The sequence below is a fragment of the Dyella subtropica genome, from assembly GCF_026283965.1.
GTDB lineage: Bacteria > Pseudomonadota > Gammaproteobacteria > Xanthomonadales > Rhodanobacteraceae > Dyella_D > Dyella_D subtropica.
The window spans coordinates 57,672-107,730 of record NZ_JAPDPD010000019.1 but is presented as its reverse complement, the minus strand read 5'-3'; the positions used below and the strand labels follow the sequence as shown (position 1 = coordinate 107,730).

The 50,059-nt window shown below is 61.8% G+C and carries 44 protein-coding genes and 1 riboswitch; of the genes, 30 read left to right on the top strand and 14 right to left on the bottom strand.

Features of this window, described 5'->3' with window-relative positions:
- Nucleotides 1–221: 221 nt before the first annotated feature.
- The 3 genes from OUZ45_RS16425 (at nt 222) to OUZ45_RS16415 (ending at nt 2,716) form a co-directional block, all read left to right on the top strand.
- On the top strand, nt 222–791 hold the full coding sequence (locus OUZ45_RS16425) for a 1,2-dihydroxy-3-keto-5-methylthiopentene dioxygenase (protein WP_266171231.1): 570 nt from the start codon (nt 222–224) through the stop codon (nt 789–791).
- 148 nt (nt 792–939) lie between these two features.
- A complete protein-coding gene (gene mtnC, locus OUZ45_RS16420) occupies nt 940–1,626 on the top strand; it encodes an acireductone synthase (RefSeq protein ID WP_266171229.1) in 687 nt (228 codons plus the stop codon).
- Nucleotides 1,627–1,651: 25 nt separating this feature from the next.
- Nucleotides 1,652–2,716, top strand: a complete 1,065-nt coding sequence (locus OUZ45_RS16415) for a C13 family peptidase (protein WP_266171228.1) — start codon at nt 1,652–1,654, stop codon at nt 2,714–2,716.
- Nucleotides 2,717–2,843: 127 nt separating this feature from the next.
- On the opposite strand, the gene OUZ45_RS16410 is transcribed toward OUZ45_RS16415, so the two are convergent.
- Nucleotides 2,844–3,488, bottom strand: a complete 645-nt coding sequence (locus OUZ45_RS16410) for a cysteine hydrolase family protein (RefSeq protein WP_266171227.1) — start codon at nt 3,486–3,488, stop codon at nt 2,844–2,846.
- Between the two features lie 111 nt (nt 3,489–3,599).
- On the opposite strand from OUZ45_RS16410, the gene OUZ45_RS16405 reads away from it, so the two are divergent.
- Entirely contained in the window at nt 3,600–4,565 is a 966-nt protein-coding gene (locus OUZ45_RS16405) for a GlxA family transcriptional regulator (RefSeq protein WP_266171226.1), read from the top strand.
- On the opposite strand, the gene OUZ45_RS16400 is transcribed toward OUZ45_RS16405, so the two are convergent.
- From OUZ45_RS16400 to OUZ45_RS16385, 4 genes are all read right to left on the bottom strand, one after another.
- Nucleotides 4,540–5,397, bottom strand: coding sequence for an HD-GYP domain-containing protein (locus OUZ45_RS16400; protein ID WP_266171225.1), 858 nt, complete (start codon nt 5,395–5,397; stop codon nt 4,540–4,542). The two genes, OUZ45_RS16405 and OUZ45_RS16400, sit on opposite strands and share 26 nt — an antisense overlap.
- 113 nt (nt 5,398–5,510) lie before the next feature.
- Nucleotides 5,511–6,770, bottom strand: coding sequence for a flavodoxin-dependent (E)-4-hydroxy-3-methylbut-2-enyl-diphosphate synthase (ispG, locus tag OUZ45_RS16395; RefSeq protein ID WP_266171224.1), 1,260 nt, complete (start codon nt 6,768–6,770; stop codon nt 5,511–5,513).
- Between the two features lie 467 nt (nt 6,771–7,237).
- Entirely contained in the window at nt 7,238–9,637 is a 2,400-nt protein-coding gene (locus OUZ45_RS16390; protein WP_266171223.1) for a heavy metal translocating P-type ATPase, read from the bottom strand.
- A 41-nt stretch (nt 9,638–9,678) separates the two neighbouring features.
- Entirely contained in the window at nt 9,679–10,104 is a 426-nt protein-coding gene (locus OUZ45_RS16385) for a MerR family DNA-binding protein (protein ID WP_266171222.1), read from the bottom strand.
- Between the two features lie 479 nt (nt 10,105–10,583).
- Between OUZ45_RS16385 and OUZ45_RS16380 the strand changes: the two genes are divergently transcribed.
- From OUZ45_RS16380 to OUZ45_RS16340, 9 genes are all read left to right on the top strand, one after another.
- Nucleotides 10,584–11,417, top strand: a complete 834-nt coding sequence (locus tag OUZ45_RS16380) for a WYL domain-containing protein (protein WP_266171221.1) — start codon at nt 10,584–10,586, stop codon at nt 11,415–11,417.
- Entirely contained in the window at nt 11,399–12,892 is a 1,494-nt protein-coding gene (locus OUZ45_RS16375; protein ID WP_266171220.1) for a Wadjet anti-phage system protein JetA family protein, read from the top strand. Before OUZ45_RS16380 ends, OUZ45_RS16375 begins: the two co-directional genes overlap by 19 nt.
- The gene (locus OUZ45_RS16370) at nt 12,889–13,548 is read left to right on the top strand and encodes a DUF4194 domain-containing protein (RefSeq protein WP_266171219.1); all 660 of its coding nucleotides are present in this window, start codon (nt 12,889–12,891) and stop codon (nt 13,546–13,548) included. The genes OUZ45_RS16375 and OUZ45_RS16370 overlap by 4 nt, the downstream gene beginning before the upstream one ends.
- Nucleotides 13,545–16,988, top strand: a complete 3,444-nt coding sequence (locus OUZ45_RS16365) for an SbcC/MukB-like Walker B domain-containing protein (RefSeq protein ID WP_266171218.1) — start codon at nt 13,545–13,547, stop codon at nt 16,986–16,988. Before OUZ45_RS16370 ends, OUZ45_RS16365 begins: the two co-directional genes overlap by 4 nt.
- On the top strand, nt 16,985–18,172 hold the full coding sequence (locus OUZ45_RS16360; RefSeq protein ID WP_266171217.1) for a Wadjet anti-phage system protein JetD domain-containing protein: 1,188 nt from the start codon (nt 16,985–16,987) through the stop codon (nt 18,170–18,172). The genes OUZ45_RS16365 and OUZ45_RS16360 overlap by 4 nt, the downstream gene beginning before the upstream one ends.
- A gap of 195 nt (nt 18,173–18,367) precedes the next feature.
- Nucleotides 18,368–19,441 (top strand): GPW/gp25 family protein, encoded by a 1,074-nt coding sequence (locus OUZ45_RS16355; RefSeq protein WP_266171216.1) that lies wholly within the window; start codon nt 18,368–18,370, stop codon nt 19,439–19,441.
- Between the two features lie 547 nt (nt 19,442–19,988).
- The gene (locus OUZ45_RS16350) at nt 19,989–20,615 is read left to right on the top strand and encodes a dihydrofolate reductase family protein (protein ID WP_266171215.1); all 627 of its coding nucleotides are present in this window, start codon (nt 19,989–19,991) and stop codon (nt 20,613–20,615) included.
- A gap of 272 nt (nt 20,616–20,887) precedes the next feature.
- Nucleotides 20,888–20,963, top strand: a riboswitch (S-adenosyl-L-homocysteine riboswitch).
- 14 nt (nt 20,964–20,977) lie between these two features.
- Nucleotides 20,978–21,850: an ATP-grasp domain-containing protein gene (locus OUZ45_RS16345; RefSeq protein WP_266171214.1), complete on the top strand. Its 873-nt coding sequence runs from the start codon at nt 20,978–20,980 to the stop codon at nt 21,848–21,850.
- 572 nt (nt 21,851–22,422) lie between these two features.
- Entirely contained in the window at nt 22,423–24,108 is a 1,686-nt protein-coding gene (locus OUZ45_RS16340; RefSeq protein WP_266171213.1) for a hypothetical protein, read from the top strand.
- Nucleotides 24,109–24,201: 93 nt separating this feature from the next.
- Here the strand turns inward: OUZ45_RS16340 and OUZ45_RS16335 are convergent, their stop codons facing one another.
- The 3 genes from OUZ45_RS16335 to OUZ45_RS16325 form a co-directional block, all read right to left on the bottom strand.
- The gene (locus OUZ45_RS16335) at nt 24,202–24,669 is read right to left on the bottom strand and encodes a nucleoside deaminase (protein WP_266171212.1); all 468 of its coding nucleotides are present in this window, start codon (nt 24,667–24,669) and stop codon (nt 24,202–24,204) included.
- 101 nt (nt 24,670–24,770) lie between these two features.
- Complete coding sequence (cynS, locus tag OUZ45_RS16330; RefSeq protein WP_266171210.1) at nt 24,771–25,241, bottom strand: cyanase; 471 nt, start codon at nt 25,239–25,241, stop codon at nt 24,771–24,773.
- Between the two features lie 30 nt (nt 25,242–25,271).
- Nucleotides 25,272–25,931, bottom strand: coding sequence for a carbonic anhydrase (locus tag OUZ45_RS16325; RefSeq protein ID WP_266171209.1), 660 nt, complete (start codon nt 25,929–25,931; stop codon nt 25,272–25,274).
- 117 nt (nt 25,932–26,048) lie between these two features.
- On the opposite strand from OUZ45_RS16325, the gene cynR reads away from it, so the two are divergent.
- Nucleotides 26,049–26,945 carry a transcriptional regulator CynR gene (gene cynR / locus OUZ45_RS16320; protein WP_266171208.1) on the top strand — a complete coding sequence of 299 codons (897 nt, stop codon included), beginning with the start codon at nt 26,049–26,051 and terminating at the stop codon, nt 26,943–26,945.
- Nucleotides 26,946–27,134: 189 nt separating this feature from the next.
- Nucleotides 27,135–28,151: a VOC family protein gene (locus OUZ45_RS16315; protein ID WP_266171207.1), complete on the top strand. Its 1,017-nt coding sequence runs from the start codon at nt 27,135–27,137 to the stop codon at nt 28,149–28,151.
- Nucleotides 28,152–28,163: 12 nt separating this feature from the next.
- On the opposite strand, the gene OUZ45_RS16310 is transcribed toward OUZ45_RS16315, so the two are convergent.
- Genes OUZ45_RS16310 through OUZ45_RS16300 form a run of 3 tightly spaced genes read right to left on the bottom strand, consistent with a single transcriptional unit; the run spans nt 28,164 to nt 30,251 of the window.
- Nucleotides 28,164–28,994: a helix-turn-helix domain-containing protein gene (locus tag OUZ45_RS16310; RefSeq protein WP_266171205.1), complete on the bottom strand. Its 831-nt coding sequence runs from the start codon at nt 28,992–28,994 to the stop codon at nt 28,164–28,166.
- Nucleotides 28,995–29,007: 13 nt separating this feature from the next.
- On the bottom strand, nt 29,008–29,133 hold the full coding sequence (locus tag OUZ45_RS16305) for a hypothetical protein (RefSeq protein WP_266171203.1): 126 nt from the start codon (nt 29,131–29,133) through the stop codon (nt 29,008–29,010).
- Between the two features lie 38 nt (nt 29,134–29,171).
- The gene (locus tag OUZ45_RS16300; protein ID WP_266171202.1) at nt 29,172–30,251 is read right to left on the bottom strand and encodes a LacI family DNA-binding transcriptional regulator; all 1,080 of its coding nucleotides are present in this window, start codon (nt 30,249–30,251) and stop codon (nt 29,172–29,174) included.
- Nucleotides 30,252–30,606: 355 nt separating this feature from the next.
- Between OUZ45_RS16300 and OUZ45_RS16295 the strand changes: the two genes are divergently transcribed.
- The 8 genes from OUZ45_RS16295 (at nt 30,607) to OUZ45_RS16260 (ending at nt 39,119) form a co-directional block, all read left to right on the top strand.
- The gene (locus OUZ45_RS16295) at nt 30,607–31,845 is read left to right on the top strand and encodes a Gfo/Idh/MocA family protein (RefSeq protein ID WP_266171201.1); all 1,239 of its coding nucleotides are present in this window, start codon (nt 30,607–30,609) and stop codon (nt 31,843–31,845) included.
- The gene (locus OUZ45_RS16290) at nt 31,842–33,071 is read left to right on the top strand and encodes a nucleoside permease (protein ID WP_266171237.1); all 1,230 of its coding nucleotides are present in this window, start codon (nt 31,842–31,844) and stop codon (nt 33,069–33,071) included. Before OUZ45_RS16295 ends, OUZ45_RS16290 begins: the two co-directional genes overlap by 4 nt.
- Nucleotides 33,072–33,162: 91 nt before the next feature.
- A complete protein-coding gene (locus tag OUZ45_RS16285) occupies nt 33,163–33,984 on the top strand; it encodes a sugar phosphate isomerase/epimerase family protein (protein ID WP_266171200.1) in 822 nt (273 codons plus the stop codon).
- 46 nt (nt 33,985–34,030) lie between these two features.
- Nucleotides 34,031–35,722: a GMC oxidoreductase gene (locus OUZ45_RS16280; protein ID WP_266171199.1), complete on the top strand. Its 1,692-nt coding sequence runs from the start codon at nt 34,031–34,033 to the stop codon at nt 35,720–35,722.
- Between the two features lie 10 nt (nt 35,723–35,732).
- On the top strand, nt 35,733–36,329 hold the full coding sequence (locus OUZ45_RS16275; protein WP_266171198.1) for a gluconate 2-dehydrogenase subunit 3 family protein: 597 nt from the start codon (nt 35,733–35,735) through the stop codon (nt 36,327–36,329).
- 20 nt (nt 36,330–36,349) lie between these two features.
- A complete protein-coding gene (locus OUZ45_RS16270; RefSeq protein ID WP_266171197.1) occupies nt 36,350–37,405 on the top strand; it encodes a sugar phosphate isomerase/epimerase family protein in 1,056 nt (351 codons plus the stop codon).
- A 2-nt stretch (nt 37,406–37,407) separates the two neighbouring features.
- Nucleotides 37,408–38,310, top strand: a complete 903-nt coding sequence (locus OUZ45_RS16265; RefSeq protein WP_266171196.1) for a hydroxypyruvate isomerase family protein — start codon at nt 37,408–37,410, stop codon at nt 38,308–38,310.
- A 20-nt stretch (nt 38,311–38,330) separates the two neighbouring features.
- Entirely contained in the window at nt 38,331–39,119 is a 789-nt protein-coding gene (locus OUZ45_RS16260) for a 3-keto-disaccharide hydrolase (RefSeq protein WP_266171195.1), read from the top strand.
- 603 nt (nt 39,120–39,722) lie between these two features.
- Here OUZ45_RS16260 and OUZ45_RS16255 read toward each other — a convergent pair.
- Nucleotides 39,723–40,196, bottom strand: coding sequence for an Lrp/AsnC family transcriptional regulator (locus OUZ45_RS16255; RefSeq protein WP_266171194.1), 474 nt, complete (start codon nt 40,194–40,196; stop codon nt 39,723–39,725).
- A gap of 171 nt (nt 40,197–40,367) precedes the next feature.
- Between OUZ45_RS16255 and ald the strand changes: the two genes are divergently transcribed.
- From ald to OUZ45_RS16225, 6 genes are all read left to right on the top strand, one after another.
- Nucleotides 40,368–41,486, top strand: coding sequence for an alanine dehydrogenase (gene ald / locus OUZ45_RS16250; RefSeq protein WP_266171193.1), 1,119 nt, complete (start codon nt 40,368–40,370; stop codon nt 41,484–41,486).
- Nucleotides 41,487–41,898: 412 nt separating this feature from the next.
- On the top strand, nt 41,899–43,302 hold the full coding sequence (locus OUZ45_RS16245) for a GGDEF domain-containing protein (protein ID WP_266171192.1): 1,404 nt from the start codon (nt 41,899–41,901) through the stop codon (nt 43,300–43,302).
- 251 nt (nt 43,303–43,553) lie between these two features.
- A complete protein-coding gene (locus tag OUZ45_RS16240; RefSeq protein ID WP_266171191.1) occupies nt 43,554–44,069 on the top strand; it encodes a MarR family winged helix-turn-helix transcriptional regulator in 516 nt (171 codons plus the stop codon).
- A 77-nt stretch (nt 44,070–44,146) separates the two neighbouring features.
- A complete protein-coding gene (locus tag OUZ45_RS16235) occupies nt 44,147–45,337 on the top strand; it encodes a WD40/YVTN/BNR-like repeat-containing protein (protein WP_266171190.1) in 1,191 nt (396 codons plus the stop codon).
- A gap of 271 nt (nt 45,338–45,608) precedes the next feature.
- Nucleotides 45,609–46,625, top strand: coding sequence for a S41 family peptidase (locus tag OUZ45_RS16230; RefSeq protein ID WP_266171189.1), 1,017 nt, complete (start codon nt 45,609–45,611; stop codon nt 46,623–46,625).
- Between the two features lie 91 nt (nt 46,626–46,716).
- Nucleotides 46,717–47,571, top strand: coding sequence for a pirin family protein (locus OUZ45_RS16225; protein WP_266171188.1), 855 nt, complete (start codon nt 46,717–46,719; stop codon nt 47,569–47,571).
- A gap of 141 nt (nt 47,572–47,712) precedes the next feature.
- On the opposite strand, the gene OUZ45_RS16220 is transcribed toward OUZ45_RS16225, so the two are convergent.
- A complete protein-coding gene (locus tag OUZ45_RS16220) occupies nt 47,713–48,096 on the bottom strand; it encodes a glyoxalase superfamily protein (RefSeq protein ID WP_266171187.1) in 384 nt (127 codons plus the stop codon).
- A 320-nt stretch (nt 48,097–48,416) separates the two neighbouring features.
- Between OUZ45_RS16220 and OUZ45_RS16215 the strand changes: the two genes are divergently transcribed.
- Nucleotides 48,417–49,223 (top strand): MBL fold metallo-hydrolase, encoded by an 807-nt coding sequence (locus OUZ45_RS16215; RefSeq protein WP_266171186.1) that lies wholly within the window; start codon nt 48,417–48,419, stop codon nt 49,221–49,223.
- 211 nt (nt 49,224–49,434) lie between these two features.
- Here OUZ45_RS16215 and OUZ45_RS16210 read toward each other — a convergent pair whose 3' ends face one another.
- Nucleotides 49,435–49,893, bottom strand: a complete 459-nt coding sequence (locus tag OUZ45_RS16210) for a fasciclin domain-containing protein (RefSeq protein ID WP_266171185.1) — start codon at nt 49,891–49,893, stop codon at nt 49,435–49,437.
- Nucleotides 49,894–50,059 lie beyond the last annotated feature (166 nt).

Here is a 50,059-nt window from a genome sequence, read left to right as displayed (position 1 = left end):
CGCCAGCCGGTAGCGCGTGGCGCCGATCAGGGTGGCCCCCTGTTCAAGCCGCGCGCTACCGGCTGGCGGCCGCTGCGAGGCAACCCGAAGGGCTGGGTCTGTTTGCCCACGGATCTGCGTCATCGTTCGGTCGTGTATCGACATACACTCCCTCTCTCTTCCTTGCCCCGTGAGCAAACAGCTCCCAGCGCGGCCTACTTCATATAGGAGAACACGCCCCGATGAGCCGCCTACGCATTTTCGATGACCAGCAGCCGCAAACCCCGCTCTCCACGCATACCGAGCACGCCGCGATCACGCGCGAGCTGAACAAGGTTGGCGTGCGCTTCGAGCAGTGGGCCGCCAACCAGCCCATCGCACCTGGCGCCAGCCAGGACGAAGTGATCGCCGCCTACCGCAGCGACATCGATCGCCTGATGGCCGAAGAGGGCTACCAGGCCGTCGACGTCATCAGCCTCAAGCCCGACCACCCGGAACGCGCGGTGCTGCGCCAGAAGTTCCTCAGCGAGCACACGCACAGCGAGGATGAAGTGCGCTTCTTCGTCGCCGGCGCCGGCCAGTTCACCCTGCACATCGATGGCAAGGTCTACGATGTGCTGTGCGAACAGGGCGACCTGATCGGTGTGCCGGACGGCACCCGCCACTGGTTCGATATGAGCGAGGCACCCTATTTCGTGGCCATCCGCTTGTTCACCAATAAGGACGGCTGGGTCGCCAACTTCACCGGCGAGGACATCGCCCAGCGCTTCCCGCGAATGACGCCCCACACTTCGGTTACCGCCGGCGCCTGACTAGGCAGCCGCCAGCCCAGGCCAAGCCAGGCCGCGATGTGAACCGGTCCGGGAAAAACGCCCATACGCCCCCTGCGCGGGCGGAAGTCTGGTAGGCGACCGCCTGCGCCACAGGTAAGCTTGGTGCCCCCGCATCACGGCCACCCGCATGACTGTCATCCGCGCCATCGTCACTGATATCGAGGGCACCACCAGCTCGATCAGCTTCGTCAAGGACGTGCTGTTTCCCTACGCACGCAAGCGCCTGCCGGCCTACGTGGAAACCCATGTCGACCGCCCCGAGGTGCAGCATTGGCTGCATGATGCGGCCAAGGAAGCCGGTCTGATCGAGGCCAGCCGCCAGGAAATCATCGAACTACTGCTGCGCTGGATCGACGAGGACCGCAAGTCCACCGCGTTGAAGGCCCTGCAGGGCATGATCTGGAAGGACGGCTACGAAGCCGGCGACTACCGCGCCCACGTCTACCCGGAAGTGGCCGCGCGTCTGCACGCCTGGCGCGGCGACGGCTTGCATCTTTACGTCTATTCCTCCGGCTCGGTGGCAGCGCAGAAGCTGTTCTTCCAATACAGCGAGGCGGGCGACCTGACGCCGATGTTCGCCGGTTATTTCGACACCGAAACCGGCCCAAAGCGCGAGCGCGCTTCCTACGAAAAGATCGCCGAAGCCGTCGGCGAACTGCCGCAGCACCTGCTGTTCCTGTCCGATATTGTCGAGGAACTCGACGCGGCGAAGGCTGCCGGCTACCAGACCGCCTGGCTGGTACGCCCCCCGCTGACCTTACCGGCCGAACCGCGTCACCCGGCCTACCCTGATTTCGACGCCATCACACCCTGACCACCGCCAAAGCGCGAGCCCTCCCATGCGTATCGCCTTTACCGCTCTGCTCGCCTTCGCTGCCGGCGTGCTGCTGATGCTTGTGCTCTCGCATCGCGCCGCCATGCCTCAACAAGCATCCGATGCCCACCCGACGATGGATGTTGCGACAGCACAGACCGGCCCCGCGTCGCCAAGCAGCAGCACCCCGCCTGCCCATGCCAACGTCAGTGACAAACTCGACGACGGAGCGCTCGACCGCTGGCCGGCCCAAGGCCCCACACCCGAACAGGTGATCTACGCACAGCCCCGCCTGCTGCACGACACCGTGGCGAAGCTCAGCCCTCGCGTGCCAGGCAAGCCCAATCTTTACCTCGTCTCCTTTGCCGGCGACGGCGGCGAGGACGTCTTCCGCAACGAAGCGGAATACGCGGCCCAACTGTTCGCCGGCCGCTTTGGCGGCACCGTCCACCCGCTCGTGCTCGCCAACAACCCCGACACGCTCGAACAGCACCCGCTGGCGACCTGGAGCAATCTCGAAAGCAGCCTGGATGCACTGTCCACCGTCATGAAGCCGGACGAAGACATCCTGATGCTCTACCTCACCACCCACGGCGATCCCGACCACAACCTCCTGGTCGACCTGGACCCGCTACCACTGGATCAGATCGGCGCACCCGACCTGGCCGACATCCTCAATAAGCATCCTTTCAAGTGGAAGGTGGTCGTCGTCAACGCCTGCTACTCGGGCGGTTTCGTGCCCAACCTGCACGGCCCCGGCACCCTGGTGCTGACCGCCGCTCGCACCGACCGCAGCTCCTTCGGCTGCGGTAGCGATTCGGACATCACTTACTTCGGTCGCGCCTGGCTAGTGGATGCGCTCAACCGCACGCCCGACTTCATCGAAGCGTTCAAGCAGGCCACCGGCGAGATCGGCCAGTGGGAGCAAAAGGACAAACTCACGCCGTCCGAGCCGCAGATCGATGTCGGCAGCGGCATCGCCGATCAGCTCGCGCTATGGCGCAAAAGCGTCGCGCCGGGCCCGTCTGTGGCCTTCCGTCCGCCACATCCGGTTGCACCTCAGAAGACCTCGCCTGCCGATCCGCGCTGAGCGATCGACCCACCACGCAAACCACACCAACACCGGTAGGAGCGCACCCTGTGCGCGACAAACCGGCAGGACTGCCGGTTTGCACGACGTTAGCCGCCCACAGGGTGGGGCCCTACAACACCGCCCCTTACGCGGCCTTCGCCGAACGCAATGCCTGAGCGCGACGATAAGAGCTGAGAATGTTCTCGCGCACCGGCATCTCACCGCTGACGATGCAGTGCAGCCACTCGTTGGTGCTCAGCACCGCAGCGAAGCGTGACTGCTCCACCACCGCATAAACACGATGGATCTCCTCGGCCGTGGCATAACCGGCATGGTTCGCATACGACACCGAGCCCGAGGCATCATGCAGAAACTCTGCATGCATGCCGCGATCGAAGGCGTGCTTGATCGTGGTGTCGTTGCAGTTGTGGGTCATGTACCCGACTACCGTGAGCGTGTCGATGCCGTGTTCGTCCAGCCAGTCGGCCAGCTTCGTTTCGGCGAACGCACTCGGCAACGGCTTGCGGAAAAACGCATCGTGATGGCGGCGCGCCACGTCCTCGTGCACTAGCCAGCCATCGCTGCCTTCGGCAAAGGCCTGGCCATCCGCTGGCGAGTTCTGCTGGATCACGATCACCGGAATGCCGGCTGCTGTCGCGGCGTCCATGGCCTTGCCGATGTTGGTGAGGCTCTCCGACACCGGCGGATATTCGATCTGCAGGTTGCCGGTGAAGTACTCGTTCTGCACGTCGATCACGATCAGGGCGCGGCGCGGGGTCTTGGCGGTCATGGCACAACTCCAGGTGAGTGAGAAGGTGTGTGTATGCTGCGCCGTCCGGCACTTGCGCGAGAGTGGCCCGAAGGACAACCATCGATGGTATCGGGTCAACGAAGGTATGCCATGCGCAAGATCAGAGTGGTCGTCGTTGCGTTCGAGGGCATCCTCCCTTTCCACCTTTCGGTGCCATGCGCGGTGTTTCAGGCACCCACGCGCGACATGGAGTCGCCTTTCCGCTTGCGCGTCTGCTCGGCCGAAGGCCCGCGCTTGAACGGCGCCTACGGCTTCGCCATTGAAACGGAGTACACGCTCGACGAATTGCGTCAGGCCGACGTCATCATCGTGCCGACCTGGCGCGATGCGCAGGAAGCACCACCGCAGGCGTTGCTGGATGCTTTGCAGCGGGCCGCTCGCCGTGGCAAGCGCGTCGTGGGTTTGTGCATGGGTGCGTTCGTGCTGGCCTACGCCGGCCTGCTCGATGGCCGACGCGCCACCACGCACTGGTATGCCACCGAAGAACTGGCAGCGCTGTTCCCTTCCGTGACGGTCGACCCCGATGTGCTCTATGTCGACGAGGGGCCGGTGATCACGTCCGCGGGCTCAGCTGCCGGCATCGATTGCTGCTTGCACCTGGTACGCCAACTACTCGGCGCCGAGCAGGCCAACCACATCGCGCGACGCCTGGTGGTATCGCCATTTCGGCGCGGCGGGCAAGCGCAGTTCATCGAACAACCGATGCCCACGTTGGCGGGCGACAAGCGGATGGCACGTCTGCTGGAGGACATCCAGCGCAAGCTGCACCTGCCGCATAGTCTCGATGATATTGCCGAACGCGCGGCCATGAGCCGGCGCAGCTTCACTCGGCATTTTCGCCAGCTCACCGGCAGCAGTTTCGGCGACTGGTTGCTGGCTCAGCGGCTGAGTGCAGCACAGCGATTGCTGGAAACCACCAGCTTGCCGCTGGAGCGCATCGCCAACGCGATCGGCCTGGGCTCGCCGGTCACGCTGCGCCAGCATTTCCAGCGCGCGTTCCGCACGTCGCCCGCGCACTATCGGCGCACGTTCAATGCAGCGCGTGCTGAGGATTGATGGCATCGGAGCCTGACAACAGATCCAGGCGATCCATCCCCACCCGCTTGATCTCGTCGTAGTGCGCCAGGAACAACTGGACCGTGTGCGGATCGAGCTGGCTACCGGCCGCTTTGCGCAAATAATCCAGCACTTCATGCTCCGGCCAGGCGGGCTTGTACACGCGCGGAAAGCTCAGCGCATCCCAAACATCCACTACGCTGAACACGCGCGCCGCCAAGGGAATCGACTCGCCGCTCAACCCCTGTGGATAGCCCGTGCCATCCCAACGCTCGTGGTGACTGTAAGGAATGTCGACCACCGGGCGCAGGAAATCCACCCGTTGCAACAAGTCATGACCCATCTGCGGATGCGTGCGCATCAGCGCCATTTCGTCGGCATCCAGCGGGCCGGGCTTGATCAGGATGGCGTCCGGCAAGGCCAACTTACCGATGTCATGCAGCAGTGCGCCGAACTTGGCGCGGTGCAGCGCTTCGTCATCCATCCCCGCATACCGGGCCAACGCCACGGTCATGCGCATCACGCGCTCGGAATGGTCCCGGGTTTCCTTGTGGCGGATATCCATCGCCGACACCAGCACGCGCAACGACTGCTCATTGCCTTCACTCAGCGTGCGATTGAGCTGGTCCAGACGACGCAGGTCGCGATCGATCATCACGTACAGCAGGCCGCCGGTGATGAGCACGAACAGCGTGCCTTTCACACTCTGTAAGAAACTCAGGGTGTCGGCATCCCGCACAACGGTATGCAACGCGCGATTGGACAGCCAGATCCACACGCTGGCCACGATCACATAGGTCAGCACTGTGCGTACTTGCGGCTTCAGTTTCATCCCTTCCCCTTGACATCCGCACGGGCATCATTCCCTGCGTATGTGACCCGGGGAGCTTACCTCCAACCGAGGGCAGCGGGTGTGTTCTGGAGCCTGTTCACTATCTCCGGCGATCAACCGCCGCGAGCGTGGTAACGCGTCGCTACGTAGTTGTCGAGAATGCCCACGAATTCGCTGGCGATGTTGTCGCCACGCAGCGTCATCGCCTTTTCGCCGTCGATGAACACCGGTGCCGACGGCGCTTCGCCATTGCCCGGCAGCGAAATGCCGATGTTGGCGTGCTTGGATTCGCCCGGCCCATTCACCACACACCCCATCACGGCCAGGGTGAGGTTCTCCACGCCGTCATATTTGATGCGCCACTCCGGCATCTTCTCGCGCACATGCGCCTGCACGGTCTTGGCCAGCTCCTGGAAGAACTCGCTGGTGGTGCGGCCGCACCCCGGGCAGGCCGTAACCAGCGGCGTGAACGCACGCAGGCCCATGGTCTGCAGCAGCTCCTGTGCCACCACCACCTCACCCGTGCGCGAAGCGCCCGGCTCCGGCGTCAGCGAAATACGGATGGTGTCGCCAATGCCTTCCTGCAGCAGCACCGCCAGCGCAGCACTCGAAGCGGTGATGCCCTTAGAGCCCATGCCGGCCTCGGTCAGGCCCAGGTGCAGCGCATAGTCGCAACGTGCGGCGATGTCGCGGTACACCGCGATCAACTCCTGCACACCGGAAACCTTGCACGAAAGAATGATGCGATCGCGCGGCAGACCGATCTCCTCGGCGCGACGGGCGGAGTCCAGCGCCGAACGGATCAACGCCTCGCGCGCCACATGTGCCGCATCCCATGGCTCGGCACGGGTGTGATTCTCGTCCATCAGCATGGCGACCATGCTCTGATCCAGCGAGCCCCAGTTGGCGCCGATGCGCACGGGCTTGCCGTACTGGATCGCCTTCTCAATGATCGCCGCGAACTGGCTGTCCTTCTTCTTGCCGAAGCCGACATTGCCAGGATTGATGCGGTACTTCGCCAACGCCTCGGCGCAGGCCGGCTCGCCTTCCAGCAGCTGATGGCCGTTGTAGTGGAAGTCGCCGATGATCGGCACCTCCACGCCCATCATCTCCAGCCGCTCGCGAATACGCGGCACCGCCGCCGCGGCGGCCGGTGTGTTCACCGTGATACGTACCAACTCGGAACCGGCACGCGCCAGCTCGGCGATCTGCTTGGCCGTGCTGACCGGGTCCTCGGTGTCGGTATTGGTCATCGACTGCACCACGATCGGCGCACCGCTCCCCACGATCACCTTGCCGATCGGCACACCGACGCTGGGGCGGCGCTTACCGGGCTCGGCGGCCCGCGGGGAAGAAGAAGACTTGTCGCTCATGAAGAAACCAACCGGACGCAGGGCCGCGACACTTGCGCGGCAACTTCATAAGGATACTTCAAGCCCTATAACGCTTCATGACGCTTTTGTGCCCCTGGCCACACGGCATCTCACACCGGGCTGATCTTCGAGGCGGCATAACCGTGCGCCTGTGCGCCCCCTGAGATGGAAGGTTTACGCAGGCGCCGCCCCCTCTCTCCCAAAAGGCCCTGATTAGCGGTAAATCTCAGCTACGCGAGCTTTGGGCTCCCTCCCCTGCTTGCAGGGGAGGGCTGGGGAGGGGTGAGTACTTGAGAAAGCGTTTCGGGAGAGGTTTCCGAAAGTGTCCCCCCCCCTCCCGGCCTCCCCCTGTCCTACGGGACTAGCTTTGCGTCGCAAGCAAGGAAGGGAGAGAGGGAGCCAAGAGCTCGCGCCAGCTGAGATTCGACGCCAATCAGATCCCAGAGGGAGAGGAGTTAGCACCGACCTCACAGCAGCGCGCGATTGAGCCTCAACGCATTGGTGACCACCGACACCGACGACAAACTCATCGCCAACGCCGCCACCATCGGCGACAACGTGAAGCCCAACAGCGGATACAGCAAACCCGCCGCAAGCGGCACGCCCAGCGCGTTATAGATAAAAGCGAAGAACAGGTTCTGGCGGATATTCCTCACCGTCGCCTGCGACAACGCACGGGCACGCAGGATCGCCGTCAGCTCGCCCTTCACCAGCGTCACCTGCGCACTCTCCATGGCCACATCGGTACCGCCGCCCATGGCGATGCCGACATCCGCAGCCACCAAGGCCGGTGCATCGTTGATGCCATCGCCCGCCATGGCCACTCGGCGCCCTTCCGCACGCAATGCGTTGACGACCGCCGCCTTATCCGCCGGCGAGACATCGGCATGCACAGCGTCGATCCCCAGTTCCTTCGCCACGGCGTTGGCGGTGACCGCGTTGTCGCCGGTAAGCATCACGATGCGCAAACCCGCTTCGTGCAGGTCGGCGATGGCCTTGGGCGTGCTCGGCTTGATGCGATCGGCCACGGCCAACAGACCGGCAAGCGCGCCGTCGACGGCCAGGAACACCACCGTAGCGCCGTCGCGACGTAAAGCGTCGGCACGCAGACGCGCATCCTCACTCAAAGCGATATCCAGCGCCTCGAACAGGCGCACATTGCCCAGCGCAACATCACGGCCGCCAACGCGCCCCTGCACACCGCCGCCCGTGAGCGTGCGGAAATCCGTCACCGCAGGCACGTTCACTGCCCTGGCCTCAGCTCCCGCCAGAATGGCGCGCGCCAGCGGATGCTCGCTCGGGCGCTCCAGCGCGGCGGCCAGAGCCAGCAGTTGATCCCACGACAAGGCACCGACGCTGACGACATCCCTGAGCGCGGGCTTGCCTTCCGTCAGCGTGCCGGTCTTGTCCACCACCAGCGTGTCGACCTCGCGCAGCGCCTCGATCGCACTCGCATCCTTGAACAACACGCCGTGCTGCGCACCGCGGCCACTGGCGACCATGATGGAAATCGGCGTCGCCAAACCGAGCGCACAAGGACAGGCGATGATCAGCACCGAGACCAGCGCGATCAAGGCATGCGTCAAACGCGGATCCGGTCCAAGCACCGCCCAGCCGGCGAACGCCAGCACCGCCATGGCGACCACAGCCGGTACGAACCACGCGGCGACGCGGTCGGCCACGCGCTGCAGCGGTGCCTTGCTGCGCTGCGCCTGCGCCACCAACGCGACGATCTGCGACAACACGGTTTCGGCGCCGACTTTCTCCGCACGCATGGTCAGCGCGCCATCCTGATTCACCGTGCCGCCGGTCACGCCCTCGCCTTTCGCTTTCGCCACCGGCAGCGGCTCGCCGGTGAGCATCGACTCGTCGACATGGCTATGGCCTTCCAGCACCACGCCATCCACCGGCACTCTCTCGCCGGGACGCACACGCAGCACATCACCCGCATGCACATCATCCAGCGACACGTCCTGCTCGCTGCCATCGGCAGCCAAGCGGCGAGCGGCTTTCGGCGCGAGACCCAGCAAAGCCTTGAGCGCCGCACCGGTGCGCCGACGTGCGCGCAATTCGAGGAAGTCGCCCAGCGTCACCAAGGTGACGATCACCGCTGCGGATTCGAAATACACACCGACGTGCCCGTGTCTATCCCTGAAGCCCTCCGGAAATACACCCGGCAGGAAGAACGCCACCATGCTGTATAGCCACGCCACGCCGGTACCCAGCGCAATCAGGGTGTACATGTTCGGCGACCACGGCTTGAGCGAACGCCAGCCGCGCGCGAAGAACGGCGCGCCGCCCCATAGCACGACCACACTGGCCAACACCGTCTCGACCCAGGCCGCCACGCGATCCCATGGCCCAGGCAGATGCCAGCCGAACAGATGCGGCCCCATCGCCAACAGAAACACCGGCAGCGTCAACGCCACCAGCATCCAAAAACGCTGCGACATACCGCGAAGTTCGCCGCCATCGTCCTCTTCCGCACTCGGCATCATCGGCTCCAGCGCCATACCACACTTGGGGCAATCGCCAGGGCCGACTTGCTGTACTTCCGGATGCATCGGACAGGTGTAAATCGCACCAGGCGCGACCGGCGCGGGCAGTGGTTTGTCCTGCAAGTACCGCAGCGGCTCAGCGACGAACTTCGCACAGCAGCGCTCGGCGCAGAAGTAATAAGTGTGCCCCTCGTGCTCTGCACGATGCTTGGCGTTGTGCGGATCCACCGTCATCCCGCAAACCGGGTCCTTGACGGCGTGAGCAATGTGCTGATGATGACCGCTGTGATGATGGTCATGATGGTGGGCATGCGACTCCGCATGAGCCGCCTTGCCAGCACAACAGTTGGCCGGCATCTCGGTCTTCATGGGTTCAACGTGCGAGGCGCAGCAAGCTCCCTTCTCCCCGCTCATGACTGAGCATCCTCATCCACCAGCGCCCGCAAAATCGGACACTGCTCCGGCGAGCCATGCCCAGGGCAAGCCTCCACCAGTTGCTCCAACCCGTTACGCACGCGGGTCAACTCGGCGATGCGCTCGTCAATGGCCGCGAGCCGCTCCTGCGCACGCTTCTTCACCGCCTTCACGCCGCGATGCCGATCCGCCGACAACGCCAGCAGATCGCGAATCTCCTCCAGCGTAAAACCCAGATCCTTGGCGCGCCGGATAAAGCGCAACTGGCGCACCGCGCCTTCGTCGTAACTGCGATAGCCCGACGCACGACGCAGAGGCTCCGGAAGCAGCCCTTCGCGCTCGTAGTAGCGGATAGTGTCAATGGCCACACCGACGCGCTTGGCGACGGCACCGATAGTCAGAGAGGTGATATGAGTGTTCATGGGCCAAGTCTAGACCTTTGATCTAGGTCTAGAGTCAAGCCCCGAAGCGGCACAGCCCGACACGTGTCGAGAGCCTTTAACCCTGTCACTGCAGCCTCTTACCTTGGCACCGGCCTATAGCGATGACACTGGTTGGCATTCAGGCTGCTCAACGACCCGGGGAAGCCATGTCATGGCTCCCCATAGCAGGATACCGGGCAAGGATGGCCCTTTTAGTTGACAAAACACAGCCTGCCCTCCAAGACCAGTCAGGATGGCGGGGCGCCGGACTGTCGCGTTAGCCTCGCAGCTCTGTCTTCAGTGGCAGAGAGAAGCACCTATTGCGTCTCCGCCAGTATTTGGCTGGGCATCACCAGCGGTCCGCAATCGCCTTGACGATGCGCACAGCGGAGACCTTAGGGCTGTCCAACAACATATGTATTTACATACCATATGTTTACACATACCATCAGAACATCCCTCACGAGTCGATGTCTTCAATGTCAACTGAAGGCCGCCAGGAAAGAGATGCCAAAGTAGGCCGAATCCTGCTTTGGGAGGGACGGGTCAGCCGCAGCCGGCTTATTGCCGAGTACGGCCTCAGCCCCATCCGAGCCAGCGAGTGGCTGCGAGACTTCCGAGAATCCTTTCCTGACTGGGTCGCTTGGAATAACAAACTCAAGGCGAACTTGGCCACATCTAAGGCCTATTCGGATGCCGAGCGCGCTGCGAAGGCGTCGCAGCCCACCATTATCAGTGCCATGTTGGTCCCGTATGCGCTGAATGCGCCCGGCAGACCGCTTTCCATCTCTTGGGACTTCGCGCGCACCTCGCCGCGCACCTTCTCCCGATTGAACTTGGCGATCGTCGATCGCCTGCGCGTAAAATTCCTCTACTGCTCCATGAGCAACCCGGAGCTGCACGAACGGACCATTGAGCCACACAGCCTCCTGAGGGCTGGTCGGCGATGGCATGTCCGCGGCTACTGCCTGCAGCGGAAGTCCTTCCGGGACTTCGTGCTGGGACGCATGAGCAAGGTTGAGCTCTTGTCGGAACCCAGTGAGGTGGATATCACGGCTGACGAAGCCTGGTCCACGGTGCTTCAAGTCAGACTCATCGCTCATCCTGCACTCAGCGCGGCCCAGCAGCTGGTCGTTAGAACCGAGTACTTCAACGGTGCCTCCGCGCGCATCGAAAGCTGCAGGGCCGCCCTCCTGAACTACATGGTGCAGGAGCTCATGGCGGCCACGGACGTGGATCGACAGGTACCCCCCGACTATCAGCTGGCGGTTGAGAACACCAAGGAGTGTCGGCCATGGCTGTTTATGACCTAACCGATCAAATTCTTCAGGAGAAGGTAGCCGAACGCTATCCGCCCCTCTTCAAGCGCCTGCCCGACCGATTGTTCGCGCCGCTGGCTTCAGCCAATCGCTTCCAATATTGGTCACTGCTGTGCGTGCTGCACGCCAAACGCTTTGGGCCAGAAGCTCCGCTGCCACCCAGCACCGGCTTCCTGATGCGAGAGATCACGGCAGACATTGCCGAGGAACTCCAATACCAAGATTGGGCCCCGGATGGCGACGACGTGACGCCAGCCACGCCACTGGCGATCAGGGCCATCATGATCTTCAACCGTTTGCGCGAAGCGGGATGGATTCGTGTAGACCGGGTGGGCGTGCGCGAGATGGTGACGATGGCACCAGCCGTCGCTCACTTCATGAGTCGCTTGGTCGAGTTTGCTCACACAGGCCCGGAATTTGTCTCCGGGAAGATCCGTAGCATCGAGGCCAACTTGAAGCTGCTTCTCGACGAATCCACGGATGGAGCATCGCTGCAAGAGGCTGCCAGACAGTCTCGCGCCCTTCTCGAGCACGTCCGCATCGCCGGCACCAATGTACGCGACTTGATGCTGGAGATCGGTCGCGTCGACGCCACCGGCGAGTTCGTGCGCCGCTTCTTCGACGATTACGTCGAGCGTATGTTTATCGGCGACTACAAGGAGCTGCGCACGCGCGAACATCCCTTGGCGCGGCGTCAAGAGATCTTGCGCTTGGTGGCGCATATCCAGCAGACGCCGGACCTACGCGCACGACTGATCCAGTGGTATCTCGAGAAGCAGGCAGGCCGCGACCCCACTCGCGCCGAAGCCCTGTTCGAGCGCGATATCCAGAAAGTGGAGGATCTCCGCCGCATCGATGAATACCTGGACCGGCTCGACGACGAAATCCGGCGTGCCAACAAGCTAGCGCTGGCCTATTTGGATTACCGGCTGCGGGCCATCCGGCCCCTCGATGAGCTGATCAGTCAGACCATCGACGCCGTCATCAAGCACGGCAGCAAGGCAACCGCGCTGGCACCGTTTGCGCCCGGTGAATGTATCGCCGGCGAACGTCTGGCTTCACCCCGAGTCGAGACCAAGCGTCGACCGCCCAGTGGCCTGCGCAAGCAAGTCATGTCCCCGGAGCAAGAGGCGCGTGCTCGCCTGGCCTTGATGGCTCGTGATCGGCGCACCATGTCGCTCCCCAAGCTCGCGGCCTTCGTTCGTCAGCAACTCGGCGAGGCCGATGCGGTGCCCAGCGTCACCCTTCAGGTGGACAGCATCGAATCGGTCCGCGCACTGCAGGTTCTGTGCACCATTGCCGCCGCAAACGCGACGCCCAGCAGGCTGCTTCGCGCCCACGCGCGCGCCATGAGCAGCGGATTCACGACGATCCGCATGGAAGACGAAGAGGATCAAAGCCAGGGCATCTCTCACCTGCCCTTCGTGATCGCAAGAACCACCAAGCCGGCCAAGGGAGGAAACCAATGAGTTTCTGGGCAAATGCGGTTGAGGGCACCAAGAACGTGGTCACGGAAGATGACTTCGAGGCGGCGGCGAGTCGGTTGATCACCGAACAGGTGCTTTATGCCGCTGATCGTGGAAGCAAAGTGGCCTATGGGCTGGTTCGCGACTTCGAGCGTGATTTCAAACGCGCCCTGGATCCCTTGAGCTACGTTGTACGGGTCAACAGCCAGTTGCGCTATGCCTGTGCCATCCCCAAACACGCCAAGAGCTCGCCGGCTACGGTGGAGCAGACACTGCTCGCACTGGTGCTACGCAAAATCTTCGATGAGGAGACGCGTTCGGGGCACCACGACGAGAACGGCGAGGTGGCCTGCGACTTGGTCACGCTGGAGATCAAGTACAAGCAAACAACGGGTGGTCGCGAGTTGGCCTCTGGCGGCAAGCTCATCTCGCTGATGCAGTGGATGCGACGTTGGGGCATCGCCCGGGTGTCGGAGGAAGATGGGGATCAGTTTGGACACGAAGCGGACCAGCCCTACGCCGTCATCATCCGACCTGGCATCTCCGAAGTCCTGGGAGAAGCCGCGCTAGCACGCATCGCCCTGTTCACCAGCCCAGATGCTGAGATCGATAGCGCGGACCACACGATCGCCACCACGGAAGAAGGCACTGCGACATGAAAAAGCTGATCCGGATCCGCGTGGTCCAGTTCTTCCTATACGAGATGCGCGACGTCGATGTCGGCATGACCTGCGGCATCTTTGGCGCCAACGGCAGCGGAAAATCCTCGCTCTTGGACGCCGTGCAGATTGTCATGCTGGGTGCCAACGAGAGTCGTGGCAGCACCGGCGTCGCTTTTAATGCTCAGGCCGATGAGTCCAATCACAACAGCCGAAACATCCGCAGCTACTGCTTAGGACAATACGGCGACTCGCCGGATGCGTGCGTGCGCAACAGCGCTAACACCTATATCACTTTAGTCTGGCAGGACACGGAGACCCAAGAGATCGTATCTACGGGCGTGTGTATCTACGCGAGCGCCGACCGTGAGAAGCCGGATGTGCAGGGTCGCTATATCCTTCCGGCAGAGATCGCGTTCTACGATCACCTCGAGCTCGTCGACGGGGAGTATCAACCTCGGCCCTGGGCGAGCTTCAGGCAGATGCTGTCCCAGCGCGCTCCAGGGGAGGAAGTACTCTTCCACGATTCGGAGCGATTCCTGAAGGCGATGCTATTTCGGTTGAGAGGTGCACGTGGCGCGCCACGCCTGGATGCCTATCGCCAAGCGTTCCGCTTCGGACTGCGCATGAAGTTTGAAAAGAGCGTCGACGACATCGTCCGTCAGCAGGTGCTGGAAGTCCGTCCGACCAACATCAAACGCTTCAAGGAGGTACTGCACACCTTCCAAGAGATGGCAGCCTTGGTGCGCAGCGTGCAGGCCAAGCTCGACGAGGCCGAGGTAATTGAGGCGGACTTCGCTGATGCGCACCGGCGCAACAGCCACTCGGTGTCGCTTTTCGCCTTAGCTCAGGCAGCGGAGCTGGAAGTCGCCAACCAGGAGGTGACCGCCGCCGAAGAAGCTGAAGGCCGCGCACAGGCGGCCCTGGCCGCCGCCAACACACAACGCGACGATGTGAATCGTCAGGTTGAAGCCGCTGAGCGGCAGGCTCGCGAGAGCACCGCTAACCGGGACATGCACGCATCCCATGCGGATGCCGCACTGCTGCGCGAGAGCTTCGACGGCGTGCAGAGGCGTCTCACCGAACAAAGGACAGGACTGCATCGCAGCATCAAGGCTATCGGCAAAGCCATCGATGTACAGATCCCGGGCAAGCTCGTTGCCGACAGCGTCAAGGTCACTGCGAAGGCCTACAGCGACATACACACCCTACTAGAGGGTGACCAGATCGGTCGTCGAGACGCCGTGGAGTCGACCATCCGCCAGGCATTGCGCGCGGCCAAGGTACTGAGCGACGAGGTGTTCGAGGAGATGCGGTCTGTCGGACGTGCACAGACATCAGCCGAAGCCGAGCTCGCCGGCGTGCAGGAGAACCTGGAGCGCGTCGCCAAGGGCAAGCCTCCTCTAGAAGGGCCGGCGGCAGCGCTCAAACGCGCACTAGCCAACGCCGGTGTGGAGGCTATTCCGGTGTGCGACTTGGTACGCGTCGATGCCTTGGACTGGCAACCCGCCATCGAAGCTTATCTGGGCACGTCGAACATGCAGGCCTTGCTGGTGGAGGAGGCGGATGAGCGCAAGGCATTCCGGGTGTCGCGCCAGGCCGGCGTCTATGAGGCGAAGATCGTGATGCCCAGCAAGTTCTCCAACCGTCCCAGTCCCAAGCGCGGCACCGTGGCGGAACTCATCAGTGGCAACAGCACAGCCGCGGTCAACTACCTACGATCTAAATTCGGCGATACCCAACAAGCAGAGACCGAGGATGAGTGCTTCGCTCACCGATTCGCAATGACCAAGGACGGCATGTTGCTGGCTGACGGTGAGATGGTGCGCAAGAAGCCGACGAATCCCGCCCTCTTCAAGATCGGCCCCACCTCGACAGCGACGCGCAGCTCGATCACCGAAGAAGCCCGCCATCTTCAAGAACGGATTGACGAACTCAAGGATCGGTACGCGAAGCTCAAAGTTCTCTTGAATAACCTCGGCCCGTTCGTGGGCGGCGAACAGGACAAGGTTCGCGACATCCTCGAGATCGTCGATCGCGTGACCAAGGAAACCCGCGACGAGGTGGACTTGACGCGGCGACTGCAAGCGCTGGACACCGAGGAGTACCGCCTGCTGGTCCAGACCGTCCAGGAGGCAGAGGCCACCGTGGCCGAGGCGCGAAAACAGCTCCTGATTGCCGCCCGGGCGGTCGGCGCAGCTGAGACGGCCCATCTGCAGAAAAGCGAAGATACCCAGAAGAAGCGGGACCAAGCCGTTACGCAGAAAGCGGTGGCTGAGGCAGCGCGTGCAAAGGAGGGCTATGACGCTGACTACGCGTCGAGCCAATGGGAGAGGCTCTTGGCGCGTCAGGGCTTGTCGTTTCGCGAGATCGTCACCGACTGTGCTCGCCGAAGCAACGGTGCGAAGGAGGATTCCCGCCAGAAGGCGTCTAACGCCATGCAGAAACTGTCAGCGTTCCTCGTCAGGCACAACGAGGTCATGCCGGCCGGTACTCAAGACGACTGGCGTAGCGCTCGCGGCTGGCTGGAGACGCGCGTTGTCATCCTGACGGAGACTGGCCTACGCGAGAATAAAGCTCGGATGGATGACGCCCTGAGCGCCGCCAAAAGCACCTTCCGCAACGACGTCGCGGTGGCCTTGCACGAGCACCTTGAGTGGTTGAGCGACACCATCAACCGGATGAACGAAGCCTTGCGACTTGCGCCGATGTTCACCAATAACGAGCGCTACCAGTTCCGTTCGCACATACGGCCGGCCTACGCCTCGCTACTGAAGTTCATCAAGGACGTGGCTCAGTATGGTCCAACCGAGGACTTGCTGGGCGGCGCCGGGGAACTCCCCAAAGAGTTCGAAGAGCTGATGCGTGAAAAGACGGTTACCGGCGCGGCCGCCATGAAGTCGCCACTGGATGATTACCGCGAATTCTTCGACTTCGACATCGAGGTGCTTCGCGAAGAAGCCTCTACCCGTTCCACCAAGCATATCGGCTGGCTTAGTAAGCGCGTCGGTTCCGGCTCGGGAGGTGAGCATCGCGCGCCGCTGTATGTGATCGCAGGCGCAGCGATGTCGTCGGCCTATCGATTGGAGCGCGGCGACCACTCCGGCATCCGGCTGTTGGTCATCGACGAGGCCTTCATCAAGATGGATCCACGGAACATCGTGGCGACCATGCGCTACTTCGAGGAACTGGGCTTGCAGGTCTTCATGGCCAGCACCGGCGACGCCTTGGGTAGCTTGACCGCCTTCCTCGATCGGTATTACGACATCATGCGCGACGCCGAGAGCAACGTGGTCGTGCTTGAAGGCCACGATGTATCCCCCGAGACACGAGAGATGTTCCGCGCCGACCTCCCTGAGTTCAACCCGGCGCTGGTCGAAGCAGAGATCCGAAGGCAGTACCAGCCCCGGATCGACTCGGCGGAGGGTCTATCCGCATGAGTCTCCAGGACCAAGCCGAGATGGATCCGTTGGCCAGAAAAGCGCTAGAGCGCCTGCTGAAATCTGCCGACAAACATGAAGCCGGAACATTCGTGCGGTGCCCTGCCCTGACGGACTCTGCACTGTCCGAATATCGCGAGTTGCGTAGCCTGAAAGCTAAAGAAGACTTCGAGGCGGTGATGGCCTACGCGCAAACAGAGGGCGCGATCACGGTCCGGCGCCCTCCGCGTGACCCCCAAGGCCTCATTGAGCGCGTTGAACTGGTGGACGTCGTCAAGTTGGCCTCAATCCTCGGCAAAGTGCCCCACGCGGCGCGAGTCCAGTCGGCGAGACAGGCGCTCTCCGCGCGCCTCGACGAGCACCCGGTCCTGATCGACGTCCTGTCCCACTGGGAGAAGCTCAAGAAGGTCCGCGGCAGCGGACCGGGCGTCGCCGCCAGCTGGGCGATGGCCTGCGACGTCATTGCCTATTGCCAGGCCCAGGTGTCGCTCGGTGCCACGGAGACACCGGTACGAGATGCCAGTGCACGCCTATTCAAGGACAGCAAGCGCATCGAGTCCCTGACGCCTTACCTTGATGTGCTGCTGACTGGCAATGTCGAGGGTAATGCGCGCCCAGAAGCCGAAGTTCTGCAAGAGCTCGGCCTCTACCGCGAACCGCAGCCTTCGCGTTTGGCCGGCAACATTGTGGTCCGCCGAGAGCGTGGCGCCTTCCCTCTGGACCGCCCGTACAGCGCCCTTCCCCCATCGACCGTGCTGGGCCTAGGCTCCATGCCTAGCCAGGTGCTAACCATCGAGAACCAGACTACGTTCCATGTATGGGCGCGTCAGCACTGCGACTCCGATGTGTTGTGCGTCTACACCGCCGGCATGCCCTCCCCTGCCTGGCGGGCCATGTACCTCCGGCTGCTCTCCGACCTCCCGGCGTCAACTCCAATCCTGCATTGGGGCGATCTCGACGAAGGCGGTTTTCGGATCGCCGCCTTCCTAAGCCGATGTGTGACGGAAGCCGGCCATGTCCTGTTGCCCTGGAAGATGCGCCCGGCTGATATTCCGGAATCGCTGCGTCGCGCAGCGCCAACGCGCACCTTAAATCGAATGGTCAAGTACGCCAGTGAAGCCGGCTGGAGCGACATTGCACACGAACTCGCAGAAGCCAGGCTGCTGGCCGAACAAGAAGGTTGAACTGCCTCCAGTACATGGGCTGACAACTAGTTTAGCCCCAAGAAGATACTGTGCCCTCCTCCTGCACTTGATAGCACTGCCACTCACGACCGCTTGCTCGACTCAAAATGGAGAGGTGTCTTGGCAACGAGTAGAGATGAATTTTCGCAAGGAACAAAGGTCGCTCTCGCAATGCGGGCGGGATGTCGATGCTCAATGACCGGCTGCGGCGCACTAACAACGGGCCCGAGCGCCGAAGGGGATGACAAAGTTATCAACGTGGGGGTTGCGGCGCACATTCATGCGGCAGCGCCAGGTGGTCGTCGCTATGACGCCAACATGACGTCAGAGCAACGGACATCCATTAAGAACGGGATCTGGCTGTGCAGCACACACAGCGTCGAAATCGATCGCGACGAGGCGACCTACACGTCAGATCTACTTCTCCGCATGAAGATCGAGCACGAGAGGAGCTGCGCTGAACAGCTGAACGCGATATCCGGGGCGTTCTACAGGCAAGATTTCGTTGCTATCGGACCGTATGTGGTTGGCATAGGTGAATTGACTGCAGTTGAAGAGAATCAATGGACGATTCGAATTAATCAATTTGTAGAGGGCAATCTTCGATCACTGATAACTTATGGGGAGAGCTTTTCATCGTTGCACCGCGACGATCGCTACGTTCTCGTCAACTCTCTCGGGGATGGCCGTCGCTTAAGCCGTGGGCCGACGTGGCGGAAGGACGTAACCTCGGTGGTCTTGATCTGTGAGGTCGAACCAAGTTTCCCCAGGACCGATGCAACTCGCCTGGGAACGACACTTGCAACGAATGATGCCAATGACATTTTCGTTTTTGACGGGGATCTGGCAATGGTTTCGGGTCTCGACGCATTGCCTCAACGAATCAAGGAGGGGCTTTCTATGATGCGGGGTGAATCCCCCTTCCACCCCAGGGCGGGCTCTCGCATCAAGGAGTACTACGACGCCTTCGTAGACACCCCATGGTTTCAACGATGTGTAAAGATGGAGGTCATTCGATTGGCCAGCATTCCCTATCAAGATGATGCTCTCCGAACAGAGTACACCCCTCTCCAAAGTGTTCTTCATGTGGATGACGTGCGCCAGGTCGGCACTGAGCGCGCTGGAAACTGGATCACGTTTCGCTTCCTATTAACCGTATCCGGAATCGGGCAATGGGAGCGTGAGATACCTATCTGCATCCCTCAGGGGAAGGTGCAGCTTCAACCTGAAGCTTGGAGCCACCTGGGTTCCGATCTCACAAATGGCTGAGTTCCCGATCACATCATCGATGTCCGTTTCTGATATCTGCGACTGGCGCGGCGCCGGCGGACACCCTATCCGCCAACGAGGCCTCTGACATCACTCTCTTACCGAGCGACATAGCGAAGACGGCAGTAACTTCCATGCAGGTCATTTCTTCGAGCCCTTCTTCTTATTAATCTTCTTAGCAAGAGCCTTATTTGGCGCGCAAACAAGACTAGAGAAGGGGGCTCTGACCAAGGCATCTACTTCGCCCGGAGTGTAATCAACCTTGAGCCCGTTCCCCTCAATCTTCCACACTGTCAAAGGCCCTTGTCGACGCCATCCAAACAGATACCTTGCTTCCTCGACGCTCCCAGGAATGCCTTGATGCGTGCCCATACGGAAATTTTTCGGACGATTTGTCGAATTCGGTTCCTGCCGTTCGACGTGATAGTGAAAGCCGGCAATGACCCGAAACCTGCCCAGCCGTGGTTCTTTGAGTTTGGCAAAAGCGAGCTGTAGGAACCGATGGATTCGACCCGTCCTTGGGTCGGACTAACGCAAGGAGAAGGCAATGAGAAAGTTGATCCTGACGATGTCTATGTCGCTCGACGGCTTCGTCAGCGGCCCCGAGGGCGACGTCAAATGGATGTTCAGCGGTGACGAAGAGGCCATCGCATGGAAGGTGGAGAACTTGTGGAACGCCAGCCTGCTCATCATGGGCAGCCGCTCCTTTCAGGACATGGCCCCCTTTTGGCCAACGTCCACCATGGTGTTCGCGCCGCCGATGAACCAAATCCCCAAGGCGGTCTTTTCACAACAGGGACCAGCGGTCCTGAAGGCGGCCGCCAAGGGACTCAGTGACGCCCAGGCCCAGGCCGTCGAGACCGAAACCAGGCAGCTTCAACCCGGCGCGGAAAGCTGGGCGGAGGCCTACGTGGCCAGCGGGGACCTGGCCCACGAAATCACCAAGCTGAAGGCTAAGGACGGCAAGCCGATCATCGCCCTTGGAGGCGCCACCTTCGCGCGCAGCCTCATCGCCCAGAACCTGGTCGATGAATTCGTCCTGATGGTCTATCCGATCGCGTTAGGTAAAGGCCTGCCGATCTTCTCCGAACTGCCTGCGGCGAGGCCACTCAAGCTGGTCAGCTCGAAGGCCTTTCCGCGCGGCTCGGTGGCGCAGATCTATCGGCCGGTCTGACCACGTCTAAGAAGGCGTGCGCTCAGCAGGTGGTCGAACCGGTTTTTTGCATAGCCTCTTGAAGCTAAGCAGACATCGGCAGCTCTGGCAGATGACGAAGGAGCCCGGGAACGAACCATCGCCGGGCATCGTTAAGTGCTCACCGCATGGATACGCGCTGCCTCCTTGTGATGAAACGGAACATTGACGGAGTGCTACTGCGTCAGTGAGACTATCCACGCATCGTCAATTCGATGCTTACCCGTTGCGCGCTAATTGATTGTCGCGCAGTCGGAGCTGAGGGGTGCTGCGACGGACCGGATCCGCCACGCTCGGTTTCGATATATCAGACAAGGGCGCCCTCCATCACTGGAGGATTCGCAATGTCTGTCTCTGTCACTCATCGTCTTGCCGTCGCTACGTCCTCAATTGTTCCAGGCATCCACCCAGATGACGCCCACCTGGCGGTCTCGTTGCGACGTCTCGGCATCGAGACCGTCGCCTGCGTCTGGAATGACCCTAACGTGGACTGGTCGCGGTATGACGCCGTGCTGATGCGGTCGACCTGGGATTATTTCAAGCACTACGCTGCCTTCAGCCAATGGTTGGATGGACTGCCCATTCCGACGATCAACAATAAAAAGCTGTTGCGCTGGAATAGCGACAAGCGCTATCTGCCCGAACTGGCAGAACAGGGTGTCGACATCATTCCCACGAAAATCGTATCGGCGAAGGATTTGCGGCAGACGCTGGCCGCGATGCCTGGGCAGGAGATCGTGATCAAGCCAACGATTAGCGGCACGGCTTGGCATACAGCGCGCGGCGTGGTCGGTGATGCGACTTTTGATCAGGCGATCGCGCAACTGCCGAGGGAATTTGAATATCTGGTGCAACCGTTCGTACCCGAAGTGGTCAGCGAGGGCGAGTGGTCCCTGCTGTTTTTCGACGGTGAATACAGTCATGCAGTGATCAAGCGTCCGACGGCTGGCGATTACCGAGTGCAGGCCGAGTTCGGCGGCACCGCCGAAGCCGTCGATCCTGATGCGACTCTTATCGCAAGCGCGAAACAGGCCCTCTCAGCCGTGGCTGCAATAGGCCACGCCGACATTGCCTACGCGCGCGTGGACGGCGTGATCTCCCAGGGGAGCTTCCTATTGATGGAGCTGGAAATGATCGAGCCCTTCCTGCATCTCGGGGCTCGGCCGGAAACAGCGGAGCGTTTTGCTGGCCATTTGCAAAAGCGATTGGCAGTCTAGCTTCGCCCCACCCATTCATCGAGACGTCTCTTGCGCCACGGACGGCGAAACGACCATCTCCGAATATCCGCCTGGGTCGAAAACGGACGCATAGACTCCCCTGGCGGACCGAGGTCAGCTACCGCTTCCATCACCGCAATGAAAACCTTAAGCCTCCATTCTTAAGGCTTCTTCGGCAGCATCGATTCAAGCATCGCGGCCCACCTGTCCCGGAAAGCTCAGGAATGACCTTCTTTTGGAACGAGGCGACCCTGGCCTTATGGACGATGGCGACCTTTTGCCAATGCGCCTATCGTGTGCAAGCGCACATATCAAATATGCGTACTTGCGCGGACGCTCATCGGCGCGACCGATATCAGCGTTCTACCGGGGGCGCGGTCACCTAGTGAAATAAACAGGAGACCCATGTTATGAAGACTCGACTACTCATCGCAGTGTCGGTCATGGCGTTCGCCACGTGCGCCTTGGGAGCGTCCCCAACCACCCTCGTATTGCAACGAGGGGGCACCACGGTACCAACCACCACACTCCTTGGGGGGGCGCCACTGACAAGTCTGGAGCTGGATCCGGCAATGACCGCCGGGGATGCCGATTCGGGCAATGGCCTCGGACCTCAGCCCATCGTGAATCGCAGCGTTGCCCACGGGCACGCCGGCAGCAGCAGGATGGGGAATGCCAACCGTGCCAAGTCGAGGCCCGAACTCCTTGGTGGCTTCGATGGCCTCAATTTCCACGACCAGCGTTTCGCCAATGGCGGCAATCAGTTCTCGGTGGAGCCGCCCGATCAAGGGCTGTGCGCTGGCAACGGATTCATCATGGAAAGCGTCAACGACGTATTGGCGATCTATAGCAGCGCCGGCAACAAACTCGTCGGACCTGTCGCTCTCAACTCTTTCTACGGCTACGCTGCGGCGATCAATCGCAGCACGGGTGCGATCGGACCGGAACTCACCGACCCTTCCTGTTACTACGATGCAGGCACGCAGCGTTGGTTCCAGGTGGTGTTGACGCTTGATCGTATTGGCACGACGTCGGCCCTGGCCGGCACCAATCACCTGGACATCGCGGTCAGTCAGACCGCCGATCCCACCGGTGCCTGGAACATCTACCACTTGCCGGTGCAGAACAACGGCACGCAAGGCACCCCGGATCACCACTGTACGGGCGGGTTCTGTCTGGGCGACTACCCCCACATCGGCGCTGATGCCCATGCGATCTTCCTGACCACCAACGAGTTCGAATTGTTCGGTCCAGGTTTTATCGGCGCGCAGATTTACGTCATCTCCAAGCAGGCACTGGCGTCGGGCGCCGCGTCAGCGAATGTGGTGCTGTTCAACGGTGGCGATCCGAGCATTCCCGCGCCCGCGTTCACCGTCATACCGGCCATCTCGTCCGGTGGGTCGTATGCCGGTAGGCATGGTGGAACCGAATACCTCCTCAGTTCGGACGCCGTGTTCTACAACTCGGGTACGTCGACCACCGTCTGGCTGTGGTCGGTGTCGAATACGCGAGCTATCGACACCATGCCCGCGGCCGTGACGCTGAACGTCTCGCCGCTGACTGTGCAGCAATATGCGGTACCGAGCAGTCTGGCCCATCAGAAGCCAGGCAGTACGCCTTTGCTGGACTGCTTTGCCACGCCCAGCTGTGTATCGCTCCTCGGCTACCCGAGTTTCGTCTACCCCGGGCCGCGCGACTTGGCAGTGAATGACTCGCGCATGGAGCAGGTGAGCTACGCCAACGGCAAGCTCTGGGGGACATTGGATACCGATGTCTTGCTGAGCGACGGCAGCCATGGTTCGGGCATCAACTACTTCGTCATCGATCCAAACTCCAGCGGCATCTTTGCCAACGGAACGCTGGCCCTGCCCGATGCGAATCTGACCTACGGCGCAGCGGCTGTCACGCAAAGCGGACGCGGTGTTATCGCGTTCACTGTGGTTGGCCCCTCCGACTATCCAAGCGCTGGCTACGCCAGCCTGGATGCGAAGATCGGTGCCGGCGAGGTCCATATCGCCGCGGCGGGCGCAGGCCCCTGGGACGGCTTTACCGGCATCCCCTACCTTGGTGGCGGTCGGCCGCGCTGGGGCGACTATGGCGCGGCTTCGGCGGACGGCAACACGATCTGGATCGCATCGGAGTACATCGCGCAGACATGCACCCTGGCCCAATACTTGACCGCCCCGCGGTTCCAGTGCGGTGGTACACGCGGTGCACTGGGCAACTGGGCGACGCGTATCTCGGCTATTGGACTCTGAGCCCTCGGCAAAGCGTCAGGCAACGGGCGCGGTGGGGAGTACTCCATCGCTTCCGTTTCGCTCTTGAAACGGAAGCGACGAATAGCCGATACGTCACCCGGCGTTCAACGCCTTCCAACGCTCGTACACCTTGATCGCCGCGTCGTCCTTGCGCTGAACCATGGGCAGGCGACGCTCGCCCATGGGCTTGCTGTACTCGGCGTAGAACGAGTCCAGCTCGAAGTACTTGCGATCGTCCTTGTAGAAGGGCGCGTAGTCTTCGCGGGTCGTGATGTAGATGACCTGACGGGGGCTGCAGTAGTACAGCGAGCCCAGGCACATCGGGCACGGGCTTGCGAGGATGTAGATATCGCAGTCCGTCAGGTGCTCGGTTCCCAGCTTTTTGCATGCTTCGCGAATGGCCAGGATTTCCGCATGCGCGGTCGGGTCCTTGGTCTGGGCCACCCGGTTCGGACTCTCGGCGATCACTTCGCCGTCGCGAACAATCACGGTGGCAAACGGACGCCCACCCTCCTCCACGTTCTTCATGGCGAGATCGATGGTGCGCTTGACAAAATCCATGGAGAAAATCTCCTCAGGCTTACATTAAGTGGGCCGACAACCGTCCACGGGCTGACGGAAGCTGGCGCGCGGCGCCAGCTATCCGCCAGCTGCAACGGGATTCAGAACGGTTTGGTCGGAAGGTACTTGCCGTCCATGGTGATCACAGCGCGCGAGCCGCCCTCGGGATCGTCGACCTTCTTGATGTCGAGCTTGAAGTTGATGGCGCTGATGATGCCGTCGCCGAACTTCTCGTGAACCAACGCCTTGAGCGTGGTGCCGTACACCTGCAGCATTTCGTAGAACCGATAAATGGTCGGGTCGGTCGGCACACGGTCGGCGATGCTGCCGCGTACTGGAATGGATTGCAGCAGTGCCTCGGCGTCCTCATCGAGGCCCAGCTTGGCGGCAACGACCTTCGCGGCATCGGAGGGCAGTGCGTGCTGGCCCAGCAGGGCCGCGGTGACGAACGCCAGGCTTAAGCCGGTGCCATCGGCGATCTGCTCGAACGACAAATCCTTCTTGCTTTTGGCGGCAATGACGGCTTCGGAGAGCGCCTGACGGACGGATGGGCTGTATTGCGATTGGATCATGTGAATTGCACTCCAGGTTGAGGATGTGGGTTACGCCGCGGCGGCAAGCCGGGCGGGGGTAGCGCGGACGCGGGGATGGTCCGCGAGAGAAACGAAGGTGTGGGTGGTCCCATCGAGGGCATCGATCGAACCGGTTTCGATGTCGTAGACCCAGCCATGCAAGGACAAACGTCCTTCTTCGAGCGCGAGGCGTACGGACGGGTGCGTCTTGATGTTGGCCAGTTGGGCGATGACGTTTTCGCGAACCATGGCCTGGACCCGTTCGACCGGGCTCTTGTGTTGGCGTGCTTCGTTGACGACTCGCGCGGAGTCCGCGTAGCGCAGCCAGCTGCCCACGGCCGGCATGTGATCGAGGCACTTGCAGGTGGCGATGGCCGTCATCGCGCCGCAGTCCGAATGACCACAGATCACGATGTCCGTCACGCGAAGTGCTGCCACGGCGTATTCGACCGAAGCGGAAACGCCACCCGGCTCCGGCCCATAGGACGGCACGATGTTTCCCGCGTTGCGGATCACGAACAGATCTCCGGGTTCGCGCTGGGTAACGAGTTCCGGCACCAGCCGGCTATCCGAGCACGAAATGAACAAGGCGCGAGGGGCCTGCTGGTTGGCCAGCTCCCGGAAGAGCTCCACGCGCTTCGGAAACGCATCGCGCTGGAACTTCAGAAAACCTTCAATGATGTCTTTCATGCTGCATCCTCCGGGGTGCCACGTGGGCCGATGGAGGACAAAGTACGCGCCGAATCACATAAGGTAAAAGACTGATTTACTATGCACTCCATAGGTCCAGCTTATGGAGACAACGACATGCTGCTACGTCACATCAACTATTTCCTGGCGGTCGCCAAGCACAACAGCTTCACGCGGGCTGCCTCGGCACTGCATGTCTCGCAGCCGGCGTTGTCGCAACAAATCAAGCAGCTCGAAGAGACGTTTGGGGTGCCGCTGTTCGACCGCACAGGTCGAGTCACACGCCTGACCGACGCGGGCGAGGTCTATCTACGCTATGCGCATCGCGCCCTGCAGGATCTCGAAGCGGGGAAACGCGCCATTCACGACGTCCAGGCATTGAGCCGCGGCACGTTGCGCATCGCCATGACGCCCACGTTCACGTCCTACCTCGTCGGTCCGCTGGTAGCGTCGTTCCACCGCCGCTATCCGAACATCACCTTGACCGTGCGGGAAATGCCACAGGAACGCATGGAAGAACGGCTGAACGATGACGAGCTGGACGTAGGTATCGCGTTCGACGAGGTGAGATCGCCCGATATCGAAACCCAGCCTCTGCTCGTGGAAACCCTGGCCCTCGTTGTCGGCAGAGAGCATCCCCATGCACGGAAACGCTCCATCGGACTTCAAGCGCTGAACAACGAATCTCTGGTGCTGTTGTCAGGGGAGTTCGCGACGCGCGAACAGATCGAACGATACTGCCGACAGCATGCGATTCAGCCGCACGTTGCGATCGAGGCCAATTCGATCAATGCGGTGATCGAGATAGTCCGCTGTACCAGCCTGTCGACCTTGTTGCCGGCGGCGATCGCACGCCAAAGCGACGACCTCCATGCGGTCGCACTCAACCCTACCCTGCTCGAACGGACGGCAGCATTGCTGGTCCGGAAAGGCGCTTATCACAGTGCAGCCACTCGGGCTTTTGTCGATCTCGCGCGCGAAGGACATCGCGCAAACAGCGCAAAGAGGAAGTGATGCCCCACCCGGAATGCGAGCGGGATCGGGAAGAAATACGGCCCCTACCTTGGCGCCATGCTGGACAGCGGCGAGCTACCGATCGCTTGGCGCCATAACCTCTGAGGTTATTGCCCGCGTCCGATGTCCACGCAAGCATGCGTGGACATCCCCAAGCCTCACTTGCCTATCCAACGGAGTAAACGCGCTGTGCGATCCGTCGTTCTGTTGTCCGCATTGATACTGATCTTCGGCCTGAGTCAGCCTGCCGCTGGCGCGCCGGAACCGCTCGATGGCACGAGTTCGCTCGACCATGTCCTGCTGTGGGGTCATGACATCGACCGGACCACCGCGATCCTGACCGTCAAACTCGGTTTCCAGGTCAGGCCGGGGCGAAATCCCGGCGGCGTGGCCAATCGCTATGTCCGAATGTCCGATCTCAGCTATCTCGAACTGTTAGGTATCACACGGCCGAACCCGGAGATGGACCCCGGCATGCTCGCGGACCAGGCCATGTTGCACGGCGGCCCAGGCGCCCGGACCGTTGGCCTCCGCTCCTCTGCGCTCGATCAGGTCCGCACGCTGTTGCAGCAACGGGGCCTGAATCCCACTGCTGTCTTCTCCGCCTCGCCCACCGACCCGGACGGTGCCGGCCCCTCCAAGCCTCCGCGCTGGCGTCTTTTCGCCTTCGAGCGCCAGCCACTCTCCAGCAACCTGTTCTTCATCGACTACGCACACGTCGATGCCACACCAGCGCGCCTGGCGGACGAACAGATCGCGCGCGAACACCCGAACAGCGCGCGTGAAGTCTCCGCGTTCTGGCTGCTCTCGGCGGATGCCGACGCGGATCGCAAGCAATTCGAGCGGATGGGATTTGCCGGCGCGACGCCGGCTCATATTTCGCAGATATCGGCGCGCGGATATTCGATACCGGCGGGGCAGAAACGGATCTTTGTGCTTCAACCGGATGGTCCTGGTATCGCTGCCGATGCGTTGCGTAAAGGTGGCCCGCAGGTGCTCGGGATCAGCATGGGCGTTGTCGACCTCGACAGAGCCAAACGGCTGGTAGAACGCGGCTACGACAAAGAGCTCGCCGGCTATAGCGGCTCGCTAGGCCCATCCTTTCTGGCGCCGACGCAGGATGATCTGGGACTGCTGATCGAATTTCACGCTTTGCCCAAGGGTGCTGTCGAGAACGCACGCGTCGCTACGTCATCCAGTAACTGACCGCATGCAACGCTAATCAGGAGCGCGCGAAAGCCGCGCGCACACGGCAGCCGTATGGTCATCCGCCGGAAACGCACATTCGATCCGCAGCTCATCGAGCGTCACGTCGCGAGGCATCGAGAAGGTCGTAATCGTCTCGAAGAAACGCAGCTCACCTTCGCTGCTGCGAAAAACAAGCGTGAGCACGGGAGCAGGCTCGTTCTTCAAATCACGAAAGCGCCAATGCGCCGGCACGTCGGGGTACCGCAACACCGCATCCAGGAGTTTCTGCGCCATCGGATCGGACGGAACAACGGCCAGTTGCTCGTGCAGATGGTGAATGAACTTCTCCGCGACTTCCGGCCAGTTGACGATGACAGAGCGGAAGTCATCCGGATCGAACACCTGGTGCAACAAATTGGCGTGCGGGCTCGCGCGCCCACCCATCAAAAGGTGATTGACCCTGAGCGCCGCCTGGTTGGCCATCAACACATTCCAGTGCCGATCGAGCACAAAAGCGGGATAAGGTTCCTGATGGGCGATGATCAGCTCGATCGCATGCCGCATCCGATCGAGTGCGGGCGTGGCGAGTGGATTCTCCGAGTACTCCGGAGCATAGCCACCCGCGAGAAGCAGCGCGTTGCGCTCGCGCAGAGGCATTTTGAGGGCCCTGGCCAGGCGGCAGACCATCTCGCGACTCGCTTGCGCCTTGCCTGTTTCGACGTAGCTCAGATGCCGCGTCGACATGCCCGACTGCAAGGCGAGTTCGAGCTGGCTCATTCGCCTTGCGGCCCTCCATTCGCGCAATAGAGCACCGATGGGCGGGTGCGGTGAACGTGCGCTCTCTTGCCTTGAGGAATTCATCGCGAATGCACCCTTACAACGGCAATGCCGTGATCTTCTTCACCGTGCGCAACGCCAGCGTCGATTGCACGCGCACCACGCCGGACAGCTGGGTCAGGATGTCGGTGTGGATGCGTTCGAAGTCGGCGGCATCCGCCAAGTTGAGCCAAGACAGGGGGGCCGGCCCGGGACGACTCGCTACCCACGCTTAGACGCACGCGCCGCAGTCGAGCCGCGCACTACCAGATCGGCTGACAACACGCGCTTGCGCGGTGGTACCTCCGGGTCATTGAGCAGCTCGATCATCATGGTCATGGCTTCTCGCCCCAGCGCGTTCTTCGGCTGGGCGACGGTCGTCAGCGGCGGCGAGGTGTAGCGTGCGAAACGGATGTCGTCGAAACCGACCACCGAAATATCCTCTGGCACGCGCAACCCGTGTGAACTCAGTGCGCGCATCGCGCCGATCGCCATTTCGTCGTTGGAACAAAACACCGCGCTGAACGACTGCCCCTGCGACAGAAGCAGTTCGATCGCGCGCTCACCCGCCTCGATCGAAAAATCGCCAACGGTGGTTAGCGCGGGATTGGCGCGAATCTTCGCCCGCTGAAGCGCGAGCTGGTAACCCTGTTCGCGGTCCACGCATATCGGGCTCGACGGCGGACCGGCGATGAAGGCGATGTCGCGGTGGCCCAGCATGATCAGATAGTCGACCGCGACGCCCGCCGCGGCCACATTGTCGATATAGACGCTGGAAATCTCGCTGTCCTTGACATACTCGCACGCATTGACCACGGGCAGGCGGCCATCGATCGGAATCGCCGGCACACGATGCGACATAGTGATGATGCCGTCGGCCTGCCGTGCCGCGACCATATCGGCATAAGCCTGCTCGCGCACGAGGCTGCTCTGGGTCTCACCCAGCAGTACCGAATAACCGTTCTCATACGCGACCTGCTCGATGCCGCGGATCACTTCGGAGAAAAAGGGATTGGCGATGTCGGGGAGTAAGGCGACGATCAGGCGCGTACGCGCCGTGCGCAGATTGCGCGCCAATGCGTTGGGTGTGTAGCCCAGGCGCTTGACGACCTCGTGTATGCGCAGGCGCGTCGCTTCGCTGACGATCTCTGGCCGCTGCAAGGCGCGCGACACGGTAGCCACCGAAACCTTCGCGATGGCGGCAATCTCCTTGACCGTCCTGACACGGCTCTGCTGCGGCGCAGCTTTCAAACGCTTGCCTTTGGCGCCCTGCCCTTTGCCCTTGGATCCCGCTGTACTCACCCGCTTCAGACTCCCTCATCACAGCTGTGGTCTGGACGATACCACCCGCACCCGTCGGACACGCGCCTTACGAACGCGATATCCAAGCCGTCACCCTCATACCAATTTGTGCAATGCAATGTAATGGATTACATGAAATTGTTGCATCGACAATTTCCCATATGCTACATAACTTGCCACGTTTTTAGGCACTATCCGCTCGGGCACTCACCATACGTAATCGCGCTCTTCATGGATTGAGCTTAAATGCCTTACTTTACGCGAATGTAATCGAATACATTTTCCAATGACAGCGGTGCATCGGAGGGGAAGTGACAGGCCAGTCCGCAAAACTCCCCTTCGGGGAGACGACCCGATGAAGAAACTCGGCATGGGGCTCGTCGGTCCCGGCTTCATCGCCGCACATCACCTCGATGCAGTACGCCGCCTGGGTGACGTCGAGATCATCGGCATCGCCGGCTCCAGCCTCGATTCCGCGAAAAAAAGAGCGCGGGAACTCAACGCCGGGCGCGCCTACGCGAGCTATCAGGAACTGCTGGCCGACCCCGCCGTGCAGGTAGTTCACAACACCACGCCCAATTACCTGCATAAGGAAGTCTCCTTGGCAGTGCTGCGTGCCGGCAAGCATGTGATTTCAGACAAGCCGCTGGCGAGCAACGTGCAGGAAAGCCGCGGGCTTTACAAAGCCGCGCGCGATGCCGGCGTGGCGCATGTCGTTACTTTCAATTACCGCAGCCACGCACTCGTGCAGCAGGCGCGCGCCATGATCGCCAAGGGCAAACTCGGCGCACCGGTGTTCGTGCATGGTTGTTATCTGCAGGACTGGCTGACGGACGACCAGACTTATTCGTGGCGTCTTGATCCGAAGCTTGGCGGCGCCAGTTCCGCGCTCGGCGACATAGGCTCGCACTGGTGCGATCTCGCCGAGCACGTCACCGGCGCGCGGATCACGGCGGTACTAGCCGACTTGCATACCGCCGTGCCCATCCGCCATGCGCCAGCCGAGTCGACCAAAGCCTTCGCCAAGTCGAAGTCAGCGCAGCGGCGCAAGGTCGAGATCACCAGTGAAGATCTGGCCAGTGTGCTTTTGCGTTTCGACAACGGTGCCCGCGGTTGCGTCACGGTGGGTCAGGTGCTTCCCGGCCACAAGAACGACCTGCGCCTGGAAGTGAGCGGCCGCCTCGCCTCCCTGGCGTGGCGGCAGGAACAACCCAACGAACTGTGGATCGGTCATCACGCGCAGCCCAACACCTTGCTATCGAGAGACCCGGCACTGCTGGATCCTTCCGCGCGCGGCTATGCGCATTTGCCAGCGGGCCATCCGGAAGCCTGGAGCGACGCTTTCCGCAACCTGATGGCCGACGCCTATGCGTGGATACGCCGCGGCGGCACACCGGAAACGAAGCCCGCCGCCTTGCCGACTTTCGCCGACGGTTATCGCAACAGCCTTCTGGTCGACGCCATGCTCAAGAGCCACGCCGCGGGTGGCGTATGGCAGAGCGTCGAGGATCATATCGTCGAACATCGGCTCCTCGAACATCGGCTCGAACCGAAACTCAACGGGCCAAAACAAAGAAGGGGAACGCGGGGATGAAATGGCGCCTTAGGTTGATGATGCTGTTCGAGTACGCGATCTGGGGCGCATGGTACGTCACGGTCGGAACGTGGCTGGGCAAGACGCTGCATTTCAGCGGCCAGGAGATCGGCGCTATCGCGGGCACCACGGCGATCGGAGCCATGATCTCGCCGCTGTTCGTCGGACTGCTCGCTGATCGCCTGTTCGATACACGCCGCGTGCTGGTCGCCTTGCACGCCCTCGGTGCGGTATTGCTGCTCATCGCTGCACAACAGCGTTCGTTCCCGGTGCTGTATGCCGCGTTGCTGGCTTACAGCCTCTGCTATATGCCGACCCTGGCGCTGACCACCTCGCTCGCGATGCGGCATATCAAGGATCCGCAGGAGGAATTCGGCGCCATCCGTGTGTTCGGCACGATCGGCTGGATCGTGGTTGGCCTGGTCGTCGGCGCCTGGGGGGTGGAAGCCACTGCATCGCCCCTGCACCTGGCCGCCGCACTCTCGGTCGTCATGGCGGGCTATTGCTTCACCCTGCCCCCGACGCCGCCACTCGCGCGCAACCAGCGTTTCGAATTGCGCCATGCGCTGCCTCTTGAATCCCTGCACCTGCTGCGCGACCGCTCGATGGCGGTGTTCGCCCTCGCCTCCTTCCTGATCTGCATTCCGCTGCAGTTCTATTACGCCTTCACCAACCTGTTCCTCAACGAAATCGGCGTCGTCAACGCCGCAGGCAAGATGACCGGCGGACAGATGTCAGAGATTCTCTGCATGCTGCTTATCCCCTGGTTCTTCCGGCGCCTGGGCGTGAAGTACATGCTCGCGGTCGGCATGCTGGCCTGGGTGTTGCGCTACGCCATGTTCGCCTTCGGCGGCACCGGCGAGCTGATGTGGATGCTCTGGCTCGGCATCATCCTGCACGGCATCTGCTTCGACTTCTTCTTCGTCGTCGGCCAGATCTATATCGACCGGGAGGCGCCGTCTGCTCTGCGCGCGGCGACCCAGGGGCTGATTACGTTCCTGACCTACGGCCTCGGCATGTTCGTCGGTTCCTGGATGTCAGGGCTGATCGTGGACACCTATGCCGCGACGGGCATCCACGACTGGCGCGCGATCTGGCTGATCGCCGGCGCTTGCGCCGCGCTCGTCCTTGTGCTGTTCGTACTGATGTTCAAGGACCGCAAAAGCACCGTCGGCAGTGCCGTCCCCGTACCGACTGATGCCCCACCGTCCCCAGCCTCCACCTGACCGCCCGAGAAAAACCGACATGATGATGACTCGCAGGCAGTTTCTTGCTCGATCCGCGTTTTGCGGCACCGCCGCGTGGCTGGCAACCAGCATGCCCGGAAAAATTCTGGCGGCTTCCGCGCAAGGCAAGCCGCTCGGCATCCAGCTTTACATGGTGCTCAAGGCGTACCAGGACGACCCGGCCGGCGCGCTCAAGACACTCAAGACCATCGGCTATACCGAAATCGAGGCCATCATCACCAGCACCGCCAAGACCCTGCGCGATCAATTGAACGCCGCCGGCCTGGGTTGCCCGAGCCTGCACGTCGACAGTCTCGGTGTCGACCCCGGCATCGAAGCCGCACACACGCTCGGTGCGCAGTACGTGGTCAGCAGCATGCTGCCTTCGATCATGCAGAAGGAGCAGGCCGCCAAGGGAAAGAACGCGCCGGAACCGACCTACTCCCTCGACGAGGCCAAGCGCACGGCGGAGTACGCCAACCAGCTCGGCGAAAAAGCCAAGAAGGCCGGTCTGCAATACGCCTACCACAATCATCATCTGGAATTTACCGACGTCGGCAACGGGCAGACCTTCTACGACGTGCTGCTCAAGGAAACCGATCCGCACCTGGTCAAGTTCGAACTCGATTGCGGCTGGGTCCATGTGGGCGGCAAGAATCCGGCCGACTACTTCAAGGCGAATCCCGGCCGCATTCCGTTGATGCATGCCAAGGATTTCCTGCTTCCCGCCGTGGGCAAGGAGTATCCGGGCGCCGAACTCGGGCGCGGCACGATCGACTACAAACCGGTCATGGCGGCGGCGGATCGCGCCGGATTGAAACATTGCTTTGTCGAGCAGGAAGGCCCCTTCGCGCGCATGAGCCAGCTCGACGCGGCGCGTGTCGACTACGCCTACCTGCGTCCGCTGCGCTGACCCGCACGCTTTCCTATTGATCGTGACCTCGTCTCAAGGGACCCGCATGGAAAAGAACACATACGACGCCATCGTCGTCGGCACCGGCGTCAGCGGCGGCTGGGCCGCCAAGGAACTCACCGAGAAAGGGCTCAAGACCCTGGTGCTCGACCGCGGCCCCATGGTCAAGCACGGCGATTACCCCACCGCGATGAAGGCACCGTGGGAACTGCCTTATGCCGATCAGCCGACGCAGGAGGACACCGCGCGCCATCTGATACACACGCGCCCGTCGTTCTACGGCATCACGCAATCCACCAAGCACTGGTTCGTCGACGACATCGACCATCCCTATGTCGAAACCCGGCCGTTCGACTGGTTCCGCGGCTATCACGTCGGTGGACGCTCGCTGATGTGGGGCCGGCAGAGCTATCGCTTCAGCGCCATGGACTTCGAGGCCAATGGCAAAGAAGGCATCGGTGTGGATTGGCCCATCCGCTATGACGATCTGGCCCCGTGGTACGACTATGTCGAGGACTTCATCGGCGTCAGCGGCTCGACCGAGCATTTAGCGCAACTGCCGGATGGCCAGTTCCTCCCCCCGATGGAACTCAACTGCGTCGAAAAGGACTTCCGCGGCAAGCTGTCCGACAAGTTCGGTCGCAAGCTGATCATCGGCCGCACGGCCAACCTTTCCGGGCCACTCAAGCACGACAAGAGCCCACAACGCACCACCTGCCAATATCGCAACCTGTGCATGCGCGGCTGTCCCTTCGGCGCCTACTTCAGCAGCAATGCGTCGACGCTGCCCGCGGCCGAAAAGACCGGCAACATGACCCTGGTCCCGAACGCCATCGTCTACGAGCTGATCTACGACAACGCCAAGGGCAAGGCGACCGGCGTGCGCGTGCTGGACAGCGAAACCGGCCACCAGACGGAGTACTTCGCCCGCGTAATCTTCCTGTGCGCTTCGACCTTTGGCACCACGCATATCCTGCTGAACTCCATCTCGAGCCGCTTTCCCAATGGCTTCGGCAACGATAGCGGCGAGGTGGGCCACAACATCATGGACCACTTGTTCGGCAGCGGCGCGCGGGCGCTCGTCGACGGCCACGAGGACCGCTACTACAGCGGGCGCCGGCCGAACGGCTTCTACATTCCACGCTACCGGAACCTCGGCGGCGACAAGCGCAAATATCTCCGTGGTTTCGGCTATCAGGGCGGCGCCAGCCGCCGCGACTGGACGCGACTCGTCAACGAACCGGCGCTCGGCGCCGAACTGAAGCAGGCCGCGCAGACACCCGGCCCCTGGACGGTGTCCATGATGGGCTTCGGCGAAATGCTGCCCTCCCACCGCAACCACGTGACCTTGGATCGCAGCCGCAAAGACAAGTACGGCATGCCGGTACTCAACTTCGATGCCGCGCACGAGGAGAACGAGATCCTGATGGCCAAGGAGATCATCGACGACGCGCTCGACATGCTGAGCGCCGCCGGATACCGCGACGTGCGTTCGTTCACGACCCAGGCGAATGTCGGCGCCGGCATCCACGAGATGGGCACCGCGCGCATGGGTCGCGACCCGAAGACCTCGGTGCTCAATGCATGGAACCAGATGCATGCCTGCAAGAATGTCTTCATCACCGACGGTTCCTGCATGACCTCGTCCGCCTGCCAGAACCCGTCACTGACCTATATGGCGCTGACGGCGCGTGCGGCCAGCCATGCCGTGGAAGAACTCAAGCGCGGCAACATCTGAGGAGATCGCCATGAACCGTCGTGAATGGTTGAAGTGTTTTTCCGCGCTGGCCGTCGGTGCTGTCACCGCGCCATCACTCCTGGCTGTCTTCGACGCCTATGCCGCAGCGCAGACCCCCGGCACAAGCCCGCAGTTCTTCAGCCAGGCACAGAGCAGCCTGGTGGCGGCGGTCGCCGACATCATGATTCCGCGCACCGACACTCCTGGCGCGCTCGATGCCGGCGTGCCCGGCTTTATCGATCAAATGTTCCAGAACGTCTACACCAAGGCCGAGCAGGAGCGGTACCTCCATGCACTCGCGGCTTTCGACAAAGCCGGCGGCAAGCCATTTCTCCAACTCGAAAACGCGCAGCGCAAAGCACTGGTGACCCGGCTCCATCACGAGGCGACAACCAAGGCGAAGGCCAAGGAACCTGGTACATCGCCAGAGGCCGAGTTCGTTTTGATGACCAAGAAATTGACCATGCTGGGCTTCTTCATGTCCGAGCCTGGATGCACGCAAGTGCTCCAGTACGCCGCCGTCCCAGGCGCCTATCACGCCGACGTGCCGCTGTCGCAGGCGGGCAACGGCAAGGCATGGGCCGTCGAAACGGAATTGAAGCTCTGACGCATGCCAGGTGAGCGCACATGAAAACACTCAAGGGTCCGGGCATCTTCCTCGCCCAGTACGCGGGAGACGCGGCGCCATTCCATACGCTGCCTGATATCGCCCGCTGGGCGGCGTCGCTCGGCTTTGTCGGCGTGCAGATTCCCACCAACGATCATCGTCTGTTCGATCTCGAACAGGCGGCGGCGAGCAAGACTTATTGCGACGACATCGCCGGTATGCTGGCCGAGCACGGGCTCGCGGTGACCGAGCTGTCCACGCATCTGCAAGGGCAACTGGTAGCCTCGCACCCCGCCTATGATCGCCTGTTCGATGGCTTCGCACCCGCAGCGCTGCGTGGCGACGTGCAGCAGCGCCAGGCTTGGGCCGTGCAGCAGCTCAAGCTCGCGGCAACGGCGAGCAAGCATTTCGGTTTGTCCGCACATGCGACCTTCTCTGGTGCGCTGGCCTGGCATGTGTTCTACCCCTGGCCGCAGCGCCCGGCCGGCCTGATCGAGGATGCCTTTGCCGAACTCGGCAAACGCTGGCGCCCGATTCTCGATGCGTTCGACGAGGCCGGCGTCGATGTCTGCTTCGAGCTTCATCCTGGCGAGGATCTGCATGACGGCGCAACCTTCGAGCGCTTTCTCGACGCCGTCGGGCAGCACCCGCGCGCAAACATCCTTTACGACCCTAGTCATATGGTGCTGCAGCAGCTCGACTATCTCGCCTTCATCGACATCTATCACGAGCGCATTCGCGCCTTCCACGTGAAGGACGCCGAGTTCCGGCCGAACGGACGCTCCGGCGTCTATGGCGGATACCAGAACTGGATCGATCGCCCCGGCCGTTTCCGCTCGCTGGGTGACGGACAGATCGATTTCGGCGCGATCTTCAGCAAGTTCGCGCAATACGATTACCCAGGCTGGGCGGTACTCGAATGGGAGTGCTGCTTGAAAGATGCGCAACAAGGCGCGAAGGAAGGCGCTGCCTTTATCCGCGATCACATCATCAAGGTCACCGATCGCGCGTTCGACGATTTTGCCGCGACCGGTGCCGACCGCAGCTTCAACCGTCAGCTCCTGGGGCTCGAATAATCATGTCCGCAGATTCCCGAGGCATCACCCGCCGCACCGCGCTTGGCCAGATCGCCGCCGCCGCGGCGTTCGGCGCCGCCGCCCTCCTGCCATCGGCCCAGGCCGCACCCGGCAAACCCGCTTCCGAAAAAGCACGGCCAGGGCGCCTCAAGCAATCCCTTAGCCGCTGGACTTCCGAGGCACCACTCCCCGAGCTATGCAAGCGCGTCAAGGCCATCGGCTTCGCCGGTGTCGATCTGCTGTATGCGGACGAGTGGGCGGTGGTCAACGACCATGGCCTGGCGATTTCCATGGGCTACCCGGCGCGGCGCGACAACTTCATTGCGATGGGTTTCAACGACCCGGCCAATCACGCCACCTTGCTGAAAGAACTGGAAGCGACCATCCCGCTCGCCAAGCGCGCCGGCGTGACCAACCTGATCACGATGTTCGGCAATCGCAAGGCGGGCATCGACGAGCGCAAGGCTATCGACAACTGCGTTGCGGGGCTTTCCAAGATCGCGCCCTACGCGGCCGAGAACGGCATCACGATCTGCGTGGAGCTTCTGAACAGCAAGGTGGATCACCACGGCTACCAGGGCGACAGCACCGCGTTCGGCGCCGCCGTGATGAAGGGCATCAACTCACCCAACGTGAAGCTGCTCTACGACATCTATCACATGCAGATCATGGAGGGCGACGTGATCCGCACCATCCGCGACAACATCCAGTGGATCGGGCATTTTCATACGGGTGGCGTACCGGGCCGACACGAGATCAACGACACCCAGGAACTCAACTACCACGCCATCGCCACCGCGATCGCGGAGCTGAATTTCTCAGGATTCATCGCGCATGAATTCGTGCCGACACAGCCTGATCCATTCGCCTCCTTCGCCGAGGCGGTCAAGATATGCACGGTCTGATCTTCCAACGGAGATGGCTCATGAAGCGGCGAATCGCGGTTGCCCTTGCTTTGTTCGTGTACGCGGCAACCGATCAGTCGACCACGTGGGCGCAAGCCGTCACCTCTCCCGATCCCAAAGCCACCGAACAGTGGGAGCCCGTGCCCGAGGTCGTAACGCCAGGCAAACACGACGACGCACCGCCCTCTGATGCCGTCGTGCTGTTCGACGGTCGCGATCTCGCGCCATGGGAAACGTCCAAGGATCATTCGCCCGCACGCTGGAAAGTCCACGACGGCGTGGTGACGGTCGACAAGGCCGCGGGAAATATCCAGACCAGGCAACGGTTCAAGAACTATCAATTGCACCTGGAATGGCAAGTTCCCAAAGACATCACCGGCGAAGGCCAGGCGCGCGGCAACAGTGGCGTGTTCCTGGCGTCGACCGGCCCGGGTGACGAGGGTTACGAAATCCAGATCCTGGATTCGTGGAAGAACAAGACCTACGTCAACGGACAGGCGGCCAGCGTCTATAAACAGACACCTCCCCTGGTCAACGCAATGCGCCCCCCGGGAGAATGGCAAACCTACGACGTCATCTGGACGGCGCCAACATTCGCCGCCGACGGAACGCTGAAGTCGCCGGCTTACGTGACACTGATCCACAACGGTGTGCTGGTGCAGAACCATACCCAGCTCACCGGTGAGACCGTCTACATTGGCAAGCCGAAGTACGCGCCGTATGCGGAAGCGGCCATCAAGCTCCAGGCCCACAGCGACCCTTCAAAGCCCATCAGCTTCCGCAATATCTGGGTGCGTCCGCTGGATTGAGCGACCGCTTGTGTCCAGCGTGGATTCCCGCTCGCTGGGCTGTTCATACAGCTTCTTTTCTGACCCATGTGGAGTAACCACACTCCACATGAGCGAGGGTTTGCTTTTGATCTTTGGGGCCCCTGTGGAGCGGTGAGGGCTGGACGATCAGGCCCCGAAGGGGGCATCGACAGGACGTCGATGCCTTTTCGACACGACAGGGACGTCGTGTCGAAAAGCCCGGCCAGCCCTCACGGACCCGCAGGCGAAGCCGGAGGGCGCGGAACCGGGGTGGTCTTTCTCTTGGTTACTTCTCTTGACTCCGGGCATCCATGCCCTCCGCCCTTCGGGCCAGCTGCGCTGTTCGCCATCGCTCCTGCTCAGGCGTGACCAAACAAAGAGAAGTGACCCGGCCTCCGGCAGGAGGACGGAAGCCCGCCGCAGGCGTGCCAGGGCACGCAGCCGCGACAACCGAGAGATAACGTCACTGGATTCCGGCCTACGCCGGAATGACGAAGTAGAAACGTTGTCGCGAGCACCCGCCCCTCACCTCAATCCTCTCCCCCGTGCACAAATCGGTAAACGGGGGAGAGGAGGCCAATGCAAAGAGCCACGCTCATGGCCCTACACCGGCAACGCCGTCGTCTTCTTCACCGTTCGCAACGCCAGCGTCGATTGCACGCGCACCACGCCGGGCAACTGGGTCAGGATGTCGGTGTGAATGCGCTCGAAGTCGGCGGAGTCGGCATAAGCCACGCGCACCATGTAGTCGGCCGCGCCGGCGAGCAGACAGCACTCGGTGACCTCCGGGTGGCGCTGGATCGCTGCCTCGAAAGCGTCGAGCGCGGCACGGCCTTGCTGGTCGAGCGTGACCAGCACGAAAGCGGTGCCAGGGAGGCCCGCGACCTTCTCGTCGAGCAGCATCACATAGCGTGAAATCAGGCCGCGCTCTTCCAGCAATTTCACCCGGCGTAGACACGCCGAGGGCGACAGATTGATCTGCAGGGCGAGTTCCATATTGGTCAGGCGACCGTCCTGCTGCAGCAGCTGGAGGATCGCGCGATCCCGCTCGTCGAGGGCCAAATCGGTGCGCAGCATAAAATTCCACTTATTTATGATTTTTCGTGGTGAAAATTCTACACATGCGCCGCCGGGCACGCCAAATGAGCGAGAAATTGCTCAACACACCGTTCATACTGCTGCGTCGTCGGCAACCCATGCCGCCGGCCCAGCAACCCTCCCACTCGTACTAGCAAGAGACGTCCAGCCATGCGCATCGGTGTGCCGAAAGAAATCAAGAACCACGAATACCGCGTGGGCCTCATTCCGTCGTCCGTACAGGAACTGGTGCACCACGGTCACCAGGTCATGGTGCAGGTGGGTGCGGGCCTGGGCGCGGGCATCACCGATGCCGATTACACCGCCGCGGGCGCCACCATGGTGGAAAGCGCCGACCAGATCTTTGCCGACGCCGACATGATCGTGAAGGTGAAGGAGCCGCTGGCGGTGGAGCGCAAGAAGCTCCGCAAGGGCCAGATCCTCTTCACCTATCTGCATCTCGCCCCCGACGCGGAGCAGACCCAGGACCTGATCGCCTCCGGCGCCGTCTGCATCGCGTACGAGACGGTGACGGCCGCCAATGGCTCGCTGCCGCTGCTGACCCCGATGTCCGAAGTCGCCGGCCGCCTCGCACCGCAGGTCGGCGCGCATTCGCTGGAGAAGGCCCAGGGCGGTCGCGGCGTGTTGCTCGGCGGCGTGCCTGGCGTGCCGGCGGCCGAAGTGGTCATCCTGGGCGGCGGCGTGTCCGGCACCCACGCGGCGACGATCGCCGTGGGTATGGGCGCCAAGGTCACCGTGGTCGATCGCTCGGCCGATGCGCTGAAGCGTCTCGCCACCCAGTTCGGCACCTCGATCTCGACCGTGTTCTCCACCCGCTCCGCCATCGAAGAGCTGGTTCGCCGCGCCGACCTGCTGATCGGCACCGTGCTGGTGCCGGGTGCCGCCGCGCCCAAGCTGGTGACGCACGACATGGTTCGCACCATGAAGCCGGGTTCGGTGATCGTGGACGTGGCCATCGACCAGGGCGGCTGCGTGGAAACCTCGCACGCCACCACCCATTCCGACCCGACCTATGTGGTGGACGGCGTGGTGCACTACTGCGTCGCCAACATGCCGGGCGCGGTCGCCCGCACCTCCACCTTCGCGCTGAACAGCGTGACCCTGCCCTTCACCCTCGCCCTGGCCAACCACGGCTGGAAGAAGGCGCTGGCTCAGGACGTCCATCTGCGCAACGGCCTGAACGTGTCGGAAGGCCAGGTGACCTGCGAGCCGGTCGCCCAGGCGCACGGCCTGCCGTACGTCAAGGCGGAAACCGCGATCGGCCTGTAAGGTCTCGCGAGCATGGCCTCCCTGCGGCGAGCCGCAGGGAGGCCATGATTGGCATCACGCCTGGGGTAGAGAGCATGGGGTAGAAATGGGCGCGCGGCCCTTCCCAAGCCCCTCGACAAGTCGCAGCACATCCTCTGTTGCTACCGCGACCGTTCTAAACGCCACTTCAGTGGCGCCTACCGTGCCAGACACGGTCAGCTCCTTGAGGACAGGGAGCGCAATGTGCCCACGCAAAATTGATCAGGGCACCCCTATACTCCGCCTCGCATAACGAACACTTGAAGGCGACTCACGCGCCGGGCCACGAACGTTCACACCAGACGTTCATGCCGGCGACTGGCGGCCCGTATGCGTTTTTGGAGCCAACTACGAGCCCCGCGTTTGCGAAATCGACGTGAAATCGGAGGTGCACATGAGCGCTATCACGGTCGCCGACGGGCTGCCCTCTGCTGCCCAGCTTGTAACCAGAACGTATGCCCGCCTGCTACTCACGGGTTTTGCGCTGATTCCGGCCTACCTGATCGCCTACCTGTTCTTCTTTCAGGACCCCACGCTCAAATTCGAGAACCACACGTTCCACGAAATCGCGATCGCCGTCGCCACGCTGGAAGGCGTTTTTGTGACTTACGTGACGTGGCGCTGTTACGAGTCTTCCGGCGAACCGCTGCTGCGCTGGATGACACTCGGTTTTCTCGGCTTTGTGCTGATCTATGCGCTGCATGGCGTATTCACCGGGTTCGCGCACCAAAATATCTGGCTCTTCCTGCTGTATGGGCCGGCATCGCGGTTTGTGATGTCGATGCTGCTGTTGATCGGGCTGCTCTCCTATCACCGACCGTCCGACAACGCGGATTGGCGCGGGTCGCCCCGTCCATGGCTGAGATGGGTAGGGTTCTTCCTGCTGGCGGATCTGGCCGTGGCGTATGTCGCGAATTCGCCGATTGCCGGCGCCCTCCCGACTCGCTTGTCGATGGAAGGCGGAGCCCTTGTTTTTTCCGCATTGAACGTGACGATGCTCCTGCTGCGTCGCATCCGTTCGCCACTGATGGTGATTTTCGCCATCTCGGTCACGTCGTTCGCGCTATCGTCTCTTGCGTTCATCCTCGGGCGTCCGTGGAACCACATGTGGTGGCTCGCCCATGCGATTTTTGCGAGCGGCTTCTTTCTACTGAGCTACGGCGTCGTGCAAGCGTTCCTCACCACGCGATCGTTCTCGACCATTTACAGCCAAGAAGAGCTGATGGCGAAGCTCAGCGAAGAGATGGCGCGTACCGAAAACGCAGTGCAGGAACTGAAACGCGCCAATCAAACGTTGGCGCATCTTGCCGCCACCGATCCGCTGACTGGCGCGGCGAATCGACGTCAGTTCATCGAGCACATCGAAACCGAGATCAGCCGGGTCAAGCGTGGCGGCGCGGCGTTCTCCCTACTGTCGGTCGATCTGGACAATTTCAAATCCATCAATGATCACTACGGGCACCGTGTCGGCGACGACATCCTGAAAGGGTTCGTGCAGAAAAGCCTGGATGCGATCCGGCCGTATGACGACTTCGCCCGGGTGGGCGGGGAAGAGTTCATGGTGCTGCTGCCCCAGGCTGCACTTGCGGGGGCGCACGCGACAGCCGAACGCCTGCGCGCCGCCATTGCAAGCGCATCGTTTGAGAGTGGCGCGCACCGGCTGAGCGCGGTCACGATCAGCATCGGCGTATCGGAATTCGGCCGCGACGGCGACACGATCGACGCCATCCTACGCGTTGCTGATGAGCGCATGTACATCGCGAAACATCAAGGCCGAAATCGCGTGGTTGCCGCGTAGGGGGCGGTCAGTTCAAGCATCGGGACGGGGCGCGAAGCGTGTTTTTGCTCGTCATTCCGGCGCAGGCCGGAATCCAGTAGAAATGCCGTGCGAAGCACTCAAAACAGTTTTTGTGTACTTCGCACGACTTATTGAAACTGGATTCCGGCCTGCGCTGGAATGACGGCTTAAAAGGAGGGGATACCTCAGGACCTATGCCCCTCAATGATCGATGGCTTGACGCCATATAACAGCACTCATATGTTTCGAAGATGAAGGCTCCCACCGCATCTTTAGGCACGTTGCTCCGCCACCTCGCCGAACTCCTGGATGGCGCGGTAGAAGATAGCTACCAGCAGGCGGGCCTGGATTACCGGCCACGTTTCACACCGGTGATCCGCGCACTGATGGCGCTGGGCCCATCGTCGATCCGGGCCATCGCGGACCACGCAGGCATCACCCATTCCGCAGCCAGCCAGACCGTGGCGCAAATGACGTTGCAGAAGTGGGTGAAGTACGGGCGCGGAGGAGACGGGCGCGAACGCATCGTCTCCCTCACAGCCCATGCGGAACGCAAAGTCACCTCACTCGAGCACTGCTGGGCAGCGACGTCTATCGCCGCCGCCGACCTTGAGCGAGGTCTATCCGCACCGCTATCTCAAGTCCTTCGCGAAGCGATCGACGCCCTCGAACGACGCCCCTTTTCCGCCCGGCTACAGTCGGCCCATCAAAAATTGAGGAAGCGCGAAGGGATGGGTGATGCTAAAGCCCCCACCCCGTGCCTTTAGTTGGGTAGACCATATATAACAGCACTTATACAGTTTCCACCGTCAACTTATCCACCCTGATCGCGACGGTGAAACCCATGGTGTCTAGGACAAAGGAATGGCGACGCCTCGCCCTGTTGGCGTCGAGTATCGCGCTGACGGCCGCATGCACAACGCTGCCAAGGACGAACGATGGCGCAGCTACACTGACGCCAGCCGCCGACGCGCATTGGCAGAAGCTCCCCACCGAGGCCTTTAAAGGCAAACAGGACGACATCCAGTTTGTTGATCGCGACACGGGCTTCTACGTCAACGGCAAGAAGGGCAGCATCTGGCGCAGTCACGATAGTGGTCGCAGCTGGCAACGCGTACTAGAACAGCCAGGCACCTATTTTCGTGCGATCGGTATGCTCGACCCGCAGCATGGGTTCGCCGGCAATCTCGGCACGGACTATTTCCCTGGCGTCACCGACCCCACGCCGCTGTACGAAACCAACGATGGCGGTGATAGCTGGCACGCTGTAATGAATCTGCCGGGGCCGGCGATCAAAGGCATCTGCGCCATCGATGTGCAGAAAGTGCACTACATCGACGCTGGCAAGATCGCCACCCATACGATGATCCATGCCGCTGGACGCGTAGGCGGCCCGGCCTATCTGCTGCGTTCGCTCGATGGCGGCAACAGCTGGGCCAACATCGACATGAATCCGTGGGTGGCGATGATTGTCGATGTGAAGTTCTTCGACGAAATGAACGGCATCGTGTTTGCCGGCAGCGACGCGAATATCGACCGCTCGCACGCCCTGATCGTAGCGACGCACGATGGCGGAAAAACCTGGCAGAAAGTCTACGAATCCAAGCGCCCTGGCGAGCTGATCTGGAAAGGCAGCTTCCCCACGCGCCAAATCGGCTACGCCACGATCCAGGGCGACAGCGAAAACAAAGACGAAACGCAGCAGCGGATAGCGAAGACCACCGACGGCGGCATGACCTGGAAAGAGCTTCCGCTGGTCAACGATGCCAAGGTGCGGGAGTTCGGCATCGGCTTCGCGAACGCTCAGCTGGGCTGGGTCGGCACCAGTCAAGGTGGCTTTGAAACCCGCGATGGCGGTGCGCATTGGCAGCCGATCGAATTCGGTCGCGTGGTGAATAAAATTCGCATCATGCCCGACGGCGATGGCCACTTCGTTGGATACGCCATTGGCTCCGATGTCTACACCTTCGCGCCGCCGCTCGGCCTGCCGGCGGCGCCAGCCGACACTGCAGCCATCAAGGTCGTCAAGCCGTAAGCGCTTCGCGATGCTCCCCTCTCCCCCTGCTTTGAGCTGTTAGCTCCCTCCCCTGCTTGCGACGCAAAGCTAGTCCCGTGGGACAGGGGAGGGCTGGGGAGGGGTGAATACTTGAGAAGGCGTTTCGGGAGAGGTTTTCACAAGGGCTTACCCCCTCCCTGCCCCCCCCTGTCCCACGGGACTAGCTCTGCGTCGCAAGCAAGGGGAGGGGCTAACCGCTCGCGTCGCAGATATTCGACGTCAATCGCATCTCCGTCCCAGGTCCCTAACTATGAAACGCATTGTGCTGACCATTTCATTGGCGCTCGGCTCCTACTGTGCCGCTGCCGCGGATCTCGACGCTTCGGCCCTAAAAGCGAACAGCCAACGCGAAGTGATCGAACAGGCCGCCGAGGTGATCCAGGCCCGGTATGTCGACCCGGCAATGGGGCGCAAAGTCGCCGATGCGATTCGCAAAGAGGCGAAGAGCGATGCCTTCAAGCGCGATAGCGAGCCCGAGGCTTTCGCGCAGGCGCTGACGATGGAGCTACGCAAGCTTTCCGGTGACGGGCATTTTCGCATCAACTACAGCGCCCAACCCGTGCCGCTCCCCGACGCGCGAACGGCCGATCAATACGAAGAAGACGACGACAGCTGGGCCGGCCCTGCGGTCAATCACGGTTTCGAGAGCGTGCGTCGCATCGACGACAACATCGGCTACCTGGACCTGCGTGTGTTCGCGCCGCCGCGCGTCGCCGCCGACATGCTGCAATCCGCGATGACCTTGCTGGCACAGTCCAAGGTCTTGATTATCGACTTGCGCAACAACGGCGGGGGCGACAGCGGCATGGATATGCTGATGGCCGCCTATTTGCTGGACAAGCCGGCGGAGATGAGCGCGATCTACGATCGCCCTAGCAATCAGCTCACCCGCACTACCACGCCAGTGTGGGTCCCTGGGCGTCGATTCGGCGGTACCAAGCCCGTCTATGTGCTCATCTCGCACAAAACGTTTTCCGCCGCAGAAGCTTTCGCTTACGACCTGCAAGCCATGAAACGCATCACCGTGGTGGGCGAAGCGAGTGGCGGAGGTGCGCACCCGTATGAGCGTCGGCGCCTGACCGATCATTTCCTGATCAAGCTGCCGGAGATGCGTTCGATCAATCCCATCACAGGCACCGACTGGCAAGGGGTTGGCGTAAAGCCGGATGTACCGACACCACCTGACCAGGCGCTCGACAAGGCGCTCGAACTGGCGCATGCAGCGCTGGCGAAGGAAGCAACATCGGCTGGAAAGTCGACGCACTGACACTTTGGGCGTTTCGGTCATCGCCATCACGAGAAAACATATGTCCTCTCCCACCCTTAGGCCCAGCCGCCTGCGCTTTTCGCGCCCGGTTATGCGCGAACCGCATGCCGTCGGCGCGCACTGCCATATCCGCCAGTTCCGCCATACCGACTTCGATCGTGCGATGAGCCCCTTGGTACTGGCCGATCACTTCGTGATGACCGGCCCAACCTTCGAGCTGCATCCGCATGCCGGCATGTCGGCGGTCACCGTGCTGTTCGAGGAGACTCAAGGCTGGATGAGCAGCCACGACAGCGTGCACAACGATCATCGGATCGAGCCCGGCGACCTGCATTGGACGCTGGCCGGCAAGGGCATCGTGCATACGCAGCAGCCGGAGGGCGAACAGGCCCGGCTGGATGGACTGCAGCTATTCGTCAACCTGCCGCAGTCGCTGAAGCGCCTTGAGCCGGCGACCATGCTGGTGCACGCCGCCGACGTGCCGGTGATCGAAAGCCCTGGAACGCGCCTGCGCGTACTGGCCGGCTCGCTGGGAGGCAAAACGTCCCCGCTGCATACCCCGGCACCCATCCTTATCGTGGATGGTCGGCTGGACGCCGACACCCGTATCAACCTGCCGCTACCGGCCGGCTGGAATCTCTGGCTCTATGCCCGGCACGGGAGTCTGACGGCGCGCGAACTCGGCACAACGGAGACCGATGCCACCGAGCTGCCTTCGGGCGCAGCCGTCACCGTCTCGGCCGGGGTGACGGGGACGGTGGCGCTGCATGCTGCGAATGGGGAAGTGAAGTTTGTCGCCATTGTGGGCCCGGCGATCAACGAACCGCTCGTGCAGGTGGGCCCATTTGTGATGAATAGCCACGAAGAGATTGAGCAAGCCACCGCGGACTACCACGCTGGAAAGTTCGGAACCGTGAAGCCTTTTTCGAGCCACGCCCCTGACTAGGGACCTGTCTCCTGTGCACATCTCAACGTGTGCGCGAGCATGCTTCTGCTCCCCGCCGGGAAGAGGGCTGGGGTGAGGGATGGGTGCTCGCGACATCGTTCCCCACCAGTCCTGTCGCCACTCACACTTCCATCCGTCGCGCTATATGCTCTGGCCGACATCAATGCGATTGCCGTCCGGGTCTGCGAAGACGAAACATCTGAGGCCGAAATCCGCATCGCGAATGGCCTTGATGATTCTGACCTGGCTCTGTTCGAGCTGTGCGTACAGCGCAGCTGCCTCCGACACCATAAGGTGAGCCACATTCTGAGCAGTCGCCTTATGCCGCTTTGAAAGCGATAAATGGAGCTCAGCCGCATCCTTCTTGAGGATAACGAATCCGACCGGCGAACCATTCTCGAATACTTTGGTAAAGCCAAGAACTTCGGTATAGAAGCGAACAGCTCGCTCGATATCCGAAACCGTCACAGTCGGTGCTATACGTCCAAAATGGACAGGGTGAGCTACAGGCTGAGGCGTGTTCATGCGGTGCTCCAACGTACAACGGCAGAGGCTGCGGCAGAGTCGGTGCTCAGACCGGAGCTTGCCCTCAAGTGACGGAGCGGTGTCCGTGTGAGTTTCCGCGATGCTAGCACTATCCCGGCCATGGCCATTCAACGCGGCGGCCGGTGCTTCATGCTCCGCTGATCGCGCCGAGTCGTGCGCGGTCATCTCGGATATCGATCACAACCAGCGACCGTGACGCTACCATCTGGCACAACAGACCGAGACGACCAGCACCACCATGTGATCTCTCTTTCAAACGTGCTTCACTTCCCCGCCAAATCCGCCTTTAGTGGTTAACCATGCCCTTCCCTATTTGCAGCACCTGTGGAACGCAATTCGCCGAGTCAGTCGTTCCGCCGACGACCTGCCCCGTATGTGAAGACGAACGGCAATATGTCGGATGGTCTGGGCAGGCATGGACGACGCACGAAGCACTTGGCGCCGAGCACAGGCTCCACCTTCAGGAGGAAGAAGGCCTACTTGCCCTCGGTCTCGAACCTGCGTTCGCCATCAATCAACGGGCGCTCTATCTGCCCACGGATGCCGGCAACATCCTGTGGGAGTGCCTCAGCCTCGTCACGCCCGAAGCCGTGGCAGCACTCAAGGCCCGCGGCGGGCTGGATTACATCGTTATTTCGCATCCCCATTTCTATGCCGCCATGGTGGAATGGAGCGAGGCCTTTGGCGGCGTTCCGATCCTTCTGCATGAAGCCGATAAGGACTGGGTGCTAAGGCCGTCGCCACACATCCAGTTCTGGAGCGGCGACGAGCATAGGCTTTCAGAGACGGTCACGTTGATTCGTTGCGGCGGCCATTTTGACGGCAGCACGGCCCTTCATTGGAAACATGGGCCACGCGAAGGCGGAGCGCTCTTCCCAGGTGATGCATTGCAGGTCGCGATGGACCGCCGCCATGTCACGTTTATGTACAGCTACCCCAACTACATACCTATGCGACCGAGCGACGTCAGGAATATCCAGTCACGCCTGCAGGGTTACAAGTTCGCCGACGTGTTCGGCTTCACCTGGGGAAGGAACATCATCGGAGAAGCGTGCGAAGCCGTGAACCGCTCCTTCGACCGCTACTTCAAAGCCACCTCAGGTTAGCCTTGGCGCTGTGTCCCAAATGCTCATGACCACCGACGCCACGGCTGCAACCATGGTGCGGCCATGCATGCCAGGGCAGGCAAAGCGAGCATCGCGTTCCTCTTCAAAGGCGGGTACGCCAGCCTGCGATCACCGCTGATTTCGTTGACGGGCACACAAAGAAAAGTGGCCAGGCATAGCCTCGCCACGATTTCCACGCATCAGCCGCTAGTCATTGAGTGTTTGCTGCCGGCTTGGTGGGCTGAATCACGGCGTCGATGGCATGGATAACGCCGTTACTGGAGGAGATATCCGCTCCGACCAGATGCGCACCGTCGATGCTGATCCGCTCGCCGTCCTTCTCGATATCGGCGGACTGGCCTTGCAGCATCTGCGGGTGAGTCATGGTGCCTATGTCGGCCGCTGAGGCATAGCCGCGTAACACGTGATATTTGAGCACCGAAACCAGCTCAGCCTTGTTCTGCGGCTTCAACCAATTTTCGAGGGTGCCATGGGGCAACTTGCCGAAAGCTTCATCGGTAGGTGCGAACACCGTGTATGGACCGGTGCCTTGCAACACATGGGTCAGCTCCGCGGCATCCAGCGCCTTGCGCAGCGTCGTAAAGGAGCCATGGGCAGCGGCGGTGTCGACAAGGTTGGTGGCCGGAACACGAGTGACGGGGCTATACATGAGATTGCCTTTGAATGTGGATCCGCAGACGCAGATCCCGGGCGGCCAAAACCGCAACCCCGGCATGGCGCGGGGACGTTCTCAGTAGCGTTAGGGAGATAACCGCAGAGCTGAGGTGCCAAGCAACAAAGAACATTCAAGGCACTGAGTCACTATGCGCGTGAAG

What these genes read in the sequence shown, in the direction of transcription:
- OUZ45_RS16425 (WP_266171231.1), top strand. Translation starts at nt 222, where the DNA reads ATGAGCCGCCTACGCATTTTCGATGACCAGCAGCCGCAAACCCCGCTC.
- mtnC (WP_266171229.1), top strand. Translation starts at nt 940, where the DNA reads ATGACTGTCATCCGCGCCATCGTCACTGATATCGAGGGCACCACCAGC.
- OUZ45_RS16415 (WP_266171228.1), top strand. Translation starts at nt 1,652, where the DNA reads ATGCGTATCGCCTTTACCGCTCTGCTCGCCTTCGCTGCCGGCGTGCTG.
- OUZ45_RS16410 (WP_266171227.1), bottom strand. Translation starts at nt 3,488, where the DNA reads ATGACCGCCAAGACCCCGCGCCGCGCCCTGATCGTGATCGACGTGCAG.
- OUZ45_RS16405 (WP_266171226.1), top strand. Translation starts at nt 3,600, where the DNA reads ATGCGCAAGATCAGAGTGGTCGTCGTTGCGTTCGAGGGCATCCTCCCT.
- OUZ45_RS16400 (WP_266171225.1), bottom strand. Translation starts at nt 5,397, where the DNA reads ATGAAACTGAAGCCGCAAGTACGCACAGTGCTGACCTATGTGATCGTG.
- ispG (WP_266171224.1), bottom strand. Translation starts at nt 6,770, where the DNA reads ATGAGCGACAAGTCTTCTTCTTCCCCGCGGGCCGCCGAGCCCGGTAAG.
- OUZ45_RS16390 (WP_266171223.1), bottom strand. Translation starts at nt 9,637, where the DNA reads ATGAAGACCGAGATGCCGGCCAACTGTTGTGCTGGCAAGGCGGCTCAT.
- OUZ45_RS16385 (WP_266171222.1), bottom strand. Translation starts at nt 10,104, where the DNA reads ATGAACACTCATATCACCTCTCTGACTATCGGTGCCGTCGCCAAGCGC.
- OUZ45_RS16380 (WP_266171221.1), top strand. Translation starts at nt 10,584, where the DNA reads ATGTCAACTGAAGGCCGCCAGGAAAGAGATGCCAAAGTAGGCCGAATC.
- OUZ45_RS16375 (WP_266171220.1), top strand. Translation starts at nt 11,399, where the DNA reads ATGGCTGTTTATGACCTAACCGATCAAATTCTTCAGGAGAAGGTAGCC.
- OUZ45_RS16370 (WP_266171219.1), top strand. Translation starts at nt 12,889, where the DNA reads ATGAGTTTCTGGGCAAATGCGGTTGAGGGCACCAAGAACGTGGTCACG.
- OUZ45_RS16365 (WP_266171218.1), top strand. Translation starts at nt 13,545, where the DNA reads ATGAAAAAGCTGATCCGGATCCGCGTGGTCCAGTTCTTCCTATACGAG.
- OUZ45_RS16360 (WP_266171217.1), top strand. Translation starts at nt 16,985, where the DNA reads ATGAGTCTCCAGGACCAAGCCGAGATGGATCCGTTGGCCAGAAAAGCG.
- OUZ45_RS16355 (WP_266171216.1), top strand. Translation starts at nt 18,368, where the DNA reads ATGACCGGCTGCGGCGCACTAACAACGGGCCCGAGCGCCGAAGGGGAT.
- OUZ45_RS16350 (WP_266171215.1), top strand. Translation starts at nt 19,989, where the DNA reads ATGAGAAAGTTGATCCTGACGATGTCTATGTCGCTCGACGGCTTCGTC.
- OUZ45_RS16345 (WP_266171214.1), top strand. Translation starts at nt 20,978, where the DNA reads ATGTCTGTCTCTGTCACTCATCGTCTTGCCGTCGCTACGTCCTCAATT.
- OUZ45_RS16340 (WP_266171213.1), top strand. Translation starts at nt 22,423, where the DNA reads ATGACCGCCGGGGATGCCGATTCGGGCAATGGCCTCGGACCTCAGCCC.
- OUZ45_RS16335 (WP_266171212.1), bottom strand. Translation starts at nt 24,669, where the DNA reads ATGGATTTTGTCAAGCGCACCATCGATCTCGCCATGAAGAACGTGGAG.
- cynS (WP_266171210.1), bottom strand. Translation starts at nt 25,241, where the DNA reads ATGATCCAATCGCAATACAGCCCATCCGTCCGTCAGGCGCTCTCCGAA.
- OUZ45_RS16325 (WP_266171209.1), bottom strand. Translation starts at nt 25,931, where the DNA reads ATGAAAGACATCATTGAAGGTTTTCTGAAGTTCCAGCGCGATGCGTTT.
- cynR (WP_266171208.1), top strand. Translation starts at nt 26,049, where the DNA reads ATGCTGCTACGTCACATCAACTATTTCCTGGCGGTCGCCAAGCACAAC.
- OUZ45_RS16310 (WP_266171205.1), bottom strand. Translation starts at nt 28,994, where the DNA reads ATGAATTCCTCAAGGCAAGAGAGCGCACGTTCACCGCACCCGCCCATC.
- OUZ45_RS16295 (WP_266171201.1), top strand. Translation starts at nt 30,607, where the DNA reads ATGAAGAAACTCGGCATGGGGCTCGTCGGTCCCGGCTTCATCGCCGCA.
- OUZ45_RS16290 (WP_266171237.1), top strand. Translation starts at nt 31,842, where the DNA reads ATGAAATGGCGCCTTAGGTTGATGATGCTGTTCGAGTACGCGATCTGG.
- OUZ45_RS16285 (WP_266171200.1), top strand. Translation starts at nt 33,163, where the DNA reads ATGCCCGGAAAAATTCTGGCGGCTTCCGCGCAAGGCAAGCCGCTCGGC.
- OUZ45_RS16280 (WP_266171199.1), top strand. Translation starts at nt 34,031, where the DNA reads ATGGAAAAGAACACATACGACGCCATCGTCGTCGGCACCGGCGTCAGC.
- OUZ45_RS16275 (WP_266171198.1), top strand. Translation starts at nt 35,733, where the DNA reads ATGAACCGTCGTGAATGGTTGAAGTGTTTTTCCGCGCTGGCCGTCGGT.
- OUZ45_RS16270 (WP_266171197.1), top strand. Translation starts at nt 36,350, where the DNA reads ATGAAAACACTCAAGGGTCCGGGCATCTTCCTCGCCCAGTACGCGGGA.
- OUZ45_RS16265 (WP_266171196.1), top strand. Translation starts at nt 37,408, where the DNA reads ATGTCCGCAGATTCCCGAGGCATCACCCGCCGCACCGCGCTTGGCCAG.
- OUZ45_RS16260 (WP_266171195.1), top strand. Translation starts at nt 38,331, where the DNA reads ATGAAGCGGCGAATCGCGGTTGCCCTTGCTTTGTTCGTGTACGCGGCA.
- OUZ45_RS16255 (WP_266171194.1), bottom strand. Translation starts at nt 40,196, where the DNA reads ATGCTGCGCACCGATTTGGCCCTCGACGAGCGGGATCGCGCGATCCTC.
- ald (WP_266171193.1), top strand. Translation starts at nt 40,368, where the DNA reads ATGCGCATCGGTGTGCCGAAAGAAATCAAGAACCACGAATACCGCGTG.
- OUZ45_RS16245 (WP_266171192.1), top strand. Translation starts at nt 41,899, where the DNA reads ATGAGCGCTATCACGGTCGCCGACGGGCTGCCCTCTGCTGCCCAGCTT.
- OUZ45_RS16240 (WP_266171191.1), top strand. Translation starts at nt 43,554, where the DNA reads ATGAAGGCTCCCACCGCATCTTTAGGCACGTTGCTCCGCCACCTCGCC.
- OUZ45_RS16235 (WP_266171190.1), top strand. Translation starts at nt 44,147, where the DNA reads ATGGTGTCTAGGACAAAGGAATGGCGACGCCTCGCCCTGTTGGCGTCG.
- OUZ45_RS16230 (WP_266171189.1), top strand. Translation starts at nt 45,609, where the DNA reads ATGAAACGCATTGTGCTGACCATTTCATTGGCGCTCGGCTCCTACTGT.
- OUZ45_RS16225 (WP_266171188.1), top strand. Translation starts at nt 46,717, where the DNA reads ATGCGCGAACCGCATGCCGTCGGCGCGCACTGCCATATCCGCCAGTTC.
- OUZ45_RS16220 (WP_266171187.1), bottom strand. Translation starts at nt 48,096, where the DNA reads ATGAACACGCCTCAGCCTGTAGCTCACCCTGTCCATTTTGGACGTATA.
- OUZ45_RS16215 (WP_266171186.1), top strand. Translation starts at nt 48,417, where the DNA reads ATGCCCTTCCCTATTTGCAGCACCTGTGGAACGCAATTCGCCGAGTCA.
- OUZ45_RS16210 (WP_266171185.1), bottom strand. Translation starts at nt 49,893, where the DNA reads ATGTATAGCCCCGTCACTCGTGTTCCGGCCACCAACCTTGTCGACACC.